Source organism: Streptomyces sp. NPDC026062 (genome assembly GCF_055568375.1).
In genome coordinates this window covers 1-43,173 of sequence record NZ_JBVHOQ010000054.1, presented here as the reverse complement: position 1 = coordinate 43,173, position 43,173 = coordinate 1, and the positions used below count along the sequence as shown (strand labels likewise).

The following is a 43,173-nucleotide window of genomic DNA, read 5'->3' as shown; positions in this document are numbered from 1 at the left end:
ATGATGCTGCTGCTCTTCGTCTACATCTTCGGCGACGTCATGAGCGCCGGCATCGGCGGCACGGACCGCTCCGACTACATCGCCTACATCATCCCGGGGCTCCTGATGATGACCATCGGCAGCACCACCATCGGCACCGCCGTCTCGGTCTCCAACGACATGACCGAAGGTGTCATCGCCCGCTTCCGCACCATGGCCATCCACCGTGGTTCCGTACTGATCGGGCACGTCGTCGGCAGCGTCCTGCAGTGCGTGGCGAGCGTGGTCCTCGTCGGCGCCGTCGGCGTGGCCATCGGATTCCGCTCCACGGACGCCACCGCCCTCGAATGGCTGGCCGCCTTCGGACTGCTCGTTCTCTTCGCCACCGCCTTCACCTGGATCGCCGTCGGTATGGGTCTCATCAGCCCCAACGCCGAAGCCGCCAGCAACAACGCGCTGCCGATGATCCTGCTGCCCCTCCTGTCGAGCGCCTTCATCCCCGTCGACACCATGCCCGGATGGTTCCGGCCGATCGCCGAGTACCAGCCGTTCACCCCGGCGATCGAGACCCTGCGCGGGCTGCTGCTCGGCACCGAGATCGGCAACAACGGATGGATCGCCCTCGGCTGGTGTCTGGGCCTCGCCGTCCTCGGCTACGTCTGGTCGGTCTCGAAGTTCGCTCGGCTCTCGACGTTCTGACAGGCTCGGGGGCGCATACGGCAGTGCCGGCGGCGGCCGAGGGCGAGTCCCCTTGAGTGAGCCGGCGTCCTCATGGCGAAACCGGCCGAGCCGCTCCCCCTTCGCCCGGTCGGTGCCGTCGTAGGTGCGGGACTCAACTCTCCATCGCGATGTCCCGCAGCTCGCCACCCTCGTCGAGGGACACGACGAGGAGGTAGTCGGTCAGCTCGGTACCGATCGTGTAGTCGAGAACGATCCCGGGATCGTCGCCGTCGGGGTAGAACCCGATGCGGATCAGCGCCAGCTCGGCGAGGAAGACTTCGAGATCGATCGAGCCCGCCTCGCCGAACACCGCCACCGCCTCGTCCTGGTGGAACTCGGCGTAGTCCCGGACTGCCGAATCCTCCTCGGCGAAGTTCGTGCGCACCCAGCCTCGCGCCTTGTGGTCCAGAGCGTCCAGATCCGCAACATGCCGGGCCAACCGGTCCAGGACGGCGGAGTCCATCAGCCTTCCGTCGCGGTTGATGTCGATGCTGATCTCACGACCGGCCAGCGGCAGCGCCGCCTCCCAGACGGTTTCGCCGTCGTCGGACTCGACTCTCCCGAACACCTCGTGCACGAGGAACTGCACAGCCATCGATCGCCCCTTGAAGAGTCGCTACGTTCAGCGCCCACTCCCGGTGGGCGGTCCTGACCGTAGCAACAGCCTCCGACATCGGGGCGCCGGACCGCGTCGGCCCCGAGCACCGCACGGTCCCGGCGCAGCCGCCGGCGGGCTGGGTACACCGGACGACTGAGCACCGGACGCCGATGCCCGCTGCCCCTCGGGGCGCGGCGCCGCCGGGCCGCACTAAGCCGTCGCACCCCGCGCCTTCAGCAGTTCGGACACCCGGTCCAGCGGCAGTGCGGGGACGTGATGGCCGGCCCGGCCCGTCATCGGGTGCGCGCCGGTGAGGACGTTGAGGACCGCCTCCTCCACCGACTCCACGACCGCGCCGTAGAAGGGGTCCATCCGGCCCCATGGCACGAAGCGCATCGACTCGTACGGAGCGCTGCCGTCGTCCTCGGGGAACGTACTGGTCAGAGCACCCGCGTTGGCCGTGGAGAAGGCCAGGAAGATATCGCCCGAGAAATGGCTCCCGGTGGTGCCGGTGCGGGCGAGGCCGAGGGTCGCACGCCGGGCCAGCGCCTTGCACTGACCCGGCAGCAGGGGTGCGTCGGTGGCCACGACCACGATCACCGATCCCGCGCCGGGCGGGACCTGGCGTTCACCGTCGGGCTCCGGAGCGGGACCGTCGGGCAGTTCGCGGCCCACCGGGACTCCGGCCACCACCAGTTCGCGCCGTGCGCCGAAGTTGGCCTGCACGAACGCGCCGACCGTGTAGCGGTCCCCGCCGTACTCCACCACCCGCGACGCGGTCCCCGAGCCGCCCTTGAACCCGTAGCAGCGCATGCCCGTACCGCCGCCGACGCATCCCTCCTCGACCGGTCCGGAGGAGGCCGCCTCGATGGCCTCCGCCGCGTGCCGGGACTCCACGGCCGTGCCGTGGATGTCGTTGAGGTGGCCGTCCCAGGTCTCGGTGACCACCGGCAGCAGCCACTCGGGCGCCATGCCGCGGCAGTTGGCGCGCACCCACTCGACGACACCGCGGTGGACCGGACCGACCGCATAGGTGTTGGTGATGACCACCGGCACGGCGAGCGATCCGCTCTCCTCGATCCAGGCGGTGCCGGTCATCTCGCCGTTGCCGTTGAACGAGTGCCAGCCGGCCGAGCAGGGCGTGCCCACACCGTCCCTGCCGCGAGGCAGGAGTGCGGTGACTCCGGTACGTACGTCGTCGCCCTCGCAGAGGGTCACATAGCCCACCTCCACGCCGGGAACGTCCGTGATCGCGTTCCACCGCCCCGGAACGCCGGTCAGCGGCACTCCCAGCTCACGTGCCCTCATACGACTGTCGTCCACCGGTTCCTCCCGCGCTCTCGTCACCGTGCGGGCAGAGGCTACGGGAACACCCCCGGGCAGGAACAGTGCGGACCGGGCGCGCCTCTCGTCAGGCCTTCTCGCCGCCCGTCGGCTCGTGGGCGACCTCGCCGTGCCCCCTCCACGGCCGGGCGAGCAGGACGAGGCAGACGCCCGCGAGGGCGAGGGCGAGGAGAATGAGGACGGCCATGGGAGTCGCGCTGTCCTCTCCGAAGAGGCCGACGAGCGGCGAGGCCACGGCACCGAACAGGAACTGGAGTCCGCCGATGAGCGCCGATGCGGCGCCCGGGGCACTGCGGCCCAGGCTCTGGCCGATGCTCATGGTCGAGGGGAAGATCACCGCGATGCCGGAGATGGCGACGAAGAGGCAGATCCAGGTGACGGCCAGGTTCTCTCCCGTCACGGCCGGAAGGACGGTCAGCGCCACGGCCCCGATGCCCGAGACGGTGAGCCCCGCGATCAGGAGCGTGTTCAGCCGGACTCGTACGGAGAGGCGCGCGAAGGCGACTCCGGCGATCAGCATGCCCACGGCGTTCGACGCGAAGATCAGCGAGTAGGCGGTGGGCGATACGCCGTGCACGTTCTGGAAGACGAAGCTGGAACCGCTGATGTAGGCGAACAGGGCCGCCGAGGTGAAGCCGAGCACGAGGACGTAGCCCATGAAGGCGCGGTGCTTGAGCAGCGTGCCCATGGTGCGGAAGGTGCCGCCGAGCCCTCCTCCGTGCCGGCGTTCCGTCGGCAGCGTCTCGGGGACCTTCTTCAGTACGGCGACCAGAAGCAGTACGCCGAGCGCGGCGAGGACGACGAAGACGGCGCGCCAGGTCGACAGCGACAGGACCGCTCCGCCGACGACCGGCGCGGCGATGGGTGCGATGCCGAGGATCTGCGAGAGCAGTGCGAAGTAGCGGGGTACGTCCGCTCCCCGGAAGCAGTCGGTGATCACCGCACGGGCGAGCACCATGCCGGCCGCGCCCGCGAAGCCCTGGAGGAAGCGGGCGGCGGTGAGCAGTTCCACGTTCGGCGCGACAGCGCACAGGAGGGAGGTGAGGACGAAGCCCGCCGAGCCGGCCAGCAGGAGCTTGCGGCGGCCCCAGCCGTCGCTCAGCGGGCCGATCAGCAGCTGGCCCACGACCAGGCCGACCAGGAAGGCGGTCAGCGTGAGCTGCACGGCCGAGCTGCTCGCGTGGAGCGTGGCGCCCATCGAGGGGAATCCGGGCACGTACATGTCGGTGGCCAGCGGGGCCACGGCGGTGAGAGCGCCCAGCACGGCGATCAGGGCATTGGCGTGCCGGGGGGACGGGGTCCGGGCAGCCCGGGGCGCCGCCTCGGCGGAGGCGGGGGAACGAGATAGCATGACGAGAACGATAACTGATGGTTCACTGGTTAACAAAGGAGTGCTGGTGCAGTCCCATCCCGATGGTGTCCGCGACGACTGGGTCCGCAACAACCCGGGGCTCGACGCCTCCGCCATGGAGGTCGCGGCTCTCGTCAAGCAGGTGTCCTCGCTCTTCGAGCGCGCTCTGGAGCCCGTCTACGAGGGCGCTCCGCTCACCGCCCCCGAGGCCGATCTGCTCATCCCCCTCCGGTACGCGACCGAGCCGTCCATCGCCCGCCGGCTGGCCGACAACATGGGGATGTCGCGCGCCGGGGTCAGCAAGACGCTGGCCAAGCTGGAGAAGCGCGGCCACATCACACGCACCCCGAACCCGGCGGACCGGCGGGCCGCGCTCGTGACGATCACGGAGTCGGGAAAGGAGGCCATCGATCACCTCTTCCCGCGCCAGCTCGCCACCGAGGCCGAGTTGCTGGCCGGACTCGGCGAGGACCGGACGGGCGTGGTCGAGGCCCTCGCCCGCCTCGCCGAGGTGCTGGAGGACGGCCTGGCCGGCCGGCACGGCAGAAGCCTGGGGCTCGGAATCTCCAACATTCGTGGCATACAGGCCCCTTGAGAGGACGGTCCAGGCCCTGGGCTGTCCCGGTGCCGCACGGCGATGTCGGAGCCGTGTGCTGGAATGCGCGTATGGGGAACACGGGGACGACAACAACGACGGACACCGGCAGCGGCACGCCTGTCACGGCTGACTCCGAGGCGGGACACACGCCCCGGACCAGGGGAAATGTGCACTGGGCGCCGTTCAGCTCGACCGAGCGCGCGGCAGTCGCCGCGATCGACCTGCTGTGGCGGCTGGCGGCGGACACGGGTGGCGCCCTGCCGCCGGTCCCCCGTGATCCGGAGGTCGTCCGGTTCCTCGGTGCCACGCACCAAACCCACTGGCCCCGGGCGACGGGGTGTCCCGACTGGCTCACCGAGGCCTGGACGGGCTGCGGGTTCCCCGAGGGCGCCCCGCGCGGCCCCCGCCCGGTGCCCGTGCCCGGCCGTGAGGAGGTCCTGGAGCGGCTGCGTACCGATGCGGACCGCGCGGTCCACGGACCACGAGGCCATCAGAGCGTCGCATCGATCGCCAAGTGGCTCTCGCCGTTCTACCTGGGCGGAATCGTCACGGCCGACGACATCCTGGAGGTGCTGCCGGCCAGGCTGTCGATGCCGGTCCGGGTGAGGTGGGAGCCGGTCCGCATCCGCCATGCCTTCGAGCGCCGGCTGCGCACCCTGCTGACCGACGCGCTGGGCACCGATCAGCAGGCCTGGCTCCGGCTTCTGACAGCGGTGGAGCAGACGTGCCGCAGCACCTCGGACCGGCCGGACATCACCTGGCCGCAGCTGCTCGGACTGGCCGCGTCCATCGAGCCCGATCCGGCCCTCCTGCTGCCCACCCGCGACCTTGAGAACCAGTGGATGTACACACGCCGCACCAAGAGGAGGACGGCGGCGGACGAGCTGTTCGACGCGACGTGGTGGTGGCCGGCAGGCGAGGTGCTGCGACGGGCGGACAGCGCTGTCCTCGGGCTCGTCATGCCCGCCCTCCCCTCCGGAACGGGTGTGCGGCTCGCGCAGTACGTGGTGGCCCTGCGGCACGGCATTCCGCCGGCGGTGCTGAGTCATCTCATGGCCGTCGGCGACCGCGACGCGCTGCTCGTCCTGGCCGGCAGCGTGGCCCTGGACGAACGGACCTCCGAACCCCTGCTGACCCTGGGTGATCAGGACATCCATCTGCGCGTGGCGAACACCTGGCCCTGGGTCAGCCCGGACTTGCGTCGGGTCGCCCTCACCGACCCCGCGGTGAATCTCGCCCCTCGGGTGTCGGAGATCTCCTCCCTCATCCACCACGAATGCCTCCAGGCGCGTGAACCGGAGCTGATCGAGGCGGCGTTCGGCGGACTCATCCAGAAGAAGTTCATGACGCAGGAACATCTGACGGGATGCCTGGCGCTGCTGCGGGCGGGCGGACCGGCCCGGCTGACCGCGCTCCTGGCCACCGGTTCGGTCGCGCCCGCCGTCGCCCGTATCTGCGCCAAGGCGCTGACGGCCCCCGACCCCGTCGCGACACTCCGGGCGCGGGCGCAGCGGGAGTTCACCACGCCGAAGCTGGCCGCCCGGCTGCGCCGGGCGAGCAAGACCTCGGGTTCCACGGGGGCGCCGCAGCTGATGCGGCTCTTCGACGACTGGGAGATCGACTGGCCGTACCTGGAGGCGGAGCACGCCCGGGAGCCCTTCGAGCAATGGCCCTTGATCGTCAACCGTCCGTCGACGCCCCCGGAGGTGCTGGCCCGGCATGCCGCGGCGGCCGCCAAGGCCTCCCGCAACCGGCCCGTGTGCAGGGCCGACGATCCGTTGGTGGCCCGCGGGATCCTGCGGACCGCCATCAGCTACGGAAGCACGACCGACGGTGCGATCGACCGGCTCGACCACATGCTGGAGCAGGGTCCGGTCACCGCCGACGACCTGATAACCGTCGCCGGGCAGGGCGCCTGCGTCCTGGGGTACCTCGGCGACGCCCGTCACCGGTCGGACGCGCCCGCGGCGGTGGCCGAGGCCGTGGGCAAGGTGGCGGAGCTGGTGCGCGAGCACCTGCCCGTGGAGAACGAGGCCGCCTGGCACCGCTTGTACGCACGCCTCGGCGCCCAGTCCCCGCACCCGCTCCAGGACGGCACGATCGAGGCGCTGCTGACGGCCGGGGCCGACGACGGGCAGCCGGACCGGTAGCCGGCGGGGCGTCACCCGTACGGCCCGCGCCCGGTCGCCGTTCCCCGGCAGCCGTTCGACGATCGGGATTCGGCCGAGCGAGGGGAGAGGTCCGTCATGGACCCACAGGACGGTTACGAGTGGCAGCCGCAGCAGACCGGGTACGTACCGCCCCAGCACCGGCCACGGTCCCAGGCCCCCCGGGTCGATGCCCGACGGCTGTGGGCGGGTGGTGCCATGACCGCCGTCGTGGCCGCGCTCACCGCCGTCGTCGGGCTGCTGCTGATCCGCGGCGTGCTCGGGATCCCGGTCTTCGCGCCGGAGGGTGACGGGGTGATGGGTGACGCGTCGACCGGGGTGCTGGCCATAGGGGCGGCGTTCGCCGCGCTGGTGGCGACCGGCCTCCTGCACGTGCTGATGCTGGCGACCCCGCAGCCGGGCACCTTCTTCGTCTGGATCGTCACGCTCGCCACGGCCGTCATGGTGCTGCTGCCCTTCACCACCTCCGCCCCGCTGGACGCCAGGATCGGCTCGGCGGCGCTGTATCTCGTCATCGGGATCGCGATCGGCTCCCTGCTGTCCGCAGCCGGCCGCAGCGCGATGCGCACGGAGTACTGAACGCGACTGCCTCCCCGCTGTCCGCCGCCGGCGCAACGCGACGCGGCCTGCGTACTGATGGCTCAGCTCTCCTCGGTCAGCTGCTCGTCCAGTTCGTCGAAGAGCAGCTCACTGTGGTCGATCTGGCCGGTTCGGTAGGCGGAGCGCGCGACCAGGTGCGCGGCCACCGGACCGGTCATCAGCTGGAAGAAACCGATCAGCGCCAGCGTCGCGAGGTCCATGCCGCTGCGCAGCCGCAGTGCGACCCCGGCCAGCACCAGCAGCATGCCGAGGGACTGCGGCTTGGTCGCCGCGTGGCTGCGGGACAGGACGTCGGGCAGCCGCAGCATGCCGACCACGCCGAGCAGGCAGATCGCCGCGCCGGTCAACAGCAGGACGGCGCCCGCCGTGTCGACGATCTGGAGCCAGAGACTCATGGTGCCTCCCTGCCGTCGTGCCGGTCGCCGTCCGCACGCGTGCGGGCCGGCGGACGGTCGCGTACCGCGATGAAGCGCGCGATGCCGACCGATCCGGTGAAGCCGAGGAAGGCCAGCACCAGCATGATCGGGAAGTAGAACGGGTCCCGCGCGAAGGCGGACTTGGCGCCGAGGCCGGCGATGATGAGCGCCGCGCAGACATCCAGCGAGATCGCCCGGTCCAGCATCGAGGGGCCGCGCCAGATGCGGAACAGCAGCCCCGCTCCGGCGACGACGATCAGGACGACGGCCGCGGTCAGCAGCACCCGGTCGACGGTCTCCGGCACACTCATGCGCCCTCCTCCTGGTCTCCCGGCCGCTCGCCGGTATGCGGTGCGGACGGGGGCGGTGCCGCGACCCGGTCGATCTCGTCCCGGGTGCCGAAGGCCCGGACGGTCAGTTCCTCCATGCGCCACACGGAACGGCGCGCCGCGACCAGTTCGGCGGGCCGGTCCGCGTCGAGGACGTGCACGAAGACGGTGGCGGTGGCGCGGCGCACCTCGACGACCGATCCGCCCGGCACGTTCGACACCGCGACGGCGGTCGCGGTGAGCATCAGATCCGAGCGGCAGCGCAGGGGGACGGCGATGACCGCCGCGCGGTGCGGGTAGTCCCCGAAGATCTGCCGGGTGACCTTCACACCGGAGGTGTACATGTCGTAGAGCAGATAGACGGCCAGCCGCAGGATGCCCCAGGGGTGCAGCCGCAGTCCCAGGTCGACCTGGGGCAGGGGGAAGGCCAGACAGACGGCCACCGCGACCACCGCCCCGGTCAGCAGGTTGGCCCAGTTCAGGCTGGACCAGAGCAGCACCCAGATGACGGTGAGCCAGGCGATCAGCGGAAGATCGAGGACACGGGGGCGGCGACCGCCGAACTCCATGCTGAAGGGAGGCAGGTTCTTGTTCCGGTAGGGGAACATGATCAGGCGTTTCACCGGCCGAGCACCGCCTCGATGTAGGGGACGCGCGCGATGAGTTCGGCGGCCGACCGGTCGGTGTACGAGGTCAGCGGTCCGGCGAACACGGTGAAGGCGAGGCCGAGCACGACCGTGGCCGCGGTGGCCCAGATCATCGGATGCGGCAGCTTGGTCGTGGTCGTGACGGCATGGCCGTGGAGGGTGGCCGCGACGGCGCGCCCGGCCGGCTCGTGGCGGGGGCGTACCCCTTCGTCACCGGTGCCCGGCATCCGGTCGGGACCCTCGTCGCTGTCGTCGTCGCTGTCGTCGTCCGACTCCAGGAGCGTGCCGTCCGCGGCCTGGCCGGGAGGCGCGGCCCGCCAGAACGCGAGGTTCCAGACCTTGGCCATCACGTACAGCGTGAGCAGGCTGGTCACCGTGGATCCGATGACCAGGATCCAGGCCCAGACACTGCCGTCGGCCACACCGGCCCGCATGAGTCCGAGCTTGCCGATGAAGCCGGAGAGCGGTGGAATGCCGGCCAGGTTCATCGCCGGCACGAAGAAGAGGAGGGCCAGCAGCGGAGCGGCTCTGGCGATGCCGCCGAGCCGGGTCATCTCGGTGGTGCCGCCCCGGCGTTCGATCAGTCCGGCCACCAGGAAGAGGGTGGTCTGGACGGTGATGTGGTGAACCACGTAGACGATGGCCCCGCCGTACGCCTGCCTGGTGGCGAGGCCGATCCCGAAGACCATGTAGCCGATGTGGCTGATGAGGGTGAAGGAGAGCAGCCTCTTCAGGTCGGTCTGTGCGACGGCGCCCAGGATGCCGATGACCATGGAGGCGAGTGCCGTGGCCATCAGCAGGTCGCCGAGGCGGTTGCCGGGGAAGAGCAGGGTCTCCGTACGCAGCATGCAGTAGACGCCGACCTTGGTGAGCAGTCCGGCGAAGACCGCGGTGACGGGGGCGGGCGCGGTCGGGTAGGAGTCGGGGAGCCAGGCTGCGAGGGGGAAGACGGCGGCCTTGATGGCGAAGACGGTCAGCAGCATCGCCTGGATCAGGGTCTGGACGCCCAGCGGGAGTCCGGCGAGGCGCCCGGCCAGCTGGGCGAAGTTGGCGGTGCCGGTGGCCGCGTACGTCATGGCGATGGCGGTGAGGAAGAGCATCGAGGAGAAGAGGGAGATGATCACGTAGGTGGAGCCCGCCCTGATCCGGGGGCCGGTGCCGCCGAGCGTGAGCAGGACGAAGCTGGCGACCAGCATGATCTCGAAGCCGACGTACAGGTTGACCAGATCGCCGGCGAGGAAGGTGCAGGAGACTCCGGCGACCAGGATCAGATAGGCGGGGTGGAAGACCGCTACCGGTGTCTCCTCGTCCCGGTCGGCCATGCCCTGGCCCAGGGAGTAGACGAGGACGCAGAGGGTGACGGCCGAGGAGACGGTCAGCATCAGTCCGGAGAGCCGGTCGGCGACCAGGGTGATGCCGAGCGGCGGCGCGAAGTCGCCGAGGTGCACGCTGAGGGGGCCGTTCATGTCCGCGGCGATCATCAGGGCGGCCGAGAGGCCCAGTACGGCGGTGAGCACGGCGACGCTGATGAAGCGCTGGAACTGTTTGAGCCTGGTGCCGAAGGCGAGGCTCAGGCCGGTGGCGCAGAGCGGCAGCAGCACCGGCAGCGGGACGAGTGCGTTCATCCGGTGTCTCCTCGGTTCGCGTCGTCGGGGGTGGTGGGGGCTCCGGGCCCGTCCGCGGGCCGCTGGGCCGCGTAGTCCTCGGGGTCGGCGCCCAGGACGTCGTGCCACAGGTCCCCGCTCGCGTCCCGGCCCCGGGCCTGGAGGGCGCGGTCGGCGCGCAGCCTGGCCCGCAGACGGCGGTGTTCCTCGCGGTAGCGGCGGCGGGTCTCGGCCGTGCGGTCGCCCTCGGCGCGGTACCGCTGACGCAGTTCGTTGCGCTCCCCCAGGACCTCGGCGCGCAGCACGATCCGCCGGTCCTCCTGGTCGTCGTGGACCTCGTCCGTGCCGGTGAGCTGGTGGCTGCGGTAGGCCATGGCGAGGAGGAACGCGGTGGTGGCCAGGGTGATGACGATCGCGGTGAGGGCGATGGCCTGGGGCAGCGGGTCGGTGACCCGGCTCAGGTCGACTCCGTAGAGCAGGGGTTCGCGGCCGGCCGATCCGGTGGCGGACAGGACGAGCAGGTTGATGCCGTTGCCCGCGATCACCGCGCCCAGCAGGATCCGGGTGAGCGGCCGGGTGAGCATGAGGATGCCGCCGACCGCGCACAGGACCGCGGCGGTGGCGAGGAGCGAGGCGCTGACGGTCATGGGGTGGCGCCTCCGGTACCGGGAGCGGGGCCGGTGGCGGGTCCGGGGCCGGCCGTGTGCGGGGCCGCGGCCTGTTCGGCGGCCGCCCGCTCGATCTGGCGGTCGATCTTGGCGCCGAGGGCCCGCACGATGTCCAGCACCACGCCCAGGACCAGCAGATAGACCCCGCAGTCGAAGATCACCGGTGTACCGAAGTGGTAGTCGCCGATCAGCGGGAGATGTCCGTGGTAGGTCCAGGCGTGCAGGACCGAGCCGTCGGTCAGGCCGAGGAGGGCGACTCCGGTGGAGAGGAAGAGGCCGAGGCCGGTGAAGAGGCCGGGCTGCAGGGGCGCGGCCTCGGCGAGTTCGAAGCGGCCGCCCGCCAGGTAGCGGGTGATCAGCGCGACCCCGGCGACCAGTCCGGCGACGAAGCCGCCGCCGGGCATGTTCTCGGCGCAGAACAGCAGGTACACCGAGAGCACCAGGATCGGGTGGAACAGCAGCCGGGCCACCACCTCGAAGACGATGGAGCGGTGCTCGGGCGCGAGCGTGGCGCCGGCCGCGAGCCAGCTGCGTTCCGGCGCGCCTTCGTCGCCGCGCGGCAGCCCCGTCAGCCGGGCCGTGGTGTCCGACCAGGCGGTATGCCTCCGTACTTCGGGCGGCGCCGCGGCTCCCTCGGCGCGGCGGTGCAGATAGATCAGGCTCGTCACGCCGATCGCCGCAGCGGCGAGGACGGCGGACTCCCCCATCGTGTCCCAGGCCCGCAGGTCCACCAGGATGGTCGCCACCACGTCCTTGAGGCCGTGGTGCGCGGTCTCCTCGACCATGGCGGCGCCCGCCGGCTCCGCGGTGCGCGCGGCCGCCGCGACCCACACCACCACGCTCAGGGTGGCCGCGGCGGCCAGCGCCACGGGGATGCGGACGGCCCGCCGCCAGGAGCTCACCGACTCCTGGAAGTGCACCGGCATCCGCCGCAGCACCAGGACGAACACGATCATCGACACGGTCTCCACGCAGAACTGCGTGAGCGCCAGGTCCGGTGCGCCCTGTACGACGAAGAGCAGCGCGGTCCCGTATCCGGTGAGTCCGGCCAGCACCACGGCCTTCATGCGTCGCCTGACAGTCAGGCAGAAGAGCGCCGCCGCGCAGGTCAGGACCGCGACGGCGCCCTGCAGCGGTACGTCCCAGAGCCGCGGCGCCGGGGCGCCGTGCCAGGGCCGGTCGGCGCCGAGCACGGCGAGCTGGCCCGCGAGCATCACCAGGAGGGTGGTGGCGAGGTAGACGGACAGCGAGCCGCGCTGGACGAATCCGGTGATCTGGAGGGAGAGCCGTTCCAGGCCCAGCAGCAGCTGGCCGAAGACACTGTCCGCGGTCGGCCAGGCGATCCGCCGGGAGAGGCGGGTGACCGGGCCGCGTGCGGCGAAGAGCACCGCACCGCCCGCCGTGGCGACGGCCGAGAGCAGCAGCGCGGTGCCCCAGCCGTGCCAGAGCGCGAGGTGGTACGGGTGGGCGGAGGCGGGGAAGACGTCCGCGTACGCGCTCAGCAGGCGGTCGGTCCACCCGACGCCGGGGCCCAGCACCAGTCCGCAGACCGCCAGCAGGGCGGGCGCGGCGAGGAAGGCCCAGCTCACCCGGTGGACCGGGGTGTCGGCGACACCGGGCTTGCGCCAGAAGGCACCCCAGACGAACCGGACGGTGTACGCGACCGTCAGCATCGAGCCCACCACCGTGATGCCCAGCGCCCAGCGGTCCGCGGTGTCGCCGTGCGTCAGCGCGTCGAAGGCGGCCTCCTTCGCGGCGAAGCCGAGGAGCGGGGGCAGCGCGGCCATGGAGGCGGCGGCCGTCATGGCGACGGCGCAGACGTACGGCAGTGACCGTCCGACGCCGGAGAGCCTGCGCAGGTCCCGGGTGCCGGCCGCGTGGTCGACGATGCCGGTGACGAGGAACAGCGGCGCCTTGAAAAGGGCGTGACCGAGGATCATGACGGCGGCGGCCAGCGCCGCGTCGCGGTTTCCGACGCCGGCGAGCAGGGTGAGGAAGCCGAGCTGGCTGACGGTGCCGTAGGCGAGGACGAGCTTCAGGTCGTGCAGCCGCAGGGCCCGCCAGCCGCCGAGCAGCATGGTCGCGGCGCCGAGGATCATCACGGCGGGCCGCCAGACGGGTACGTCGGCGAAGCCCGGGGCGAGCCGGGCGACCAGGTAGACGCCGGCCTTGACCATGGCAGCGGCGTGCAGATACGCGCTGACGGGAGTGGGCGCGGCCATGGCGTTCGGGAGCCACAGGCTGAACGGCCAGATCGCCGATTTCGACAGGGCGCCGCACAGGATCAGCACGACCGCCACGGAGACCGCGAGGCTCGTGGGAGGCGGGTCGGCGACGATCGCGGAGATGCGGTAGGTGCCGGCCGCCTGGCCGATGACCAGGAATCCGATCAGCATGGCCAGTCCGCCGAGGGTGGTGACGGTGAGCGCCTGGAGTGCGGAGCGGCGGCTGTGCCGCTGCTCGCTGTCGAATCCGATCAGCAGGTAGGAGAAGACCGTGGTCAGCTCCCAGAAGACATAGAGCGAGATCAGGTCGTCGCAGAGGACGAGGGCGAGCATGGCCCCGGCGAAGGCCAGCAGGTTTCCCGCGAACCCGGCCAGTTGTGGAGTGCCGTCGGTGAAGTAGGAGGCGCAGTAGAGCAGGACGAGCGTGCCGACGCCCGCGGCGAGCAGCACCATCAGTTCGGCGAGGGCGTCCAGGCGCAGGGCGACGGAGACGTCGTAGTCGGGGATCCAGGCCCACGACCAGGTGAGCGAGGCGCCGGAGGCCGCCGTGTCCCACTGGGCGAGCGCCCAGCAGGTGGTGGCGGCAGGGGGCAGCGCGAGAACCACGAAGGCGCGCGCACCCAGCCGCCGCACCAGCGGGCGCGCGCACGCGGCGAGGACGAAGTGGCAGATGACCAGCGCGGTCATGCGGCCTCGCGGGGTGCCCCGCGCCCGTCCCGGGCGGTGGCCGCACGGCGGCGCGTCGCGGCACGGATCACGGCACGGCCGGTGGCCCGAGGGAACACGTCACGGACGGTCGCGGCACGGCAGGTCGGGGCACTTGCGGTCGTCGCACGACACGTCGAGGCACCGGGAAGTGCGGCACGGGAGGGAACAGAACAGACAGTAGGCACTAAATACAGATATATCCCCAGCCCTGCTTCACCCGTACGGCGCGCCGCACCCACCGCCGCACACTGGGATCAGTTGCGTCCGGACCCTCCGGACCGCCCGGACACACGAGCCCCGGACATACGAACCCCGGACGCGCGGACAAACAGGCACACAGGCACACAGGCACACAGGCACACAGGTGACGGTGTGCGCCGCCGCCGCACCCGCGGTGATGGACTGTCACCCCCCGTTCCGCGCGACCCCCCGCAGCGCCCTCCGAGCCAACGCGCACGCCCCTCGGCCCCGCTGCCGTAGCGTCACTTTCCGGACAACTTCGCGCGTTGATGGTGGTTCTGTGAGTGATCAGTGCTGCACATGTGAGCCCGCTTCCTTTCGATTTTTGCAGTGTGACTAATATCTATCTGTCGAAGTTTCCAACGGATTTGGCCAGTCGCGAGGCTGGCATCACGTCAAGGAGCATGCCCTGCGCACGCGCGCGTCACGGCGGAGCGACTCGACCACAATGTCGCTGCGGACAGCCCTGCTCGTCTTGGCCATCGTCCCCGGTGTCGCACTGGCCGCCCTCTGGGCCGTCACCAGTGGTCAGACTCTGCTCGACTTCCAGAGGCAGGCCGCCCAGGGGCAGTTGGCCCAGAAGGCCGGCCAGCCGTCCAACATCGTCTATTACAACCTTCAGGAGGAGCGGCGGCTCAGCGCCGAAGCTCTGGCCAGGCACGGAGGTGTCACCGACGCGCTGCGCAAGCAGCGCAAGCTCACCGACGAAGCGATCTCCGGCTTCCAGTCCCTCTCCGACATCGCCACCGACGACGCCCCCGGCGAGGTCCGGGACGCGGTCGTCGAGGCCCGTACGGCGATCACGCAACTCCCGGCGCAGCGCACCCTCGTCGACGAGGGCGACAACGACCAGCAGAAGGCCGTGTACCGCTACTACACGGACCTGATCGCCGTCGATCTGAGGCTCTTCACCGCGCTCAGCCATGTGGACAACGGCCAGATCACCACGCTCTCGCAGCCGCTGGTGGACCTGTTCTGGGCCAAGGAGATGATCTCGCGCTCGGACGCGCTGCTGGCACGTGGCTGGCCCGAGGGCAAGCTGAGCACGGAAGACCTCCAGCAGGTGCGCCAGGCCGTTTCCAGCCAGTCCTTCCAGTACTCCACCAAGGTCGCCCCCTACCTTCCGGCGGACGAGAAGGCCATGTGGGAGGAGATCGCGGCCAGTTCGGCCTGGAAGACCAAGACCCAGGTGGAGAACGAGGTGCTGCGGCCCGCCGACCCGGACGGTTCCGGCTTCGTCCGCCTCGGCGCCGAGGAGAAGACCTGGCGCGGCGCGATGGACCAGGTCACGCCCCAGCTGGTGAAGCTCATGGAGCACCGCACCGACCTGGTCGTCGCCAACGGCAAGGACAGTGTGATCTCCCTGCTGATCAGGGTCGTGATCACCACGGTCGTCGGCCTCCTCGCCGTCGTCGCGGTCATCTGGATCACCTGGCGCCTCACCCGCAATCTGCGGCGCCGGATCGGCCGGCTCCAGGAGCGGGCCGAGGAGCTGGAGAAGTCGCTGCCCGATGTCGTCGAGCGGCTCGGCAAGGGCGAACGCATCGATGTCGAGGCCGAGGCCCGTGCCATCGGGCACGACCGCGCGGCCGGCGGCAAGGCCGACGAGCTGACCCAGCTCGGTGACGCACTCGACCTGGCCCGCACCAGTGCCCTCCAGGCGGCCGTCAAACAGGCCGACCAGCACCGGGGCTTCGAGCGGCTGCTGCAGCGCATCGCGCGCCGTACCCAGCAGTTGATCGGTCAGCAGCTGAAGAAGCTGGACGAGCTGGAGCGCAAGCACGAGGACCCCGAGGTGCTGGACGGTCTCTTCGACCTCGACCACCTCACCGCCCGTCTGCGGCGCTACGAGGAGAACCTCGTGATCCTCGCGGGCGGCTCCCCGCACCGGCGCTGGCGCAAGCCCGTACCGCTGCTGGACGTCATGCGCTCCGCCCAGGGTGAAGTGCAGGACTACCGGCGTGTGGTGCTGGATCTGGACGGCGCCCCCTGGCTCTCGGAGCGGGCCGTCGGCCCGGTCTCCCATGTGCTGGCGGAGCTGATCGAGAACGCCCTGACCTTCTCCAAGCCGCCCAGTCCCGTCGAGGTCAGGGCGGCCCGGGTCAGCCGGGGCCTGGCCATCGAGGTCGAGGACCGCGGGCTCGGCATGGAGGAGGAGCAGCTCGCCGAGGCCAATGAGCTGATGAACAGGCCGCCCCGGATGGACGTGCTGGCGCACTCCGACGACATCCGGCTGGGTCTGTACGTGATCGCGCGCCTCGCCGACCAGCACGGTCTGCGGGTGGAGTTCCGTCACTCGGCCTTCGGCGGCACCCGGGTCGTCCTGCTGGTCCCCGACGCGCTCACCGTCCCCGGTCCGCACTCCGGTCCGGTGGCCGTGCCGTCCCCCGAGGACCTGGGCGCCGAACCGGCCCCGGTACCGGCCCCGACCCGTGACGCCGACGCACTGCCCAGCCGGGGCCGGGGCCAGGCGCTCGCCGATGTCACGGCACTGCACTCCGCGAACGCGCCGTTCGAGACCGCGGGTGCGCCCTACCCGGCGGCGGACGAGCCCTTCCCCGAGCGGGAGGAGCAGCCGAAGCCGGCCCCCGCCGGCGACCCGTTCGGTGACCTGGGGACTCCGTACACCCCCTACGCAGGAAGCGCGCCGGGCAGTACGTACGACCTCACCGCGCCCGCTTCCCCGTTCCGCGGGGCGGACCGGGACGGGTACGGCGAGCAGCACGACACCGCTTACAGCGGGTCCTCCCAGGACCCGTACGCCGGTACCGAGCAGCCGTACATGAAGGCCGAGGGCCAGTACCCGGTACCGCACCAGCCCTACCAGACGCCGGAGGAGCCGTACATGACTCCGCACCAGCCGTACCAGGAGCCGTACGCGGCGGGCGTCCCCGACCGGGCCGGTTTCCCGGTCCCCGGACCCCGGCAGCCGGAGCCCGCCGCCGGGTACCCCGGACAGCTGTCGGTGTCCGAACCCGACCATCCGGCGCCCCCGGCCGCGGGCACGACCGGCCGGGAGGGCGGGCCCGGACGGCCCGCGCTGCCGGCCGCACCCGCCGCGGAACCCCCGTTGCCGCGCCGGGTACGACAGGCCAGCCTCGCGGACGAGCTGCGGATCGACCCGGCATCCGGGCCTGCCGCACCCCAGCCGCCCGGCCGGTCCTCGGAGCCGACGCCCCGGCAGGCCCCGCGCCGCGCCGGTGCCGCCATCGGAGCCTTCCAGCGTAGGTCCCGCGCTGCCCGCGCGACCGACGAGCCGCCGACGCAGCCCGCCCCTCCCGCACCCCTCCCCACGAGAGAAGAACGGTCATGACACGCACAACCGCCACTCACCAGGACCTCGACTGGCTGCTCGACGGTCTGGTGGACTCGGTGGCCGAGACCCTGAACGCCGTGCTGCTCTCCGACGACGGCCTGGTGGTGAGCCACTCGCGCACCGTCGAGCGGTCCGACGCCGAGCGGCTGGCCGCGATCTGCACGGGCCAGCAGAGCCTGGCCCGCGGTGTGGGCCAGCTCTTCAACGGCGGCGGCGTGCACCAGGTGATCGTCGAGCTGTCGGATCTGTGGCTCTTCATCATCTCGGCCGCCCAGGGCACGCACCTGGCCGTCGTCGCCTCCCAGGAGGTGGACGCCGAGATCATGTCGCTCGCCATGCACAACCTCGTCCAGCAGGTCGGCCAGAAGCTCACCACCCCCGTGCGGCGTGACTTCAACGCCTTCGGCGCCGGGGACGGGCCGCGCCCGTGACCCCGCGCTGGGAGGACGAGAGCGATGAGGGCTGGGCGGACGGGGAGGACGGGGCGGGCACCATGGTGCGCCCGTACACCATCACCCGTGGCCGGACCGCACCCGAGCGGGACGACTTCAGCCTCATCACCGTGCTGACCACCGCGAGCGACCCCCGGGACGCTCATGGCGCGGCGGTCCAGCCGGGCAGGCTCCAGCCGGAGCACCGGATGATCCTGGACCGCTGCCGGCGCCCGGCCGCTGTCGCCGAGGTGTCCGCGGACCTCAACCTCCCGGTCACGGTGACCAAGATCCTGCTGGCGGACCTGGTCGCCCAGGGGCTGCTGCTCGCCCGCGCGCCCCTTTCGGTGGCGCGGGCGGCCGGCGGCGCCGACATGGGAATGCTGGCCGCACTTCGTGACGGACTCGGGAGACTCTGAGCCAAGATGACCATCAGTCAGGCGGCCCCCGCCGCCGTAAAAATTCTCGTCGCCGGCGGTTTCGGCGTCGGCAAGACCACCCTCGTGGGCGCCGTCAGCGAGGTCGCGCCCCTGCGCACCGAGGAGTTCCTGACCAAGGCGAGCATCGGCGTCGACGATCTGGCCGGTGTCGGACAGAAGGACACGACCACCGTGGCCCTGGACTTCGGCCGGATCACGGTCAGTCCGGAGCTCGTCGTCTACCTGTTCGGCACACCGGGCCAGGAGCGCTTCTGGTTCATGTGGAACGACCTGGTCAACGGGGCCCTCGGCGGCGTCGTGATCGCCGACACCCGGCGGCTGGAGACCAGTTTCGCCTCGATCGACTTCTTCGAGAGCCGGGACATCCCGTTCGTGGTGGCGATCAACTGCTTCCACGGCCACAACACCCGCACCCTGGACGAGGTCAGGGCTGCTCTCGACCTCGATCCGCATGTCCCCGTGCTGGTCGGCGACGTACGCGAGCGGCCCTTCGGCCGTGACGTGCTGCTGGCCCTCGTGGACCACCTGATGAGCCTGCCCGTCGCGACAGGCTGACCCCTCCCCGACACTTCGCACACTTTTCTCGTACTGGAGAGATCCGATATGGCAACACCCCTGCGCGTCCTCATCCACGGCGGCGGGATCGGCGGGCTGACGCTCGCCACCGCACTGGCCCGGCGCGGCCACACCGTCGAGGTCGCCGAACTCCGCGACGAGCTGGAGGCGCTGGGCGTCGGCATCATCCAGCCGTCCAACGCCCTGCACGTCATGCGGGAGATCGGGGTCCTCGACGACTGCCTCAAGGCGGGCTTCGAGTGGGAGATCCTGACCATCGCCGACCCGGCCGGCAACACCGTGGCCGCGATCCCGCAGCCCCGCATGGGCGACGCCCCGTCCAACAACGGCATCCCGCGCCCGGCACTCTCCCGCATCCTCGGCGCCGCGGCCACCACTGCCGGAGCGACGATCCGCTTCGGCGCGACCATCACCGAGCTCACCGACGACGGCGAGGGCGTGGACGTCACCCTGTCCGACGGCTCGGCCGCCCGCTGGGACCTGGTCGTAGGCTTCGACGGGATCGGCTCGCCGCTGCGCACCCGGCTGTACGGCGACCGCTACACGCCCGAGTACACCGGCTTCGCCAACTGGCGTGTCACCGTGCCCCGTCAGGAGCAGGTCAAGGGCGTGGTCATGGGCAGCGCGGGCCAGGCGGCCAAGGCGCTGCTCACCCCGATCACGGACGAGCTGATGTATCTGGGCGCGGTCTTCGCCGAGGCCGAGGACTTCCGCCCCGACGCCGAGAAGGCCCACGAGCAGCTGAAGGAGCGGCTGCCGATGTTCTCCGGCCCGGTCGCCGAGGCACTTGACGCCGTCACCGGGCCGGAGGCGGTCGTGTACTCGCGGATCTCCCAGGTGACCGTCGAGGAGCCGTGGCACGTGGGCCGGGTGGTCCTGGCCGGTGACGCCGCGCACGCGAGCACCCCGCACCTGGCCCAGGGTGCGGCGATGGCCGTGGAGGACGCACTGGTGCTCGCCGAGTCGCTGGACGCCGAGGCGGACGTCGCGGCCGCGCTCGGCGCCTGGGAGGCCCGCCGCCGCCCCCGCGCGATGTGGGTGCAGGCCCTCTCGCGTGCCGTCCTCAAGCAGGAGACGGGCGGCGAGACGACGCCCGAGGAGGACGAGCTGCTGAAGGTCGGCATCCCGGGTGCGGCGCACGTGTTGGTGAAGCCGTACTGATCACGGGCCGCGCCTGAGGCGACCCGAGAGCGCGAATGCCCCGTCCCGGCCCGGATTCCCGGTGCGGGAAGGGGCGTTCGCGCTCTCAGGGCAGGACCGCCACCCCGTCGATCTCGACCAGTGCCTGTTCGTCCCAGAGGCGTGCCGCTCCGATGACGGCCATCGCCGGATAGTCGCGGCCGGCCAGCCGCCGCCAGATCCGGCCCAGTTCGGCCGCGTTCGCACGGTAGTCGGCGACATCGGTGGCGTAGACCGTGACCCGGGCCAGGTCCGCGGGGGCGCCCCCGGCCGCGCGCAGGGCGCTGAGGAGATTGGTGAGCGCGGTGGCGAACTGCTCGGGGAGGGTGCTCCCGGTGATCTCGCCCCGCTGGTCCAGGGCGGTCTGCCCGGCGAGGAAGACCAGTTGGCTCCCGGTGGTGGTGACGGCGTGCGAGAAACCCGCGGGCGGTGAGAGTTCGGCGGGGTTGATCCGGTGGATCGGACTCATGCGGACGGCTCCCGGTTCGCGTACAGCTCCTTGGCGATGATGGTGCGCTGGACCTCGCTCGCGCCCTCGTAGATGCGCGGGGCGCGGACCTCCCGGTAGAGGTGTTCGAGCAGATGGCCGCGGCGAAGGGCGCGGGCGCCGTGCAGTTGGACGGCGGTGTCCACGACGTACTGCGCGGTCTCGGTGGCGTACAGCTTCGCCATCGCGGCCCGGCGCGGCACCCCCGGCTCGCCCGCGTCGTAGGCCGCGGCGGCCGCGTACACCAGGAGCCGGGCGGCCTCGGTGCGGGTGGCCATCTCCGCCACCTGGTGCGAGACGGCCTGGAGCTCCTTCAGCGGGCCGCCGAACGCGGCGCGGGTGGCGGTGTGTTCCACGGTGGCGTCGAGCGCGGCGCGGGCCATGCCGACGGCGAAGGCGCCGACGCTGGGCCGGAAGAGGTTGAGGGTGTTCATGGCGACCCGGAAGCCCCGGTCCGGTTCGCCGAGCACGTCGTCGGGGGTGACCGGCACACCGTCGAAGCTCAGGGCGCCGATCGGGTGCGGGGAGAGCATGTCGAGCGCGGTGCCGGTGAGACCCGGGCGGTCGGCGGGGACCAGGAATGCGGTGACGCCGCGCGCCCCGGCGCCCTCGGTCGTCCGGGCGAAGACGGTGTAGAAGTCGGCCTCCGGGGCGTTGGAGATCCAGCACTTCTCACCGGTCAGCCGCCAGCCGTCGGTCGCGGGCACGGCGTCGAGGGCCAGGGCCGCCGCGTCCGACCCCGCGCCCGGCTCGCTGAGCGCGAAGGCGGCGACGGCGCGGCCCGCGCGGACCTCGGGGAGCCAGCGTGCGCGGTGGGCGGGGGTGCCCGCCTGCACGACCGGGTACGTCCCGAGGCCCTGGAGCGCCAGGGCGGTCTCGGCCTCCGTGCAGCCCCGGGCGAGTGATTCGCGCAGCAGGCACAGGTCGAGCGCGCCGGATCCGAGCATCCTGTCCAGCAGACCGAGCTCACCGAGCGCGGCCACCAGGGGACGGTTGACATGCCCCGGCTCGCCCTTCCCGGCAAGCGGACGCAGCCGCTCGTCGGCCAGGGTGCACAGCTCCTCGCACCAGGCGGTCCGTGCCGGATCGAGCGAGAATGCCGTCATGCCGGCACCTCTCCTTCCGAAGGTGCCGTCCCCCGGAGGCCGGGACGGCCGGCCGGCCGCCGGCCGGGGGCGGCCGCGCCGGCCCGGCCACGCGTCTGTGCCGCGTTGTCGTCCATCACCATGACTCCGTCATGCCTCATTCCTCCGCCGTGCCGCGTGTACCCCGCACCCGCTCCTTCATCCGCCCCCGTTCGGTCACCCGCCTTATCGCGAACCGTTGACTACCGTCACCCAAACGATACGCTCCAAGGGCGAAAAGGGGGCGATCCTTCATGGACCCGAATACCTCAGCGCACATCGACAGCTTCGCCAGGGAACATCTGCCACCCGCCGGGCAGTGGCCGGAACTGCTCTTCGACCTGCCCGAGCTGCGCTATCCCGGCCGGCTCAACTGCGCCGCCGAGCTGCTGGACCGCACGGCCGAGCGCTTCGGACCCGGCCGGCCCGCCTTCCGTACGCCCGACGGCGGGGTGCTGAGCTACGGGGAGCTGCGGGACCTGGTGGACCGGATCGCCCATGTCCTCACCTCGGACCTGGGCGTCGTGCCGGGCAACCGGGTGCTGCTGCGCGGCCCGACCACGCCGTACCTCGCCGCCTGCTGGCTCGCGGTACTGAAGGCGGGCGCGATCGCCGTCACCGTACTGGCCCAGCAGCGGGCCGCCGAGCTCGCCACGATCTGCTCGATCGCCCGGATCAGCCACGCGCTGTGCGACGTCCGGTCGACCGGCGACCTGGTGAGGGCGGAGGCGCCGGGGCTGCGGATCACGGCGTACGGCGGGGACGCCCCCGACGACCTGCTGCGGCTGGCCGACCGCAGGCGGGGCCCGTACCGGGCCGTGGACACCGCGGCGGAGGACGTGGCGCTGATCGCGTTCACCTCGGGCACCACCGGCCGCCCCAAGGGCTGCATGCATCTGCACCGCGATGTGCTCGCGATCGCCGACACCTTCTCCGGGCATGTGCTGCGGCCGGTGCCCGACGATGTCTTCGCGGGCAGTCCGCCGCTCGGTTTCACCTTCGGGCTCGGCGGTCTGGTGATCTTCCCGTTGCGTGCCGACGCGTCGGCGCTGCTGCTGGAGCAGGCCGGTCCGAAGCAGCTGCTGCCCGCCCTGGCCGCGCACCGGGTCTCGGTACTGTTCACCGCCCCGACCGCCTACCGGGTGATGCTCGATCAGCTCGACGGCCACGACCTCTCGGCGCTTCGCCGCTGCGTCTCGGCGGGTGAGAACCTGCCCGTCGCCACCTGGCGCTCCTGGCACGAGCGGACCGGTATGCGCATCATCAACGGCATCGGCGCCACCGAGCTGCTGCACATCTTCATCTCCGCCGCCGACGAGGCGATCCGGCCGGGCACCACCGGCGTCCCGGTCCCCGGCTGGCAGGCCCGGGTGGTGGACCGGGACGGCGAACCGGTGCCGGACGGCGAGCCGGGACTGCTCGCCGTGCGCGGACCGGTCGGCTGCCGCTATCTCGCCGACGCGCGGCAGCGGGAGTACGTGCGGGACGGCTGGAATCTCACCGGCGACACCTATGTGCGCGACGCCGACGGCTACTTCCGCTACGTCGCCCGCGCCGACGACATGATCATCTCCTCCGGGTACAACATCGCGGGCCCCGAGGTCGAGGACGCCCTGCTGCGCCATCCCGAGGTGGCGGAGGCCGCGGTGGTGGGCCGCCAGGACGAGCTGCGCGGCCGGATCGTGGCGGCGTACGTGGTGCGGCGCGAGGGCTCCGCCCTGTCGGCCGACGCCCTGCGTGCCTTCATGCGGTCCGAACTGGCCCCGCACAAATGCCCCCGGCTCATCACGTTCCTGCCCGCACTCCCCCGTACCGCCACCGGCAAACTGCAACGGTTCCGGCTTCGCGCGGACGAATCCGGTGCGGACTCCGGCGCACCGGACCGAGAATGATCACATGGCCGAACCGCACACCCCCCGCTCGCTGATCGTCACCCTCTACGGTGCGTACGGACGCACCCCGGGCGACGCCCCGATGCCGGTGGCGGAACTCGTCCGGCTGCTCGGCGCCGTCGGTGTGGAGGCTCCCGCCGTGCGGTCCTCCGTCTCCCGGCTGAAGCGGCGCGGACTGCTCGTCGCGGCCCGCACGCCCCGGGGAGCGGCCGGATACGCGCTCTCGGCCGACGCCCGCCAGCTGCTCGACGACGGGGACCGGCGGATCTACCGGCATCCGGACCCGCGCATCGAGGACGGCTGGGTGCTCGCCGTGTTCTCCGTCCCGGAGGCCGAGCGCCACAAGCGGCACCTGCTGCGCTCACGGCTGTCCGGCCTCGGCTTCGGCACGGCCGCGCCCGGGGTCTGGATCGCACCGGCCGCGCTGTACGACGAGACCCGGCACACCTTGGAGCGCCTGGGACTCGCCCCGTACGTGGAACTGTTCCGCGGTGACCATCTGGGTTTCGCGGCCACCGGGGAGTCGGTGGCGCGCTGGTGGGACCTGGAGGCCGTGGCCCGGCTGCACGACGCGTTCCTGACGCGGCACGAACCGGTGCTGCGCTCCTGGGAGGCGCGCCCGGACGAGCCGCCCGCTCCGGAGACGGCGTACCGGGACTACCTGATGGCGCTGGACTCCTGGCGGCAGGTGCCGTACGCGGATCCGGGGCTGCCGGGGGAACTGCTTCCCCGGACGTGGCCGGGCGGCAGGTCGGCGGAGGTGTTCGGGCTGCTGCACGAGCGGTTGCGGGACGCGGGGGCCGAGTTCGTACGCGGATAGACCGGCTGCTCCGGCCGTGGTGCGCCGGGCAGAATGCCGGTCCATGACCTGGACCTTCACTGATGACGTCGATGTCTTCCTCGACGCGGCAGGCCCCTCGCTGGCCTCCCGGCCGGCCGGGAGCAGCGTCACGCTGACCGTCGCCGCCGCCCTGCGCCGTCACGGCCCGCACGCCTTCGGCGATCATGATCCGGTGCTGGGCTGGTGGCGCGGCGCTGACGGCGAGGTGGCGGGCACCCTGCTCCAGACGCCCCCCTACCCCGCGACACTGAACGCGGTCGCCCCGGAGGCGGTGGGGCCGTTGATGGCGGCACGCCGGCTCACCCGCGTCAACGCGGACCGGGCCACGGCCCTGGCCGTGACGGCCCACTGGCCCGGTCACCGGGTCGACGAGGAGCAGCGGCTGTACCGGCTGGGCGAGCTCGTTCCGCCGTCGCCCGCTCCGGGCGGCAGGGCCAGGGCCGCGACCGCCGGCGACCGGGAGCTGCTGCTGCGCTGGTTCGCCGCGTTCGCCGCCGGCATCGGCGAACCGGACGGGCACGGCGAACGTCATGCGCGGGCGGTCGACGAGCGGACGGCGGAGGGCCGGCTGACGCTCTGGGAGCACGACGGGGTTCCGGTGTCGGTGGCGGGCACATCGCCGAGGACCGCAGGGGCCGTACGTGTCGGTCCCGTCTACACACCACCGGAGCACCGCCGTCGCGGGTACGCGGCGGCGGTGACCGCCGCGGTGAGCGGGGCGGCCCGCGCCTCGGGGGCGGACGAGGTACTGCTCTTCACCGATCTCGCCGACCCGACGAGCAACGGCGTGTACACGCGCATCGGTTACCGCCCGGTCTCGGACCGGCTGCTGGTCAGAGCGGAGGGGGCCGGCGGGTGAATCGCCCGCCCGCCGCTCAGCCCAGGGTGAGCCGTGGCTTCGGTGCGTCCGTACGTCCGGCCGGCGGGGTGCGGCTGCCCGCGCGGTAAGGGAGCGGCCAGGGCGCGCCCGGTCCGGTGTAGCCCTGCTCGGCCGCCGCGTGGAGCGTCCAGTGCGGGTCGTACAGATGCGGGCGGGCCAGCGCGCAGAGGTCGGCGCGGCCCGCGAGCAGCAGGGAGTTGACGTCGTCCCAGGAGGAGATGGCGCCGACGGCGATGACGGGCACGCACAGGGTGTTGCGGATCCGGTCGGCGTACGGGGTCTGGTACGAGCGGCCGTACTCGGGCCGCTCGGCGGGGACGACCTGGCCGGTGGAGACGTCGATGGCGTCGGCCCCGTGCGCGACGAACGCGCGGGCGATCTCGACGGCGTCCTCGCCCGTGGTGCCGCCCTCGGCCCAGTCCGTCGCGGAGATCCTTACGGTCATCGGCCGGTCGTCCGGCCACCTTTGGCGTACCGCGTCGAAGACTTCGAGCGGGAAGCGGAGCCGGTTCGCCAGGGTGCCGCCGTACAGGTCGGTGCGGTGGTTGGTGAGCGGGGAGAGGAATCCGGAGAGCAGATAGCCGTGGGCGCAGTGGAGTTCGAGGAGGTCGAATCCGCAGGTCCCGGCACGCTCGGCGGCGGACGCGAACTGTTCGCGGACGGTGTCCATACCGGTTCGGTCCAGGGCGTGCGGGATCTGGTTGACGCCGGGCGCGTACGGGAGCGGGGAGGCGGCGGCGAGCGGCCAGTTTCCGTGGTCCAGAGGCTGGTCGATGCCTTCCCACATGAGCTTGGTGGAGCCCTTGCGGCCGGAGTGGCCGAGCTGGATCCCGATCGCGGTGCCGGGCGATCCGGTGTGCACGAAGTCGGTGATCCCGGTCCAGGCGGCCGCCTGTTCGTCGGTGTAGAGGCCGGTGCAGCCGGGGGTGATCCGGCCCTCCGGGCTCACGCACACCATTTCCGTCATGACCAGCCCGGCGCCTCCGAGGGCGCGCGCCCCGAGGTGGACGAGGTGGAAGTCGCCCGGGACGCCGTCGGTGGCGGAGTACATGTCCATGGGCGAGACGACCACCCGGTTGCGCAGCTCCAGGCCCCGCAGCCGCAGCGGGGTGAACATCGGCGGGGTGCCGGGATCACGGCCGAACTCGTCCTCGACGGCCTCGGTGAACGAGGCGTCGCGCAGCCGCAGATTGTCGTGGGTGACGCGGCGGCTCCGGGTGAGGAGGTTGAAGGCGAACTGGCGGGGCGGCTGGTCGACGTACGTGCCCAGCTCCTCGAACCAGCGCAGGCTGGCGGCGGCGGCGCGCTGCGTCGACTCGACGACGGGACGGCGCTCGTTCTCGTACGCGGTGAGGGCGTCGGCCAGGACGGGCTGTTCCTCGATGCAGGCGGCGAGGGCGAGGGCGTCCTCGACGGCGAGTTTGGTGCCTGATCCGATGGAGAAGTGCGCGGTGTGGGCGGCATCGCCGATGAGGACGGTGTTCCCGTGCGACCAGCTCCTGTTGACGACCGTACGGAAGGTGAGCCAGGAGGAGTTGTGGGAGCGCAGGGGCCGGTGGCCGAGGGCGTCGGCGAAGATCCTCGCGCAGTGCCGGATGGAGTCGGCGGGGTCGCGGTCGTCGAATCCGGCCGCACGCCAGACCTCTTCGCGCATTTCGACGATGACGGTCGAGGCCTCGGGAGAGAAGGGGTAGGCGTGCAGCTGCATCACGCCGTGCGCCGTCTCGGCGGTCTCGAAGCGGAAGGCGTCCAGGGCGAAGTCGGCGGCGAGCCAGATGTAGCGGCAGCGGTGCGTGGTGACGCGGGGCCGGAAGCGTTCCGCGTGGGTGTCGCGGGTGCGGCTGTGCACGCCGTCGGCAGCGATCACCAGATCGTACGAGGCGGCCAGTTCCGCGACGGGCGGCGCTTCTTCGCGGAAGCGCAGGTTCACCCCGAGGCCGGCGCAGCGTTCGTGCAGGATCTCCAGGAGGCGGCGGCGGCCGAGTGCGGCGAAGCCGTGGCCGCCGGAGGTCTGGGTGTGGCCGCGGTGGACGATGTCGATGTCGTCCCAGCGGACGAACTCGCGCTGGAGGGCCGCGTGGACGACGGGGTCGGCGTGCTCGATGCCGCCGAGGGTCTCGTCGGAGAGGACGACGCCGAAGCCGAAGGTGTCGTCGGGGGCGTTGCGCTCCCAGAGGGTGATCTCGCGTTGCGGACCGAGCCGCTTGAGCAGTGCCGCGGCGTAGAGCCCGCCGGGTCCGCCGCCTATGACGGCGATCCGGCGGAGGGCGTTCGCCTCTTTGCCGGGGGCTGTCACGGGGATCACCGGCCCTGCCATTGAGGCGGCCGCTTCTCGGTGAAGGCGGCGTGGAACTCGGCGTAGTCCTCACCGTGCATGAGCAGGGCCTGGGTGGCGGCGTCCATCTCCACGGCGGCGGCCAGCGGCATGTCGAGTTCGGCGGTGAGCAGCGCCTTGGTCTGGGCGAGGGCGAGCGCGGGTCCGTCGGCGAGGCGCCGGGCGAGGGCGGCGGCCCGCTCGTCGGCCCGGCCCTCCTCGGCCAGTTCGCTGATCAGCCCGATCCGTTCGGCCTCGGGGGAACGGACCGGTTCGCCCAGCATCAGCAGCCGGGTGGCGTGACCGAGGCCGACGACCCGGGGCAGCAGATAGGCCGCGCCCATGTCGCCGCCGGAGAGCCCGACGCGGGTGAACAGGAAGGCGAACTTCGCCGAGGGGTCGGCGACCCGGAAGTCGGCGGCCAGCGCGAGGACGGCGCCCGCTCCGGCGGCGACGCCGTGCACGGCTGCGACGACGGGGAACGGGCACTCCCGCAGGGCCCGTACGACCTGTCCGGTCATCCGGTTGAAGTCCAGCAGCTGCGCGGTGTCCATCGCGAGGGTGGCGCCGATGATCTCGTCCACATCGCCGCCCGAGCAGAAGCCGCGCCCCTCGCCGGCCAGCACCAGGGCGCGTACGGAGCGCTCCCGCGCCAGCTCGGCCAGGAGGTCGCGCAGATCCGCGTAGGCGCCGAAGGTCAGCGCGTTCAGCTTCTCGGGCCGGGCGAGGGTGACGGTGGCGACGCCGTCCCGTGTGGTGACCCGCAGATGGCGCCACTTCTCCGTGGGGGACGCGGAGCTGGGAAACGGACTCATCGAGGGTGGTCCCCTTCGGCCGTCGGGCTGCTGCCTGACCCCGAATTTATCACTCGTACGTGACTTCCGTCACGAGTGCGCAATAAGAAGAGCGTGAAACCGGAGTGACGAACGTCCCGTTCGTACCGGTCGGCAGCCCCTTGCCCGTGTCATGGGGATTCGTATGGTTGAAACCAAGAGGTCTTGAGCCCAGGAACCCTTGGGTCCAGGACTGTTCACGCTCTCGCGAACGGAATCCCCGCCGTGCCGTCCGATGCTTCCGCACCCGCCACCTGGCGTATCGCGCTGCCGCACTCCACGGCCGCGGTGCCGATCGCCCGGGCACTGATCCGTACGGTGCTGGCGGACCTCGACGCCCCCGCCGACAGCGACACCGCCGAACTGCTGACCGCCGAACTGGTCGCCAACGCCGTGGAGCACACCCCGGGCAACGAGCCCGTCGAGCTGGTGGTGGAGCTCCTGCCGAGCGGCTGCCAGGTGGAGGTGCACGATGGCGATCCGGCCCCGCCGGGTGATCTCTCCCGCCCGGATCCGGACTCCGTACCCGATCCGTGGCAGGAGCACGGCCGGGGACTGCTGCTGATCCGCACCCTCAGTTCGTCGTGCGGCCACCGCGTGACAAACCGTGGCAAGGCGGTGTGGTTCACCCTTCCGGCGCGCACGCTTCCGACCGCCTGACCTTCCGGCGCGCACGCTGCCGGCGCGCCCTGTCTGCCGGACCGCTCGGCCCCGGCCCGGCTGACCGGCGCCGGCGGTCACCGGCCCCACGGCATGTTGAGCCGTCGGCTTGTTCAGCCGTCGGCCTGTTCTACCGCGCCGGCTCGGCCCGCCAGGCGCGAGCGGCCGCGTCCGTAGCCCGCGTACACCGCAGCACCGACCGCCAGGAAGACCGCGAACTGCACCCAGGTCGACCAGCCGGTCCCGTACATCAGATACACACAGAAGCCGACGCCGAGGAGCGGACTGAGCGGGTGGAGCGGGACTCGGAACGATCCCCTCACCTCCGGATTGCGGCGGCGCAGCACGATCACGGCGGCATTCACCGCGACCATCGTGGCCAGCGTCCCGATGGTGGTCAGGTTCACCACCACGTCGAGCGAGGAGAAGGCCGCCGGGACGGCGAAGACGACGGCGACGATCCAGGTGTTGGCGACCGGGGTGGCGGTGCGCGGGGAGACCCGTTCGAAGACCCGGGGGACCAGGCCGTCACGCGACATGGACATCAGGATGCGGGTCTGTCCGTACATCACCGCGAGGACGACCGAGGCGATGGCGACGACCGCGCCGAACGCGATGATCCCGCCGCCGACGGTCGATTCGGTGACCTGGTCGACGATGAGGGAGAGCGCGGCCGGTTTGTCGGAGACGGCGTCCGGGCCGAGGGCGCCGATCGCGGCGAGGGCGACCGCGCAGTAGAGCAGCGTGACCAGGCCGATGCAGATCATGATCGCGATCGGGATGTTCCGCCGGGGGTTCTTGACCTCCTCGCCCGTGGTGGTGATGGCGTCGAAGCCGATGTACGAGAAGAACGCCAGCGAGGCACCCGCGGTGACACCGCCCGCGCCCTGGGACAGGAACGGCGTGAGGTTGCCGTGCTCGAAGGCGGTGAAGGCGATGACGCAGAACATGATCAGGACGGCGATCTTGAGCACGGCCATCGCGGCCGTGGCCCCGGCGCTCTCCCGTACTCCGCGCACCAGCAGTGTCGCGGCCATCATCACCACGAGGACGGCGGGAAGGTTGATCACGCCCCCGTCGCCGGGCCCCGCGGAGAGCGCGGCAGGCAGCTGCCGCCCGATGAGGCTGTCGAGCAGTTCGTTGACGTACTGGCTCCAGCCCACCGCCACCGCGGAGACGGACACCCCGTACTCCAGAAGCAGGCACCAGCCGACGAGGAAGGCCGTGCGCTCGCCGAGAGTGGCGTAGGCGAACGAGTACGAGCTGCCGGAGACCGGGATCGCGCTGCCCAGCTCGGCGAACGAGAACGCGGTGAAGACGCAGGTGACCGCCGCGAGGACGAAGGACAGCACCACGGCGGGGCCGGCCTCGGCCACACTGTCGGACAGTCCGACGAAGATGCCGGTGCCGACGACCGCGCCGACCCCGAAGCACACCAGCTGGAAGAGCCCCATGGTGCGCTTGAGCCCGTGGCCCTCCAGGTCCGCGCCGGACTCGGCGATCAGCTGGTGCGGGTCCTTGACGCGGCGGGGCGGACCGGGCAGGCGCAGGGGGCTCACGGCGGTGCTCTCATCTCTGGTGGCGCAGGTGGGGGGATGTGCGGCGACGGCAGTGGGGGCCGGCCACCGCACACGAAAATGAGGTTCGAGCGTGCGAGCTCGAACCCCACCAACCAGGACCATAATAGACACTCGCACGCATGTTCACTCAATTCATTGCATGATCATGCGGTACGACCGTGTCAGCGCGTGGCCAGCGTCGCCACCAGAACGGCCTTGATCGTGTGCATCCGGTTCTCGGCCTCGTCGAAGACGACCGAGTGCGCGGACTCGAAGACCTCGTCACTGACTTCCAGCTCCGTCAGGCCGTGCCGGGCGTGGATCTCCCGCCCCACCCGGGTGCCGAGGTCGTGGAAGGCCGGGAGGCAGTGCAGGAACTTCACGTCGGCGTTGCCGGTGGCCCGCAGCACGTCCATGGTGACGGCGTACGGCGCGAGGGCCGCGATGCGCTCGTCCCAGACCTCCTTGGGCTCACCCATCGAGACCCAGACGTCGGTGGCGACGAAGTCCGCCCCGCGCACGCCGTCGGCGACGTCCTCGGTGAGCGTGACCGTCGCCCCGCTCGCCGCGGCGAGCTCGCGGGCCTGCGCGACGACGGCCTCGGCGGGCCAGTAGGCCTTCGGCGCGACGATCCGCACATCCATACCCAGCAGGGCGCCGGTGACCAGGTAGGAGTTGCCCATGTTGAACCGGGCGTCGCCCAGGTAGGCGAAGGCGATGCGCTCCAGCGGCTTCGCGCTGTGCTCGGTCATCGTGAGGACGTCGGCGAGCATCTGGGTGGGGTGCCAGTCGTCGGTCAGCCCGTTGAAGACCGGCACACCGCCATAGGCCGCCAACTCCTCGACGGCCTCCTGGCTGTCACCGCGGTACTCGATCCCGTCGAACATCCGGCCGAGGACGCGTGCGGTGTCCCGCACGGACTCCTTGTGCCCCATCTGCGAGCCGGAGGGGTCGAGGTAGGTGGTGGAGGCGCCCTGGTCGGCGGCCGCCACCTCGAACGCGCAACGGGTGCGGGTCGAGGTCTTCTCGAAGATCAGCGCGATGTTCCTGCCGCGCAGCCGCTGGACCTCGGCCCCCGACTTCTTCGCGGCCTTGAGTTCCGCGGCCAGATCGATCAGGCCGCGGAACTCCTCCCCCGTGAAGTCCAGCTCCTTGAGGAAGTGGCGGCCTGCGAGGTCTATGGCCATGGTGACTGCTCCTGGGTCGGACGGGACACATACGGTAATCCTGGAAGTCTATACGACCCTTTGCATCGCTATACAGGACGGTGGGGTGTGCGGTGCGCGATGCGCGTCGCCGCGCGTCGCGTGGACGGGGGTGCGCGTGTCGCCGTGGGCGGGAGGCGTCGCCGTGCGGCGGAGGGTGCGCGCGTGGGCGTGCGGCGCGGGGCTGCCACCGGCCCGTGCCCCCGCAGCCGTACCGCACGCCCGTCTACACCGGGTCCCGGACCACCGGGCAGCTCATGCAGCGGGGCCCGCCCCGGCCACGGCCCAGTTCGCTGCCTCGGATCTCGATGACCTCGATGCCCTCCTTGCGCAGATGGGTGTTGGTGGTGGCGTTGCGCTCGTAGGCGACGACGACGCCCGGTTCGACGGCCAGTACGTTGCAGCCGTCGTCCCACTGCTCACGCGCGGCCGCGTGCACGTCCTGGGTGGCGGTCAGGACCCGGATCGACTCCAGCCCCAGCGCCTCGGCGATGGCACGGTGCATGTGCTCGGGCGGATGGTCGGTGACCTTGAGATCGCGCGGGCCGTCCCCGGGTTCGATGGTGTACGAGCGGAGCATGCCCAGGCCGGCGTATTTGGTGAAGGTGTCCCCGTCGACCATCGTCATCACCGTGTCGAGATGCATGAAGGCCCGGCTCTTGGGCATGTCGAGTGCCACGATCGTCCGGGCCGACCCGGCGTCGAAGAGGCCTCGGGCCAGCATCTCCACCGCCTGCGGCGTGGTGCGCTCACTCATCCCGATGAGCACGGCGCCCCGGCCGATGACGAGGACGTCCCCGCCCTCGATGGTGGAGGGGTAGTCGTCCTGGCCCTCCGACCAGTGGTGGAACGCGCCCGCCTCGGGGCTCGTGAAGAGCGGGTGGTGGCGGTAGATCGCCTCGAAGTGGACCGTCTCGCGCTGCCGGGCCGGCCAGCGCATGGCGTTGATGGAGACGCCGTCGTAGATCCAGGCCGAGGTGTCTCGGGTGAAGAGGTGGTTGGGCAGCGGTCCGAGCAGGAAGTCGTCCAGGTCCATGACGTGGAAGCGCACGGACGTCGGCTCGCGGTACCGCTCCAGGAACTCCCGTTTGGTCATTCCGCCGACGAGCGCCTCGCAGAGGTCGGCGGTGGGCAGTTCCTCGAACGCGGCCCGCAGATGCTCGGTGGCCAGCGGTCCGTACTCCTTCTCCTCGAAGACCCGGTCCAGCACGAGCCTTCGGGCCACGGGAATCTCCAGCGACTCCCGGAGGAGATCGCCGAAGAGGTGCACCTCCACCCCTCGGTCGCGCAGCACGTCCGCGAAGCCGTCGTGCTCCTCGCGGGCCCGGCGGACCCAGAGCACATCGTCGAAGAGCAGCGCACCCCTGTTCTCCGGAGTGAGCCGTTTCAGTTCCAGATCGGGGCGGTGCAGGATGACGCGGCGCAGCCGCCCGGCCTCGGAGTCGACATGGAATCCCATACCCCCATCCTCACCACGCGGGACGCCGTTCACCCGGCGAATCGCCAGCCGGTTGCGTCGGCGCTGCACAGCCCTTCCCCGGCAGCGACACACAGCCCCTCCCGGGCTGAGGCGTGCAGCCCTCCCGCAGACGCGCGGCTACCAGATCCCCCGGAAGGCCGGGACCGCTCATGGTCCCGGCCCTCCGGCACGGCGCTACAGCCGCGGGTCCACCGGCTCCGACTCCAGCGCCAGGACCGCGAACACCGCCTCGTGGACCCGCCACAGCGGCTCCCCCTCGGCCAGCCGGTCCAGGGCCTCCAGGCCGAGGGCGTACTCGCGCAGGGCGAGCGAGCGCTTGTGGCCGAGGAAGCGTCCGCGCAGCCGGTCCAGGTTCTCCGGACGGGTGTACTCGGGGCCGTAGATGATCCGCAGGTACTCCCGGCCACGCACCTTGATCCCGGGCTGTACCAGACGGTCCTTCCCGTCCCTGACGAGCGCGCCGAGCGGCTTGACGACCATGCCCTCGCCGCCTCGGCCTGTCATCTGCAGCCACCAGTCGGTACCGGCGCGGACCGACGCCTCGTCGGCGGTGTCGACGACGAGCCGACGGGTGACCTGGAGCAGACCGGTGGGGTCGTGCTCCACCAGCCGGTCCAGCCAGGCCAGCTGCTCGTCATGAGGTACGGACGCGAGCGAGCGGCCCTGCACGGCAAGGATCTGGAACGGCGCCAGGCGCACCCCGTCCAGCCCTTCGGTGCTCCAGCAGTAGCGGCGGTAGGCCTCGGTGAACGCGGCCGCGTCCTCGGCCCGCCCCCGCTGCCGCTCCGCGAGCGCACCGACGTCGATGCCCCGCGCCTCCGCCGCCGCGAGCGCCCCGGTGGCTGCGGGGAAGACGGCGCCGGACGCGGCACCGACGGCGGCGTACTGCGAGCGCAGCAGCCCCGCCGCCTTCAGGGACCAGGGCATCAGTTCGGCGTCGAGCAGCACCCAGTCGGTGTCCCACTCCTCCCACAGCCCGGCGGCGGTGACGGCCGCGCGCAGCCGGCCCAGCACGGTCTCGGTGAGCGCGGCATCGTCCAGGAACGGACGTCCCGTTCGGGTGTGCAGCGCACCCGTCGGGCTGTCCTTGCCCACGTCGCCGGTCCCGAAGCGCTCCCGCGCCGCGTCCGCGTCCCGGCAGACCAGGGCCACGGCCCGGGAGCCCATGTGCTTCTCCTCGCACACGACCTCGGCCACACCGTCCGCCCGGTACTGCGCGAACGCCTCGGCCGGGTGCTCCAGATAGCCCTCCTCCTGCGAGGTGGCGGTCGGGGCCATGGTCGGCGGAAGGTAGGCGAGCAGCCTGGGGTCGACGGCGAAGCGGCTCATCACCTCGAGCGCCGCCGCCGCGTTCTCCTCGCGCACTGCGACCCGGCCCATGTGCCGGGTCTCCACGACCCGGCGGCCCTGCACATCCGCGAGGTCCAGCGGCCGGCCCTCCCTGCCGCCCGGCGCCTCGGTGGTCAGCGGCTTCACCGGCTCGTACCAGACCTGCTCGGCCGGTACGTCGACGAGCTCGCGCTCGGGCCAGCGCAGCGCGGTCATCCTCCCGCCGAACACGGCCCCGGTGTCCAGACAGATGGTGTTGTTGATCCAGGAGGTGGTGGGCACGGGGGTGTGGCCGTAGACCACGGTGGCGCGGCCCCGGTAGTCCTCCGCCCACGGGTATCGCACCGGCAGACCGAACTCGTCGGTCTCGCCGGTCGTCTCGCCGTAGAGCGCGTGCGAACGGACCCGCCCGGAGGTGCGTCCGTGGTACTTCTCGGGCAGCCCGGCGTGGCAGACGACCAGCTTGCCGTCGTCCAGCACGTAGTGGCTGACGAGACCGTCGATGAACTTCCTGACACGCTCCCGGAATTCCGGGTCCCTGGCGTCCTCCCGCTCCAACTGCTCGATGGTCTCGGCGAGCCCGTGGGTGTGCTGCACCTTGCGGCCCTTGAGGTAACGGCCGAGCTTGTTCTCGTGGTTGCCGGGGACGCAGAGCGCGCTGCCGTCCGAGACCATGGACATGACGCGGCGCAGCACCCCGGGACTGTCGGGCCCCCGGTCGACGAGGTCGCCGACGAAGACAGCCGTGCGCCCTTCGGGATGCGAGCCGTCCACATAGCCGAGCCTGCCGAGCAGGGTCTCCAGCTCGGAGCTGCAGCCGTGGATGTCACCGATGATGTCGAAGGGACCGGTGAGGTGGCGGAGGTCGTTGTAGCGGCGCTCCAGGACCACTTCGGCGTGCTCGGCCTCTTCCTCGGTGCGCAGGATGTGGACCTTGCGGAAGCCCTCGCGCTCCAGACCGCGCAGCGAGCGGCGCAGCTCCCGGCGATGGCGCTGGATGACATGGCGGGGCATCCCGGCACGGTCCGGGCGGCCCGCGTTGCGCGCGAGGCACACCTCCTCGGGCAGGTCGAGAACGATCGCGATGGGCAGCACGTCGTGCTCCCTGGCCAGCTGCACCAGCTGACGGCGGCTCTCGGACTGGACGCTGGTGGCGTCGACGACGGTCAGCCGTCCCGCGGCCAAGCGCTTGCCCGCGATGTAGTGCAGCACGTCGAAGGCGTCCCGGCTGGCGCTCTGATCGTTCTCGTCGTCCGCGACCAGGCCCCGGCAGAAGTCCGAGGAGATGATCTCGGTCGGCTTGAAGTGCCTGCGCGCGAAGGTGGACTTGCCCGAGCCACTGGCCCCGATGAGAACGACGAGGGAGAGGTCGGTCACGGGCAGGACACGCCCGGTGCCGCTGCTGGTGCTGTCGCCGATTTCGCCGGTACCGGTGTCGCTGGTGCTGGTGTCGCTGGTGTTGATTCCGGTTCCGGTGTCGCTGGTGCCGGTGCTGTCGTTCGGGCTGCTCATGCGGCTTTCGCCTCCTTCGCGGTCTTGTCGGGTGTCCCGGTCGCGTCCGCCTTGCCGGTCGCGTCCGTCCTGCCGGTCCCGTCCGCCGGGGTCATCGTGAACACGGCCAGCTGGGTGGGCGGGCCCACCTCCGGGTCGTCGGGGCCCACCGGGACGAACTCCACCCCGTACCCGTGCCTGCGGGCCACTTCGCCCGCCCAGTCCCGGAATTCGGCCCGGGTCCATTCGAAGCGGTGGTCGCCGTGCCGGACATGCCCGGCCGGGAGGGTCTCCCAGCGGACGTTGTACTCGACGTTCGGCGTGGTCACGAGCACCGTGCGCGGGCGCGCCGCGCCGAACACCGCGTACTCCAGGGCGGGCAGCCTCGGCAGGTCGAGGTGCTCGACGACCTCGCTCAGCACCGCCGCGTCGTACCCCTTCAGCTGTTTGTCCGTGTACGTGAGCGAGCCCTGCCTGAGCGTCACACGAGCGGCCTGACGCTCCCCCATGCGGTCCAGCTTCAGCCGGCGCGACGCAATCGTCAGGGCACGCATCGAGACGTCGACGCCGACGATCTCCGTGAAGCTCGGGTCCTTCAGCAGAGCCTGCACCAACTGCCCCTGACCACAGCCAAGGTCGAGCACCCGGCTCGCCCCGGCAGCGGTCAGCGCAGCCAGGATCGCGGCCCTGCGCTGCTCGGCGAGCGGCACCGGCCGTTCCTCGGTGTCGGCCGTCTCGTCGACCGCGTTGTCGATGCTCTCGACGTCGAGGTCGTCGGACTCCGCGAGCCGCACCAGTTCCAGCCGCTGCATGGCCTGCCGGGTGAGCCCCCAGCGCCGGGACAGATAGCGGCTGGTGATCAGCCTCTGCTCGGGGTGGCCGGCCAGCCAGCCCTCGCCGGCCCGCAGCAGCTTGTCCACCTCGTCCGGCGCCACCCAGTAGTGCTTGGCGTCGTCGAGCACCGGCAGCAGGACGTACAGCTGACGGAGCGCGTCCGCGAGCCTCAACTCGCCCGCCAGCACGAGCCGTACGTACCGCGAGTCCCCCCACTCGGGGAACTGCTCGTCCAGCGGTACGGCCACTGCCTCCACCGTCGACCAGCCGAGCGGTCCGAAGAGCGCCCGCACCAGATCGGCACCACCACGGGCCGGCAGGGCGGGGACCTCGATCCGCAGCGGCATCGGCGTCGCCGCCCGCTCGGGCATCGTCTTGCAGGTGCCGCTCAGCGCTGACTTGAAGACGGTGCTCATCGCGACGGAGAGGAGCGAGGACGCCGCGTACGGACGGTCGTTGACGTACTGCGCGAGCGCTGCGTCCGGAGCGCCACCGCGGCCCTTGCCCTTGCCCCGCCGCACCAGCGCCACTGTATCCACCTCCAGCAGCAGCGCTGCCGTGCACTGCTCCGCGGACGCTTCGGGGTAGAAGACATGCGCGGTGCCATGGGAGGTGGAGAACGTCTGCGCCTTCTCGGGATGCTTGTGCAGCAGGAAGCCGAGATCGGTGGCGGGACGCTCCGGGGTGCCGGTGGTACTGATCGTCAGGAACACACGTCCGAGTATGGTCAGGTCCGCTCCCCCTCACCAGGGATTTTCTTCTCACCGGGGCCCTCCCGTCCCTCCCTTGCCGAGCATCGCGGCCAGCTCAGCGATCATGGCCGGACCAACCCGGCAGCAGCCGCCGACCAGGCGCGCGCCGGCCTCCTGCCAGGCCCGGACCCGGCCGGGGTCGAATGTCGCTCCCCCGGCCCACCGCCTCCCCTGCGCATCCCAGCGTTCACCACTGTTGGGATAGACGACGACCGGCTTCCCGGCCGCCTCCTCCGCCGCCCGCACCGCCCCGTCCGCCTCGGCCGGATCGCAGCAGTTCACCCCAGCCGCCACCACCTGTTCCCCTCCGTCGACAAGAGCGAACGCCTCCTCCAGCCGCTGCCCGGCCCTGGTCCGGCCTCCGGCCACGGTGAAGGAGAGCCAGACCGGCAGCCCGCACTCCCCCGCCACCCGCAGCAGCGCCTGCGCCTCATCCACGTCCGGCACCGTCTCCAGCGCCAGCACGTCGGGCTCCGCGGCGGCCAGCGCTTCGATCCGGGGGCGGTGGAAGCGTTCCAGCTCGCGGACCGTGAGCCCGTAGCGGCCCCGGTACTCCGCCCCGTCCGCCGTCACCGCCCCGTACGGACCTACCGAGGCGGCGACCCAGACCTCCTGGTCCGCCTCCTCCGCCGCCCGACGGGCCAGCTCCACACTGCGGGCGAAGAGCCCGGCCGCCTCCGCCCGCCCGATTCCACGCTGCCCGAACCCTTCGAAACTCGCCTGATAGCTGGCGGTGATGAGCACCTGCGCGCCGGCCCGCACATACGCCCTGTGCGCCGCTTCGATCTGTCCCGGCCCGTCGGCGAGCAGCCGGGCGGACCACAGCGCGTCGGACAGATCGCAGCCCTGCGCCTCCAGCTGGTTGGAGAGTCCGCCGTCGAGCAGGACCGGTCCCTCCGCGAGCGCTGCGGCAAGAGCGCGGGAGGGCGGCGTCCGAGCAGGACGCCCGGAGGGGCGGGCGGGCGGCACAGTTGCTCCTCTCTCAGTAGGGCTGGGACCGAACCTGCGGTCTCAGTCGAGCTGGGACTGAACCTGCGACGCGATCAGCTCCAGATGTTCCAGGTCGTGGAGGTCCAGCATCTGGAGATAGATACGCGATGCTCCGATCCCACCGAACCTGCCGATCTTGTCGACCACCTCGGCGGGTGATCCGGCCAGGCCGTTCGCCTTCAGTTCCGCCACGTCCCGTCCGATGACGGCGGCCCGGCGCGCCACCTCCGCGTCGTCCTTGCCGACGCAGACGACCAGGGCGTTGGAGTACACCAGGTCGTCGGGGGCCCTGCCCGCCTCCTCGGCCGCCTCCCTGACCCGGCCGAACTGTCGCTCACTGTCCTCGAGCGAGGCGAACGGGATGTTGAACTCATCGGCATACTGAGCGGCCAGCCGGGGCGTCCGCTTGGCGCCGTGTCCGCCGATCAGCACCGGCACCTTGGCCTGTGCGGGCTTGGGCAGCGCGGGCGAGTCGGTGAGCTGGTAGTACGCGCCGTCGTAGCTGAACGTCTCGCCCACCTCGGTCGCCCACAGACCGGTGACAATCGCCAGCTGCTCCTCCAGCCGGCCGAACTTCTCCTTGGGGAAAGGAATTCCGTACGCCTTGTGCTCCTGCTCGAACCAGCCGGCTCCAAGGCCCAGCTCGACGCGGCCACCGGACATCTGGTCGACCTGCGCCACCTGGATGGCGAGCACGCCGGGAAGCCGGAAGGTCCCCGCGGTCATCAGTGTGCCGAGGCGGATCCGCTTGGTCTCGCGCGCCAGCCCGGCCAGCGTGATCCATGCGTCCGTCGGGCCGGGGAGGCCGTCGCCCTGCCCCATGTGCAGATAGTGGTCGGACCGATAGAAGGCATCGAAGCCGAGGTCCTCGGCCGCCTTCGCGACGGTGAGCAGTGTGTCGTAGCTCGCCCCTTGCTGGGGCTCGGTGAAGATTCGAAGATCCATGCCTCCATCCTGCACCTCCGGGCACCATGCGCTCCCCTCCGGCCGCCCTCCCCGCGCCTCACGCCCCGGCCGTCCCGGATGCCGGATGCCGGATGCGACTGGTGTCTGTTCCCTGATCCCGGATGCGAACCGGTGCCTGGTTCCTGAAGCCGGATACTGGATGTCTGATGCCAGATATGGCTGATGCCTGATGCCTGATGGTCAGCCGCCGTCTGACGCGGGGCCCGCCGGTCCGTGCAGCACGCCATGCGGGCCGTCGCGCTCCCGACCTCGCTCCAGATCCTCCTGGCTCTCCCGGTCACGTTCGTCAAGCAGCCGGAGCATGCCGTGCACCCGGTCCGTGGACTCGTCGGCGGCGTCGATCGCCTCCATGCACTGCCAGTACAGGCCCTGCTCATCCGTCTCGCATGCCACTCCGACCAGGGCTATCCCCACTTCTCCCAGCAGCACGCCGAGGCCGGTCAGGGACGCGCGCGGATCGGCGACCTCGGAGAGCTGAGCGGCCCGAGCCACGCCGGACCGGGCTGCGGGATGGTCCAGCGACCCGTTGCTCCGCCCGCCGATCTCGCTGAGTCCGCTCGCCTCGCCCCGTAACGCTTTGGGGCCGCTCGCCGCCAGCCGGCTCCCTATCGCCTGCGCGAGTGCCTGGGCCTGCCAGGCCTCGGCGATGATGTCCGGCGTGCCCCGGCTCTGCGCCAACGCCTTCCGAATGACCGCTACAAGTCGCTCCGCTTCCATTCCCTGCCCCCGTTCGATCCGAAAGCCCACTCACCTCTTCCATTACCCACAGTGAAGGCACTGGTACCGAAAGGCCAGGGGATTTCGGAAATCTGTGGACACGAATCAGACTGTGAACAAGTCGATCACTCCGAAGAGTGACGGAACGAAGGATCCGTGGGCTCCGGCACCGGGAAACGCCCCTCATTCCGCTCGATCTTGGCCGCAAGCGCCGCCAGCACATCGATGCCCAGCACCTCGCAGAACTGCAGGAGGTAGGCGAGAACGTCCGCGACCTCGTCCGCCACCCGGAACGCGGTTCCGGGATCCTCCATGACCCGGGCCGACTGCTCCGGCGTCAGCCATTGGAAGATCTCCATGAGTTCGGCGGCCTCGACGCTCAGCGCCGACGCAAGGTTCTTCGGGGTGTGGTACTGCCCCCAGTCGCGGGCGGCCGCGAAGGCGGCGAGCCGTTGCTGGAGCGCCTGTACGTCGAGTTCTGTCACGCCCTCAGGTCTACCACCGCCACCTCGGCGGCCTTGCGGTCCGACGAGAAGGCGTAACTCCGAGGCGGCAGTTGCACACCGCCCGCCCCGCGGGGCGCGGGCGCCGCGGCACGGTCCGGACGCCGCGGCCACCCCACCCGAGGACCGGCCGAGGCCCCGGAACACCGGCCACGCACCCGAGTGCCCCGCCTAACCGTGCATAGCGGTATGGCGTCATTCGCCTCCCTCTGCCGGGGGCGTGACTCGCTCGGGGTCCCCATGAGCCAAAAGACCGTTGTCATCTACGACCGGCTGTCCCGCCTGTTCGCCGAGGAAGCACCCGACCACCGCATCGCCGCTTGCAAGGCGTACGCCGCACAGCGCGGGTGGAAGGTTGTGCACGTCGCCACCGACACCAACGTCAGCGGAGCGAGCCGACTGGAGGACCGCCCCGGTATGCGGGAGGTTCTGGCGTGGCTGCCCCGCGTGGACTACGTGCTTGCCGCGAAGCTCGACCGGTACGCGCGCAGCGTCTTGGAGTTCTCGCGCCTGCTGGACGCTGCTAAGGCGTCAAACTCAGTGGTCGTCACCGCCGACGGGATGGTCAACCCGGAGAACGGTTCGTTCCTCGCGAACCTGTTGCCAGCTTCGCCGAGTACGAGCGGGACATGATCAAGGCCCGCATCACAGCGAGCAAGGAGCACTTCCGCTCGCGCGGCAACCACCTTGGCGGACTCGCCCCATACGGCTACGTGTCCACGGGCCCAGTCAATGACAAGCGCTGGGCCATCGACGAGACGTCCGCCGCGATCATCCGGGAGTGCGCCGACAAGATCATTCATCACGGCGCGTCCGTCGCAGGACTCGCACGGGAACTCACCGCGCGGGGCATCCCTTCCCCGGCAGACCACGCCCGACAGCGCGACGGCCGCAAGGTACGCGGCACCAAGTGGCACACGACGACACTGCGGGACGTGCTCTACACCCCCGCCCTTCGCGGGTGGCTCGTACAGGCCAAGCCGGGCTGCAAGCGGGGAGCACTGACCCACCAAGCCGTACTCGACGCGGAAGGGCGTCCGGTCTCCCCCGGGCCCGCCATCCTGGACGCACAGACGTGGACCAGCGTCCGCGCAGCACTCGACAGCAAGGCCAAGGGTCGGGGCGTGGACCGACCGAGCCGGGGTAAGGCTCTGCTCCTCCACATCGCGCGCTGTGCTGAGTGCAGCGGCCCCATGTACAAGCAGCGCCGTGCCGTGAATGGGAAGGACTACAGCACCTACGTGTGCCCGAAGGGCGTCGGCAAGGCAGGCATTCACCGGCCGAACGTCGTTCTCGCGTCAGCCGTGGACGAGCTTGTCACTCGCCGCTACCTGACCGTGTTCGGCGGTTTCTACCTCAAGCGTTGGGCCGAGCCGGACGGCAGCGCTGTGCTCCAGCTCTCCGAGGTTCGGACGCAGATTGACCGCTTGGCGGGAAGCCTTGCGCAGTTGGACCCGAGCGGCCGAGCGGGTCAGCTCGTGATTCAGCAGATCACCGCCCTTGAACAGCGTGAGATTGAGTTGCGAAAGGAAGCCGACCACGCCGAGGGCCGATGGGTGGACGCAGGGGGCCCGGTCTCCGCCGAGTGGGAGCGGCGCGACGACGAGGGGCGGCGGGCACTGCTCGCGGACATGGGTACCCATGCCGAGATTCAACCGGCCACGCCCGGCGCACCGAAGCGGTTCGACGCATCGCGGGTGGCAGTGCGTTTCGACGAACCGGCGTGGGCCCGGGAAACCGACCCGGCTACCGCTGAACTGGTCGCAATAGCGATGGATGAGGCGGAAGCGTAAGACGGCAGCGCACGGGCCCCGTTCCTGACTTACCAGGGAGCGGGGCCCTTTGCTGTCCCCGCCCTGACTGCCGCCGAGAGCGCCGAATAGGACCCTGCCGAGGGAATGTCAGCCCCCACCCGTACCGTGCCGTCAGAGAGCCATGCAGAACAGTTGGAGATCCCCGCATGACGCACCGCCCGGCCGCCGATTGGGAAGCCGCCGAGGAGAAGCGGCAGACCGAAAACGCCAGACGGAGGGCCGCATACGCCCGCCGGAAGGTCGAGGCGGAGCGAACCGCCCGCATCGAGGCAGTGAGCCTTTTCCAACCTCAGGTTGAGGCGTGGTGAAGGACGACGACGGCCTTCACGATGTCGGTGATCCGGTTGGTGCTGCAGCGGAGCTTC

Annotated in this window: 37 protein-coding genes; 15 read left to right on the top strand and 22 right to left on the bottom strand. The window is 71.3% G+C overall.

Going from position 1 to position 43,173, the window contains the following annotated elements:
• Positions 1-678, top strand: a 678-nt coding sequence (locus ACZ4LX_RS33760) for an ABC transporter permease (RefSeq protein ID WP_467650788.1), incomplete at its 5' end; no start/stop codon positions are given.
• Positions 679-811: 133 nt separating this feature from the next.
• On the opposite strand, the gene ACZ4LX_RS33755 is transcribed toward ACZ4LX_RS33760, so the two are convergent.
• From ACZ4LX_RS33755 to ACZ4LX_RS33745, 3 genes are all read right to left on the bottom strand, one after another.
• The gene (locus ACZ4LX_RS33755) at positions 812-1,294 is read right to left on the bottom strand and encodes a DUF2004 domain-containing protein (protein WP_467650789.1); all 483 of its coding nucleotides are present in this window, start codon (positions 1,292-1,294) and stop codon (positions 812-814) included.
• A gap of 213 nt (positions 1,295-1,507) precedes the next feature.
• Positions 1,508-2,605 (bottom strand): DmpA family aminopeptidase, encoded by a 1,098-nt coding sequence (locus ACZ4LX_RS33750; RefSeq protein WP_467650790.1) that lies wholly within the window; start codon positions 2,603-2,605, stop codon positions 1,508-1,510.
• A 103-nt stretch (positions 2,606-2,708) separates the two neighbouring features.
• The gene (locus ACZ4LX_RS33745) at positions 2,709-3,992 is read right to left on the bottom strand and encodes a multidrug effflux MFS transporter (RefSeq protein WP_467650791.1); all 1,284 of its coding nucleotides are present in this window, start codon (positions 3,990-3,992) and stop codon (positions 2,709-2,711) included.
• A gap of 46 nt (positions 3,993-4,038) precedes the next feature.
• On the opposite strand from ACZ4LX_RS33745, the gene ACZ4LX_RS33740 reads away from it, so the two are divergent.
• From ACZ4LX_RS33740 to ACZ4LX_RS33730, 3 genes are all read left to right on the top strand, one after another.
• Positions 4,039-4,587: a MarR family winged helix-turn-helix transcriptional regulator gene (locus ACZ4LX_RS33740; protein ID WP_467650792.1), complete on the top strand. Its 549-nt coding sequence runs from the start codon at positions 4,039-4,041 to the stop codon at positions 4,585-4,587.
• A gap of 71 nt (positions 4,588-4,658) precedes the next feature.
• A complete protein-coding gene (locus tag ACZ4LX_RS33735) occupies positions 4,659-6,740 on the top strand; it encodes a hypothetical protein (RefSeq protein ID WP_467650793.1) in 2,082 nt (693 codons plus the stop codon).
• Between the two features lie 96 nt (positions 6,741-6,836).
• Entirely contained in the window at positions 6,837-7,337 is a 501-nt protein-coding gene (locus ACZ4LX_RS33730; RefSeq protein ID WP_467650794.1) for a DUF6069 family protein, read from the top strand.
• 62 nt (positions 7,338-7,399) lie between these two features.
• Here ACZ4LX_RS33730 and mnhG read toward each other — a convergent pair whose 3' ends face one another.
• From mnhG to ACZ4LX_RS33700, 6 genes are read right to left on the bottom strand one after another with little or no spacing between them, the layout of a single operon-like run.
• Positions 7,400-7,753, bottom strand: a complete 354-nt coding sequence (gene mnhG, locus ACZ4LX_RS33725) for a monovalent cation/H(+) antiporter subunit G (RefSeq protein ID WP_467650795.1) — start codon at positions 7,751-7,753, stop codon at positions 7,400-7,402.
• The gene (locus ACZ4LX_RS33720) at positions 7,750-8,085 is read right to left on the bottom strand and encodes an MrpF/PhaF family protein (protein WP_467650796.1); all 336 of its coding nucleotides are present in this window, start codon (positions 8,083-8,085) and stop codon (positions 7,750-7,752) included. The genes mnhG and ACZ4LX_RS33720 overlap by 4 nt, the downstream gene beginning before the upstream one ends.
• A complete protein-coding gene (locus ACZ4LX_RS33715; protein WP_467650824.1) occupies positions 8,082-8,711 on the bottom strand; it encodes a Na+/H+ antiporter subunit E in 630 nt (209 codons plus the stop codon). The genes ACZ4LX_RS33720 and ACZ4LX_RS33715 overlap by 4 nt, the downstream gene beginning before the upstream one ends.
• Before the next feature lie 11 nt (positions 8,712-8,722).
• On the bottom strand, positions 8,723-10,375 hold the full coding sequence (locus ACZ4LX_RS33710; protein ID WP_467650797.1) for a Na+/H+ antiporter subunit D: 1,653 nt from the start codon (positions 10,373-10,375) through the stop codon (positions 8,723-8,725).
• Positions 10,372-11,001 carry a Na(+)/H(+) antiporter subunit C gene (locus ACZ4LX_RS33705; protein WP_467650798.1) on the bottom strand — a complete coding sequence of 210 codons (630 nt, stop codon included), beginning with the start codon at positions 10,999-11,001 and terminating at the stop codon, positions 10,372-10,374. Before ACZ4LX_RS33705 ends, ACZ4LX_RS33710 begins: the two co-directional genes overlap by 4 nt.
• Complete coding sequence (locus ACZ4LX_RS33700) at positions 10,998-13,934, bottom strand: Na+/H+ antiporter subunit A (protein WP_467650799.1); 2,937 nt, start codon at positions 13,932-13,934, stop codon at positions 10,998-11,000. The genes ACZ4LX_RS33705 and ACZ4LX_RS33700 overlap by 4 nt, the downstream gene beginning before the upstream one ends.
• 709 nt (positions 13,935-14,643) lie before the next feature.
• Between ACZ4LX_RS33700 and ACZ4LX_RS33695 the strand changes: the two genes are divergently transcribed.
• Genes ACZ4LX_RS33695 through ACZ4LX_RS33675 form a run of 5 tightly spaced genes read left to right on the top strand, consistent with a single transcriptional unit; the run spans position 14,644 to position 20,119 of the window.
• A complete protein-coding gene (locus ACZ4LX_RS33695; RefSeq protein ID WP_467650800.1) occupies positions 14,644-17,508 on the top strand; it encodes a sensor histidine kinase in 2,865 nt (954 codons plus the stop codon).
• Positions 17,505-17,942 (top strand): roadblock/LC7 domain-containing protein, encoded by a 438-nt coding sequence (locus tag ACZ4LX_RS33690; RefSeq protein WP_467650801.1) that lies wholly within the window; start codon positions 17,505-17,507, stop codon positions 17,940-17,942. The genes ACZ4LX_RS33695 and ACZ4LX_RS33690 overlap by 4 nt, the downstream gene beginning before the upstream one ends.
• Positions 17,939-18,361 carry a DUF742 domain-containing protein gene (locus ACZ4LX_RS33685; protein WP_467650802.1) on the top strand — a complete coding sequence of 141 codons (423 nt, stop codon included), beginning with the start codon at positions 17,939-17,941 and terminating at the stop codon, positions 18,359-18,361. Before ACZ4LX_RS33690 ends, ACZ4LX_RS33685 begins: the two co-directional genes overlap by 4 nt.
• Positions 18,362-18,367: 6 nt before the next feature.
• A complete protein-coding gene (locus ACZ4LX_RS33680) occupies positions 18,368-18,937 on the top strand; it encodes a GTP-binding protein (protein WP_467650803.1) in 570 nt (189 codons plus the stop codon).
• Positions 18,938-18,985: 48 nt separating this feature from the next.
• Positions 18,986-20,119 (top strand): FAD-dependent monooxygenase, encoded by a 1,134-nt coding sequence (locus tag ACZ4LX_RS33675; RefSeq protein ID WP_467650804.1) that lies wholly within the window; start codon positions 18,986-18,988, stop codon positions 20,117-20,119.
• 85 nt (positions 20,120-20,204) lie between these two features.
• On the opposite strand, the gene ACZ4LX_RS33670 is transcribed toward ACZ4LX_RS33675, so the two are convergent.
• Positions 20,205-20,606, bottom strand: coding sequence for a RidA family protein (locus tag ACZ4LX_RS33670; protein WP_467650805.1), 402 nt, complete (start codon positions 20,604-20,606; stop codon positions 20,205-20,207).
• Complete coding sequence (locus ACZ4LX_RS33665; RefSeq protein WP_467650806.1) at positions 20,603-21,730, bottom strand: acyl-CoA dehydrogenase family protein; 1,128 nt, start codon at positions 21,728-21,730, stop codon at positions 20,603-20,605. Before ACZ4LX_RS33665 ends, ACZ4LX_RS33670 begins: the two co-directional genes overlap by 4 nt.
• 272 nt (positions 21,731-22,002) lie before the next feature.
• Here ACZ4LX_RS33665 and ACZ4LX_RS33660 point away from each other — a divergent pair, with 272 nt between their 5' ends.
• From ACZ4LX_RS33660 to ACZ4LX_RS33650, 3 genes are read left to right on the top strand one after another with little or no spacing between them, the layout of a single operon-like run.
• A complete protein-coding gene (locus ACZ4LX_RS33660; RefSeq protein WP_467650807.1) occupies positions 22,003-23,640 on the top strand; it encodes an AMP-binding protein in 1,638 nt (545 codons plus the stop codon).
• Between the two features lie 4 nt (positions 23,641-23,644).
• Positions 23,645-24,460: a PaaX family transcriptional regulator gene (locus ACZ4LX_RS33655; protein ID WP_467650808.1), complete on the top strand. Its 816-nt coding sequence runs from the start codon at positions 23,645-23,647 to the stop codon at positions 24,458-24,460.
• Between the two features lie 43 nt (positions 24,461-24,503).
• On the top strand, positions 24,504-25,340 hold the full coding sequence (locus tag ACZ4LX_RS33650; RefSeq protein WP_467650809.1) for a GNAT family N-acetyltransferase: 837 nt from the start codon (positions 24,504-24,506) through the stop codon (positions 25,338-25,340).
• Positions 25,341-25,356: 16 nt separating this feature from the next.
• Here ACZ4LX_RS33650 and ACZ4LX_RS33645 read toward each other — a convergent pair whose 3' ends face one another.
• Together ACZ4LX_RS33645 and ACZ4LX_RS33640 are read right to left on the bottom strand one after the other, a co-directional pair.
• Positions 25,357-27,678 (bottom strand): bifunctional salicylyl-CoA 5-hydroxylase/oxidoreductase, encoded by a 2,322-nt coding sequence (locus ACZ4LX_RS33645; protein ID WP_467721351.1) that lies wholly within the window; start codon positions 27,676-27,678, stop codon positions 25,357-25,359.
• Positions 27,663-28,490, bottom strand: a complete 828-nt coding sequence (locus tag ACZ4LX_RS33640) for an enoyl-CoA hydratase family protein (RefSeq protein WP_467650811.1) — start codon at positions 28,488-28,490, stop codon at positions 27,663-27,665. The genes ACZ4LX_RS33645 and ACZ4LX_RS33640 overlap by 16 nt, the downstream gene beginning before the upstream one ends.
• 243 nt (positions 28,491-28,733) lie before the next feature.
• Here ACZ4LX_RS33640 and ACZ4LX_RS33635 point away from each other — a divergent pair, with 243 nt between their 5' ends.
• Entirely contained in the window at positions 28,734-29,168 is a 435-nt protein-coding gene (locus ACZ4LX_RS33635) for an ATP-binding protein (protein WP_467650812.1), read from the top strand.
• Positions 29,169-29,281: 113 nt separating this feature from the next.
• Here ACZ4LX_RS33635 and ACZ4LX_RS33630 read toward each other — a convergent pair whose 3' ends face one another.
• The 9 genes from ACZ4LX_RS33630 to ACZ4LX_RS33590 form a co-directional block, all read right to left on the bottom strand.
• Positions 29,282-30,727 carry an amino acid permease gene (locus ACZ4LX_RS33630; protein ID WP_467650813.1) on the bottom strand — a complete coding sequence of 482 codons (1,446 nt, stop codon included), beginning with the start codon at positions 30,725-30,727 and terminating at the stop codon, positions 29,282-29,284.
• Positions 30,728-30,909: 182 nt separating this feature from the next.
• Positions 30,910-31,914, bottom strand: a complete 1,005-nt coding sequence (gene argF / locus ACZ4LX_RS33625; protein WP_467650814.1) for an ornithine carbamoyltransferase — start codon at positions 31,912-31,914, stop codon at positions 30,910-30,912.
• A 244-nt stretch (positions 31,915-32,158) separates the two neighbouring features.
• Positions 32,159-33,391: an arginine deiminase gene (locus ACZ4LX_RS33620; protein ID WP_467650815.1), complete on the bottom strand. Its 1,233-nt coding sequence runs from the start codon at positions 33,389-33,391 to the stop codon at positions 32,159-32,161.
• 195 nt (positions 33,392-33,586) lie between these two features.
• Positions 33,587-36,253, bottom strand: coding sequence for a polynucleotide kinase-phosphatase (locus tag ACZ4LX_RS33615; RefSeq protein WP_467650816.1), 2,667 nt, complete (start codon positions 36,251-36,253; stop codon positions 33,587-33,589).
• A complete protein-coding gene (locus tag ACZ4LX_RS33610) occupies positions 36,250-37,779 on the bottom strand; it encodes a 3' terminal RNA ribose 2'-O-methyltransferase Hen1 (protein ID WP_467650817.1) in 1,530 nt (509 codons plus the stop codon). Before ACZ4LX_RS33610 ends, ACZ4LX_RS33615 begins: the two co-directional genes overlap by 4 nt.
• Positions 37,780-37,827: 48 nt before the next feature.
• Positions 37,828-38,787 (bottom strand): homocysteine S-methyltransferase, encoded by a 960-nt coding sequence (gene mmuM, locus ACZ4LX_RS33605; protein ID WP_467650818.1) that lies wholly within the window; start codon positions 38,785-38,787, stop codon positions 37,828-37,830.
• Between the two features lie 42 nt (positions 38,788-38,829).
• A complete protein-coding gene (locus ACZ4LX_RS33600) occupies positions 38,830-39,753 on the bottom strand; it encodes an LLM class F420-dependent oxidoreductase (RefSeq protein ID WP_467650819.1) in 924 nt (307 codons plus the stop codon).
• Between the two features lie 201 nt (positions 39,754-39,954).
• Positions 39,955-40,491 carry a DUF6099 family protein gene (locus ACZ4LX_RS33595; RefSeq protein WP_467650820.1) on the bottom strand — a complete coding sequence of 179 codons (537 nt, stop codon included), beginning with the start codon at positions 40,489-40,491 and terminating at the stop codon, positions 39,955-39,957.
• 125 nt (positions 40,492-40,616) lie between these two features.
• The gene (locus ACZ4LX_RS33590) at positions 40,617-40,976 is read right to left on the bottom strand and encodes a nucleotide pyrophosphohydrolase (protein ID WP_467650821.1); all 360 of its coding nucleotides are present in this window, start codon (positions 40,974-40,976) and stop codon (positions 40,617-40,619) included.
• A 258-nt stretch (positions 40,977-41,234) separates the two neighbouring features.
• On the opposite strand from ACZ4LX_RS33590, the gene ACZ4LX_RS33585 reads away from it, so the two are divergent.
• Positions 41,235-41,627 carry a recombinase family protein gene (locus ACZ4LX_RS33585; protein ID WP_467650822.1) on the top strand — a complete coding sequence of 131 codons (393 nt, stop codon included), beginning with the start codon at positions 41,235-41,237 and terminating at the stop codon, positions 41,625-41,627.
• Positions 41,624-42,787, top strand: a complete 1,164-nt coding sequence (locus tag ACZ4LX_RS33580; protein WP_467650823.1) for a recombinase family protein — start codon at positions 41,624-41,626, stop codon at positions 42,785-42,787. The genes ACZ4LX_RS33585 and ACZ4LX_RS33580 overlap by 4 nt, the downstream gene beginning before the upstream one ends.
• The last annotated feature ends 386 nt before the right edge of the window (positions 42,788-43,173 follow it).

What these genes read in the sequence shown, in the direction of transcription:
- ACZ4LX_RS33755 (WP_467650789.1), bottom strand. Translation starts at nt 1,294, where the DNA reads ATGGCTGTGCAGTTCCTCGTGCACGAGGTGTTCGGGAGAGTCGAGTCC.
- ACZ4LX_RS33750 (WP_467650790.1), bottom strand. Translation starts at nt 2,605, where the DNA reads ATGAGGGCACGTGAGCTGGGAGTGCCGCTGACCGGCGTTCCGGGGCGG.
- ACZ4LX_RS33745 (WP_467650791.1), bottom strand. Translation starts at nt 3,992, where the DNA reads ATGCTATCTCGTTCCCCCGCCTCCGCCGAGGCGGCGCCCCGGGCTGCC.
- ACZ4LX_RS33735 (WP_467650793.1), top strand. Translation starts at nt 4,659, where the DNA reads ATGGGGAACACGGGGACGACAACAACGACGGACACCGGCAGCGGCACG.
- ACZ4LX_RS33730 (WP_467650794.1), top strand. Translation starts at nt 6,837, where the DNA reads ATGGACCCACAGGACGGTTACGAGTGGCAGCCGCAGCAGACCGGGTAC.
- mnhG (WP_467650795.1), bottom strand. Translation starts at nt 7,753, where the DNA reads ATGAGTCTCTGGCTCCAGATCGTCGACACGGCGGGCGCCGTCCTGCTG.
- ACZ4LX_RS33720 (WP_467650796.1), bottom strand. Translation starts at nt 8,085, where the DNA reads ATGAGTGTGCCGGAGACCGTCGACCGGGTGCTGCTGACCGCGGCCGTC.
- ACZ4LX_RS33715 (WP_467650824.1), bottom strand. Translation starts at nt 8,711, where the DNA reads ATGTTCCCCTACCGGAACAAGAACCTGCCTCCCTTCAGCATGGAGTTC.
- ACZ4LX_RS33710 (WP_467650797.1), bottom strand. Translation starts at nt 10,375, where the DNA reads ATGAACGCACTCGTCCCGCTGCCGGTGCTGCTGCCGCTCTGCGCCACC.
- ACZ4LX_RS33705 (WP_467650798.1), bottom strand. Translation starts at nt 11,001, where the DNA reads ATGACCGTCAGCGCCTCGCTCCTCGCCACCGCCGCGGTCCTGTGCGCG.
- ACZ4LX_RS33700 (WP_467650799.1), bottom strand. Translation starts at nt 13,934, where the DNA reads ATGACCGCGCTGGTCATCTGCCACTTCGTCCTCGCCGCGTGCGCGCGC.
- ACZ4LX_RS33695 (WP_467650800.1), top strand. Translation starts at nt 14,644, where the DNA reads ATGTCGCTGCGGACAGCCCTGCTCGTCTTGGCCATCGTCCCCGGTGTC.
- ACZ4LX_RS33690 (WP_467650801.1), top strand. Translation starts at nt 17,505, where the DNA reads ATGACACGCACAACCGCCACTCACCAGGACCTCGACTGGCTGCTCGAC.
- ACZ4LX_RS33680 (WP_467650803.1), top strand. Translation starts at nt 18,368, where the DNA reads ATGACCATCAGTCAGGCGGCCCCCGCCGCCGTAAAAATTCTCGTCGCC.
- ACZ4LX_RS33675 (WP_467650804.1), top strand. Translation starts at nt 18,986, where the DNA reads ATGGCAACACCCCTGCGCGTCCTCATCCACGGCGGCGGGATCGGCGGG.
- ACZ4LX_RS33670 (WP_467650805.1), bottom strand. Translation starts at nt 20,606, where the DNA reads ATGAGTCCGATCCACCGGATCAACCCCGCCGAACTCTCACCGCCCGCG.
- ACZ4LX_RS33665 (WP_467650806.1), bottom strand. Translation starts at nt 21,730, where the DNA reads ATGACGGCATTCTCGCTCGATCCGGCACGGACCGCCTGGTGCGAGGAG.
- ACZ4LX_RS33660 (WP_467650807.1), top strand. Translation starts at nt 22,003, where the DNA reads ATGGACCCGAATACCTCAGCGCACATCGACAGCTTCGCCAGGGAACAT.
- ACZ4LX_RS33655 (WP_467650808.1), top strand. Translation starts at nt 23,645, where the DNA reads ATGGCCGAACCGCACACCCCCCGCTCGCTGATCGTCACCCTCTACGGT.
- ACZ4LX_RS33650 (WP_467650809.1), top strand. Translation starts at nt 24,504, where the DNA reads ATGACCTGGACCTTCACTGATGACGTCGATGTCTTCCTCGACGCGGCA.
- ACZ4LX_RS33645 (WP_467721351.1), bottom strand. Translation starts at nt 27,678, where the DNA reads ATGGCAGGGCCGGTGATCCCCGTGACAGCCCCCGGCAAAGAGGCGAAC.
- ACZ4LX_RS33640 (WP_467650811.1), bottom strand. Translation starts at nt 28,490, where the DNA reads ATGAGTCCGTTTCCCAGCTCCGCGTCCCCCACGGAGAAGTGGCGCCAT.
- argF (WP_467650814.1), bottom strand. Translation starts at nt 31,914, where the DNA reads ATGGCCATAGACCTCGCAGGCCGCCACTTCCTCAAGGAGCTGGACTTC.
- ACZ4LX_RS33620 (WP_467650815.1), bottom strand. Translation starts at nt 33,391, where the DNA reads ATGGGATTCCATGTCGACTCCGAGGCCGGGCGGCTGCGCCGCGTCATC.
- ACZ4LX_RS33615 (WP_467650816.1), bottom strand. Translation starts at nt 36,253, where the DNA reads ATGAGCAGCCCGAACGACAGCACCGGCACCAGCGACACCGGAACCGGA.
- ACZ4LX_RS33600 (WP_467650819.1), bottom strand. Translation starts at nt 39,753, where the DNA reads ATGGATCTTCGAATCTTCACCGAGCCCCAGCAAGGGGCGAGCTACGAC.
- ACZ4LX_RS33595 (WP_467650820.1), bottom strand. Translation starts at nt 40,491, where the DNA reads ATGGAAGCGGAGCGACTTGTAGCGGTCATTCGGAAGGCGTTGGCGCAG.
- ACZ4LX_RS33585 (WP_467650822.1), top strand. Translation starts at nt 41,235, where the DNA reads ATGAGCCAAAAGACCGTTGTCATCTACGACCGGCTGTCCCGCCTGTTC.
- ACZ4LX_RS33580 (WP_467650823.1), top strand. Translation starts at nt 41,624, where the DNA reads ATGATCAAGGCCCGCATCACAGCGAGCAAGGAGCACTTCCGCTCGCGC.